The 57,671-nt window shown below is 51.1% G+C and carries 51 protein-coding genes, 1 tRNA gene and 1 riboswitch; of the genes, 35 read left to right on the plus strand and 17 right to left on the minus strand.

The genetic code is table 11. From position 1 onward, the window contains the following. From AC5OW4_RS01710 to AC5OW4_RS01725, 4 genes are all read left to right on the plus strand, one after another. Nucleotides 1-1,281 (plus strand): plasmid recombination protein (locus AC5OW4_RS01710; RefSeq protein ID WP_493676572.1); only part of this gene is annotated, 1,281 nt, incomplete at its 5' end. Between the two features lie 17 nt (nucleotides 1,282-1,298). Continuing rightward, nucleotides 1,299-1,598, plus strand: a complete 300-nt coding sequence (locus AC5OW4_RS01715; RefSeq protein WP_493676573.1) for a hypothetical protein — start codon at nucleotides 1,299-1,301, stop codon at nucleotides 1,596-1,598. A 102-nt stretch (nucleotides 1,599-1,700) separates the two neighbouring features. Beyond that, entirely contained in the window at nucleotides 1,701-3,308 is a 1,608-nt protein-coding gene (locus tag AC5OW4_RS01720) for a DUF4368 domain-containing protein (RefSeq protein WP_493676574.1), read from the plus strand. Between the two features lie 103 nt (nucleotides 3,309-3,411). Next, a complete protein-coding gene (locus AC5OW4_RS01725) occupies nucleotides 3,412-3,624 on the plus strand; it encodes a hypothetical protein (protein WP_493676575.1) in 213 nt (70 codons plus the stop codon). Nucleotides 3,625-3,795: 171 nt separating this feature from the next. On the opposite strand, the gene AC5OW4_RS01730 is transcribed toward AC5OW4_RS01725, so the two are convergent. The 4 genes from AC5OW4_RS01730 to AC5OW4_RS01745 form a co-directional block, all read right to left on the minus strand. Beyond that, on the minus strand, nucleotides 3,796-5,565 hold the full coding sequence (locus tag AC5OW4_RS01730; RefSeq protein WP_072683762.1) for an L-fucose isomerase: 1,770 nt from the start codon (nucleotides 5,563-5,565) through the stop codon (nucleotides 3,796-3,798). Between the two features lie 52 nt (nucleotides 5,566-5,617). Further along, on the minus strand, nucleotides 5,618-7,102 hold the full coding sequence (locus tag AC5OW4_RS01735) for a rhamnulokinase (RefSeq protein ID WP_072683761.1): 1,485 nt from the start codon (nucleotides 7,100-7,102) through the stop codon (nucleotides 5,618-5,620). 2 nt (nucleotides 7,103-7,104) lie between these two features. Further along, the gene (locus AC5OW4_RS01740) at nucleotides 7,105-7,791 is read right to left on the minus strand and encodes a class II aldolase/adducin family protein (protein ID WP_072683760.1); all 687 of its coding nucleotides are present in this window, start codon (nucleotides 7,789-7,791) and stop codon (nucleotides 7,105-7,107) included. Between the two features lie 473 nt (nucleotides 7,792-8,264). Continuing rightward, nucleotides 8,265-9,470: a cation:proton antiporter gene (locus tag AC5OW4_RS01745; RefSeq protein WP_072683759.1), complete on the minus strand. Its 1,206-nt coding sequence runs from the start codon at nucleotides 9,468-9,470 to the stop codon at nucleotides 8,265-8,267. Between the two features lie 71 nt (nucleotides 9,471-9,541). Beyond that, nucleotides 9,542-9,615, minus strand: a riboswitch (Fluoride riboswitch). A 176-nt stretch (nucleotides 9,616-9,791) separates the two neighbouring features. Between AC5OW4_RS01745 and AC5OW4_RS01750 the strand changes: the two genes are divergently transcribed. Together AC5OW4_RS01750 and AC5OW4_RS01755 are read left to right on the plus strand one after the other, a co-directional pair. Continuing rightward, entirely contained in the window at nucleotides 9,792-10,664 is an 873-nt protein-coding gene (locus tag AC5OW4_RS01750) for a putative ABC transporter permease (RefSeq protein WP_072683758.1), read from the plus strand. Nucleotides 10,665-10,836: 172 nt separating this feature from the next. Beyond that, nucleotides 10,837-11,838 (plus strand): alpha/beta hydrolase, encoded by a 1,002-nt coding sequence (locus AC5OW4_RS01755; protein ID WP_195395658.1) that lies wholly within the window; start codon nucleotides 10,837-10,839, stop codon nucleotides 11,836-11,838. Nucleotides 11,839-11,943: 105 nt separating this feature from the next. On the opposite strand, the gene AC5OW4_RS01760 is transcribed toward AC5OW4_RS01755, so the two are convergent. Then, nucleotides 11,944-12,282, minus strand: a complete 339-nt coding sequence (locus AC5OW4_RS01760) for a hypothetical protein (protein WP_195395657.1) — start codon at nucleotides 12,280-12,282, stop codon at nucleotides 11,944-11,946. Between the two features lie 222 nt (nucleotides 12,283-12,504). On the opposite strand from AC5OW4_RS01760, the gene AC5OW4_RS01765 reads away from it, so the two are divergent. The 4 genes from AC5OW4_RS01765 (at nucleotide 12,505) to AC5OW4_RS01780 (ending at nucleotide 16,087) form a co-directional block, all read left to right on the plus strand. Then, nucleotides 12,505-13,440 (plus strand): hypothetical protein, encoded by a 936-nt coding sequence (locus AC5OW4_RS01765; protein WP_195395656.1) that lies wholly within the window; start codon nucleotides 12,505-12,507, stop codon nucleotides 13,438-13,440. A 298-nt stretch (nucleotides 13,441-13,738) separates the two neighbouring features. After that, nucleotides 13,739-14,548, plus strand: coding sequence for a non-homologous end joining protein Ku (gene ku, locus AC5OW4_RS01770; RefSeq protein WP_195395655.1), 810 nt, complete (start codon nucleotides 13,739-13,741; stop codon nucleotides 14,546-14,548). Next, entirely contained in the window at nucleotides 14,545-15,480 is a 936-nt protein-coding gene (locus tag AC5OW4_RS01775) for an ATP-dependent DNA ligase (RefSeq protein WP_195395654.1), read from the plus strand. The genes ku and AC5OW4_RS01775 overlap by 4 nt, the downstream gene beginning before the upstream one ends. 61 nt (nucleotides 15,481-15,541) lie before the next feature. Further along, nucleotides 15,542-16,087 (plus strand): hypothetical protein, encoded by a 546-nt coding sequence (locus AC5OW4_RS01780; protein WP_072683754.1) that lies wholly within the window; start codon nucleotides 15,542-15,544, stop codon nucleotides 16,085-16,087. Between the two features lie 315 nt (nucleotides 16,088-16,402). Here AC5OW4_RS01780 and AC5OW4_RS01785 read toward each other — a convergent pair whose 3' ends face one another. Then, the gene (locus tag AC5OW4_RS01785; protein WP_195395653.1) at nucleotides 16,403-17,230 is read right to left on the minus strand and encodes a MurR/RpiR family transcriptional regulator; all 828 of its coding nucleotides are present in this window, start codon (nucleotides 17,228-17,230) and stop codon (nucleotides 16,403-16,405) included. 182 nt (nucleotides 17,231-17,412) lie between these two features. On the opposite strand from AC5OW4_RS01785, the gene AC5OW4_RS01790 reads away from it, so the two are divergent. From AC5OW4_RS01790 to AC5OW4_RS01805, 4 genes are all read left to right on the plus strand, one after another. Next, entirely contained in the window at nucleotides 17,413-18,117 is a 705-nt protein-coding gene (locus tag AC5OW4_RS01790; protein ID WP_072683752.1) for a sugar isomerase domain-containing protein, read from the plus strand. Between the two features lie 119 nt (nucleotides 18,118-18,236). Next, nucleotides 18,237-19,964, plus strand: coding sequence for a gluzincin family metallopeptidase (locus AC5OW4_RS01795; RefSeq protein ID WP_195395652.1), 1,728 nt, complete (start codon nucleotides 18,237-18,239; stop codon nucleotides 19,962-19,964). Between the two features lie 159 nt (nucleotides 19,965-20,123). After that, nucleotides 20,124-20,200 (plus strand) — tRNA-Arg (locus AC5OW4_RS01800). A gap of 354 nt (nucleotides 20,201-20,554) precedes the next feature. Then, the gene (locus tag AC5OW4_RS01805; RefSeq protein ID WP_195395607.1) at nucleotides 20,555-22,009 is read left to right on the plus strand and encodes a glycoside hydrolase family 1 protein; all 1,455 of its coding nucleotides are present in this window, start codon (nucleotides 20,555-20,557) and stop codon (nucleotides 22,007-22,009) included. A 57-nt stretch (nucleotides 22,010-22,066) separates the two neighbouring features. Here the strand turns inward: AC5OW4_RS01805 and AC5OW4_RS01810 are convergent, their stop codons facing one another. Both AC5OW4_RS01810 and AC5OW4_RS01815 read right to left on the minus strand, forming a co-directional pair. Further along, a complete protein-coding gene (locus AC5OW4_RS01810) occupies nucleotides 22,067-22,873 on the minus strand; it encodes a MurR/RpiR family transcriptional regulator (RefSeq protein WP_195395606.1) in 807 nt (268 codons plus the stop codon). Continuing rightward, nucleotides 22,870-23,664, minus strand: a complete 795-nt coding sequence (locus AC5OW4_RS01815; RefSeq protein WP_072683748.1) for a MurR/RpiR family transcriptional regulator — start codon at nucleotides 23,662-23,664, stop codon at nucleotides 22,870-22,872. Before AC5OW4_RS01815 ends, AC5OW4_RS01810 begins: the two co-directional genes overlap by 4 nt. A 205-nt stretch (nucleotides 23,665-23,869) precedes the next feature. On the opposite strand from AC5OW4_RS01815, the gene AC5OW4_RS01820 reads away from it, so the two are divergent. From AC5OW4_RS01820 to AC5OW4_RS01845, 6 genes are all read left to right on the plus strand, one after another. Then, a complete protein-coding gene (locus AC5OW4_RS01820; protein ID WP_295770847.1) occupies nucleotides 23,870-25,159 on the plus strand; it encodes a PTS sugar transporter subunit IIC in 1,290 nt (429 codons plus the stop codon). 71 nt (nucleotides 25,160-25,230) lie between these two features. Next, a complete protein-coding gene (locus AC5OW4_RS01825; RefSeq protein WP_195395604.1) occupies nucleotides 25,231-25,536 on the plus strand; it encodes a PTS sugar transporter subunit IIB in 306 nt (101 codons plus the stop codon). After that, entirely contained in the window at nucleotides 25,533-25,835 is a 303-nt protein-coding gene (locus tag AC5OW4_RS01830) for a PTS sugar transporter subunit IIA (RefSeq protein WP_195395603.1), read from the plus strand. Before AC5OW4_RS01825 ends, AC5OW4_RS01830 begins: the two co-directional genes overlap by 4 nt. A 20-nt stretch (nucleotides 25,836-25,855) precedes the next feature. After that, nucleotides 25,856-27,295: a glycoside hydrolase family 1 protein gene (locus AC5OW4_RS01835; RefSeq protein WP_195395602.1), complete on the plus strand. Its 1,440-nt coding sequence runs from the start codon at nucleotides 25,856-25,858 to the stop codon at nucleotides 27,293-27,295. 34 nt (nucleotides 27,296-27,329) lie between these two features. Further along, nucleotides 27,330-28,805, plus strand: coding sequence for a sulfatase family protein (locus tag AC5OW4_RS01840; protein ID WP_195395601.1), 1,476 nt, complete (start codon nucleotides 27,330-27,332; stop codon nucleotides 28,803-28,805). Nucleotides 28,806-29,356: 551 nt separating this feature from the next. After that, entirely contained in the window at nucleotides 29,357-30,535 is a 1,179-nt protein-coding gene (locus tag AC5OW4_RS01845) for an ATP-binding protein (protein WP_295770841.1), read from the plus strand. A 117-nt stretch (nucleotides 30,536-30,652) separates the two neighbouring features. Here AC5OW4_RS01845 and AC5OW4_RS01850 read toward each other — a convergent pair whose 3' ends face one another. From AC5OW4_RS01850 to AC5OW4_RS01860, 3 genes are all read right to left on the minus strand, one after another. Beyond that, nucleotides 30,653-30,931, minus strand: a complete 279-nt coding sequence (locus tag AC5OW4_RS01850; RefSeq protein ID WP_195395600.1) for an ATP-binding protein — start codon at nucleotides 30,929-30,931, stop codon at nucleotides 30,653-30,655. Between the two features lie 391 nt (nucleotides 30,932-31,322). Continuing rightward, entirely contained in the window at nucleotides 31,323-31,799 is a 477-nt protein-coding gene (locus AC5OW4_RS01855) for a GNAT family N-acetyltransferase (protein ID WP_195395599.1), read from the minus strand. Next, nucleotides 31,796-32,686, minus strand: coding sequence for a LysR family transcriptional regulator (locus AC5OW4_RS01860; RefSeq protein ID WP_195395598.1), 891 nt, complete (start codon nucleotides 32,684-32,686; stop codon nucleotides 31,796-31,798). Before AC5OW4_RS01860 ends, AC5OW4_RS01855 begins: the two co-directional genes overlap by 4 nt. A 141-nt stretch (nucleotides 32,687-32,827) precedes the next feature. On the opposite strand from AC5OW4_RS01860, the gene AC5OW4_RS01865 reads away from it, so the two are divergent. The 6 genes from AC5OW4_RS01865 to AC5OW4_RS01890 all read left to right on the plus strand — a co-directional run bounded on the left by AC5OW4_RS01865 (nucleotide 32,828) and on the right by AC5OW4_RS01890 (nucleotide 40,897). Next, complete coding sequence (locus AC5OW4_RS01865; RefSeq protein ID WP_493676576.1) at nucleotides 32,828-35,392, plus strand: FAD-dependent oxidoreductase; 2,565 nt, start codon at nucleotides 32,828-32,830, stop codon at nucleotides 35,390-35,392. A 7-nt stretch (nucleotides 35,393-35,399) separates the two neighbouring features. After that, nucleotides 35,400-36,158, plus strand: coding sequence for a sirohydrochlorin cobaltochelatase (locus AC5OW4_RS01870; protein ID WP_195395596.1), 759 nt, complete (start codon nucleotides 35,400-35,402; stop codon nucleotides 36,156-36,158). 278 nt (nucleotides 36,159-36,436) lie between these two features. Next, nucleotides 36,437-37,459 (plus strand): ABC transporter substrate-binding protein, encoded by a 1,023-nt coding sequence (locus tag AC5OW4_RS01875; protein ID WP_195395595.1) that lies wholly within the window; start codon nucleotides 36,437-36,439, stop codon nucleotides 37,457-37,459. Then, the gene (locus tag AC5OW4_RS01880; protein WP_195395594.1) at nucleotides 37,456-38,451 is read left to right on the plus strand and encodes a FecCD family ABC transporter permease; all 996 of its coding nucleotides are present in this window, start codon (nucleotides 37,456-37,458) and stop codon (nucleotides 38,449-38,451) included. Before AC5OW4_RS01875 ends, AC5OW4_RS01880 begins: the two co-directional genes overlap by 4 nt. Beyond that, complete coding sequence (locus AC5OW4_RS01885) at nucleotides 38,444-39,223, plus strand: ABC transporter ATP-binding protein (RefSeq protein ID WP_195395593.1); 780 nt, start codon at nucleotides 38,444-38,446, stop codon at nucleotides 39,221-39,223. The genes AC5OW4_RS01880 and AC5OW4_RS01885 overlap by 8 nt, the downstream gene beginning before the upstream one ends. 321 nt (nucleotides 39,224-39,544) lie before the next feature. Next, nucleotides 39,545-40,897: an ATP-binding protein gene (locus tag AC5OW4_RS01890; protein ID WP_195395592.1), complete on the plus strand. Its 1,353-nt coding sequence runs from the start codon at nucleotides 39,545-39,547 to the stop codon at nucleotides 40,895-40,897. A 169-nt stretch (nucleotides 40,898-41,066) separates the two neighbouring features. Here the strand turns inward: AC5OW4_RS01890 and AC5OW4_RS01895 are convergent, their stop codons facing one another. The 3 genes from AC5OW4_RS01895 to AC5OW4_RS01905 are packed head-to-tail and all read right to left on the minus strand — an operon-like array spanning nucleotide 41,067 to nucleotide 44,940. Next, nucleotides 41,067-42,719 carry an ABC transporter ATP-binding protein gene (locus AC5OW4_RS01895; protein WP_229056736.1) on the minus strand — a complete coding sequence of 551 codons (1,653 nt, stop codon included), beginning with the start codon at nucleotides 42,717-42,719 and terminating at the stop codon, nucleotides 41,067-41,069. Next, nucleotides 42,706-44,466, minus strand: a complete 1,761-nt coding sequence (locus AC5OW4_RS01900; RefSeq protein WP_493676577.1) for an ABC transporter ATP-binding protein — start codon at nucleotides 44,464-44,466, stop codon at nucleotides 42,706-42,708. Before AC5OW4_RS01900 ends, AC5OW4_RS01895 begins: the two co-directional genes overlap by 14 nt. A gap of 3 nt (nucleotides 44,467-44,469) precedes the next feature. After that, nucleotides 44,470-44,940, minus strand: a complete 471-nt coding sequence (locus AC5OW4_RS01905; RefSeq protein ID WP_195395589.1) for a MarR family winged helix-turn-helix transcriptional regulator — start codon at nucleotides 44,938-44,940, stop codon at nucleotides 44,470-44,472. A gap of 609 nt (nucleotides 44,941-45,549) precedes the next feature. On the opposite strand from AC5OW4_RS01905, the gene AC5OW4_RS01910 reads away from it, so the two are divergent. Further along, the gene (locus AC5OW4_RS01910; protein ID WP_195395588.1) at nucleotides 45,550-46,959 is read left to right on the plus strand and encodes a polysaccharide deacetylase family protein; all 1,410 of its coding nucleotides are present in this window, start codon (nucleotides 45,550-45,552) and stop codon (nucleotides 46,957-46,959) included. A gap of 176 nt (nucleotides 46,960-47,135) precedes the next feature. Continuing rightward, the gene (locus AC5OW4_RS01915; RefSeq protein ID WP_493676578.1) at nucleotides 47,136-47,600 is read left to right on the plus strand and encodes a hypothetical protein; all 465 of its coding nucleotides are present in this window, start codon (nucleotides 47,136-47,138) and stop codon (nucleotides 47,598-47,600) included. A 229-nt stretch (nucleotides 47,601-47,829) separates the two neighbouring features. Here the strand turns inward: AC5OW4_RS01915 and AC5OW4_RS01920 are convergent, their stop codons facing one another. Then, on the minus strand, nucleotides 47,830-48,573 hold the full coding sequence (locus AC5OW4_RS01920) for an NAD-dependent protein deacylase (protein ID WP_072683710.1): 744 nt from the start codon (nucleotides 48,571-48,573) through the stop codon (nucleotides 47,830-47,832). Between the two features lie 248 nt (nucleotides 48,574-48,821). Between AC5OW4_RS01920 and AC5OW4_RS01925 the strand changes: the two genes are divergently transcribed. The 5 genes from AC5OW4_RS01925 (at nucleotide 48,822) to AC5OW4_RS01945 (ending at nucleotide 53,370) form a co-directional block, all read left to right on the plus strand. Then, nucleotides 48,822-49,589: a TMEM164 family acyltransferase gene (locus AC5OW4_RS01925; RefSeq protein ID WP_072683709.1), complete on the plus strand. Its 768-nt coding sequence runs from the start codon at nucleotides 48,822-48,824 to the stop codon at nucleotides 49,587-49,589. Nucleotides 49,590-49,637: 48 nt separating this feature from the next. Next, a complete protein-coding gene (gene mutY, locus AC5OW4_RS01930) occupies nucleotides 49,638-50,795 on the plus strand; it encodes an A/G-specific adenine glycosylase (RefSeq protein WP_493676579.1) in 1,158 nt (385 codons plus the stop codon). A gap of 25 nt (nucleotides 50,796-50,820) precedes the next feature. After that, entirely contained in the window at nucleotides 50,821-51,876 is a 1,056-nt protein-coding gene (locus AC5OW4_RS01935; RefSeq protein WP_083538438.1) for a M24 family metallopeptidase, read from the plus strand. Next, entirely contained in the window at nucleotides 51,873-52,142 is a 270-nt protein-coding gene (locus AC5OW4_RS01940; RefSeq protein WP_072683706.1) for a DUF1294 domain-containing protein, read from the plus strand. The genes AC5OW4_RS01935 and AC5OW4_RS01940 overlap by 4 nt, the downstream gene beginning before the upstream one ends. A 73-nt stretch (nucleotides 52,143-52,215) precedes the next feature. Beyond that, nucleotides 52,216-53,370: an AfsR/SARP family transcriptional regulator gene (locus AC5OW4_RS01945; protein WP_159432753.1), complete on the plus strand. Its 1,155-nt coding sequence runs from the start codon at nucleotides 52,216-52,218 to the stop codon at nucleotides 53,368-53,370. Between the two features lie 398 nt (nucleotides 53,371-53,768). Here AC5OW4_RS01945 and AC5OW4_RS01950 read toward each other — a convergent pair whose 3' ends face one another. Both AC5OW4_RS01950 and AC5OW4_RS01955 read right to left on the minus strand, forming a co-directional pair. Then, nucleotides 53,769-54,485 carry a LytR/AlgR family response regulator transcription factor gene (locus AC5OW4_RS01950; RefSeq protein WP_072683704.1) on the minus strand — a complete coding sequence of 239 codons (717 nt, stop codon included), beginning with the start codon at nucleotides 54,483-54,485 and terminating at the stop codon, nucleotides 53,769-53,771. A gap of 274 nt (nucleotides 54,486-54,759) precedes the next feature. Further along, nucleotides 54,760-55,746, minus strand: coding sequence for a helix-turn-helix transcriptional regulator (locus tag AC5OW4_RS01955; RefSeq protein ID WP_072683703.1), 987 nt, complete (start codon nucleotides 55,744-55,746; stop codon nucleotides 54,760-54,762). A 116-nt stretch (nucleotides 55,747-55,862) separates the two neighbouring features. Here AC5OW4_RS01955 and AC5OW4_RS01960 point away from each other — a divergent pair, with 116 nt between their 5' ends. Both AC5OW4_RS01960 and AC5OW4_RS01965 read left to right on the plus strand, forming a co-directional pair. Further along, entirely contained in the window at nucleotides 55,863-56,420 is a 558-nt protein-coding gene (locus AC5OW4_RS01960) for a hypothetical protein (RefSeq protein ID WP_072683702.1), read from the plus strand. A 55-nt stretch (nucleotides 56,421-56,475) separates the two neighbouring features. Further along, complete coding sequence (locus AC5OW4_RS01965; protein WP_072683701.1) at nucleotides 56,476-57,648, plus strand: cation diffusion facilitator family transporter; 1,173 nt, start codon at nucleotides 56,476-56,478, stop codon at nucleotides 57,646-57,648. Nucleotides 57,649-57,671: the final 23 nt, after the last annotated feature.

A 57,671-nucleotide genomic window follows, 5' to 3' on the forward strand; every position in this document is an offset into this window, starting at 1 on the left:
CCGATCTTGATTTTTATGGCCAGAAACGACGGAATCGACCGCACCTTTGCCCGTAACCAGGACTTGCCCACCCTTGATGATGTGGCAAAGGTGCAGGAACACAATGAACGAGAAAAGGACAGCTACTCCAACCAGGATATTGATACCACCCAGACCTACCGGAATATCCACTTCAAAGCTCCCACCGACAGCTATACCGCTATGTTCGATCAGATGATTGCCGATGGTGTCATCTTCACCCGTGGTCTGAAAGCCGATGCGGTGAAATACGGGGAACTGATTTTTGATGTGAACTCCGCTTACTTTCACAATCACGGCGGATATGAATATGCCAAGCAATTCTACACCGACGCATACAAAGCTGCCGTAGAGATCGTGGGCGGTGAGCAGTATATCCTCTCTGCCGTCATGCACGCCGATGAGCGCAACCGAGCCATGTCGGAAGCTCTGGGGCAGGATGTGTATCACTACCACCTTCATGTGGTCTATGTCCCGGTGGTGGAAAAACAGATTCTCTGGTCGAAGCGGTGCAAGGATAAGTCCCTTGTAGGTACAGTCAAGGAGACCATTATGCAGGTCAGCCGGAGTAAAAAGTGGGAATCCAAAGTTGCTCTGGATGAACAGGGCAATCCGCTTCGGACCTCCAAGGGCAAGAAAGTTCTGCGGACATCGTACAGTGTCCTGCAAGACGATTTCTTCAACTATATGAAAGCTGCCGGATATACCGATGTGGAGCGTGGAGAGCGTGGCAGCACTGAAGAACATCTGACTGTGACCCAGTTCAAGGTGGCACAGGAGCAGCAGCGGCTGGAAGATGTGACCGCCCAAATCGCTCAGACAGAACAGGCGCTGGACACCGCACAGGCTGCCGTTGAGAAAAAGCAGAAGGAACTGCAATCTCTGCAAAAGCAGACCAAAGAACAGCGCACTGCCGCCCTGACGGTACAGGAAATCCGCTCCATGGGGAAAAAGACGCTCACCGGCAACATCACTCTGACCCCATCCGAGTGCAGCACACTCAAGGATTATGCGGTCAATGGGATTCTTGCCAAGGCGGAAAACAGCCGTTTGGAAGAAAAACTGCAAAGCGCACAAAAAAGTGCCGCTGTCTGGAAACAGCGATATGAGTCGCTGAAAGAACAGGCACGGCCTTATCTGGAAGCTGTCAAGCTCGCACCCGAAAAGGTGCGGGCTTTTCTTGATGCCATTTTACCCCGGACCCGGCAAACAAGGGAGCACGATCAACCTTCCCGCCGTAAGTCGCACGAAATGGAACTTTAATTGATGGAGGGAACTGCATGAGAAAACACAAAGATTTTACGAGCGAACCTGACTATGGTTATATCGACATTGAATCCTGCTTTGAACCGATTTTTGAGCCGCCCTTGGAAACCCTGGAAGAATGGCACAGCTGGGAGGATGAACCCGAACCGACACTGGAAAACACCTCGGTCTATGTCACAGAGCCGGATGGCGCTCAATATTTTTACTGCGGCAATACCCGGATTCGGGTATCCGAGCATTTCTCCCAGGCAGGCAAACCCATGGATAAGCTGATTGAAAATGTGATCCAGTATGCCGCCCGCAACGCTGGATAAACCCACAACAAAATGTCGTTGAACCACACCCACGCTTACGGTATAATAAAAGCAGAAGTATTGTAAGCGTGGGTTGTTTCGATTAGAAGGAGGACTTTTACCGTGAAACAACCTTACAATACCGCACTCTATATGCGTCTCAGCCGTGACGACGAAAACTATGGCGACAGCGTGAGTATCGAGACCCAGCGCACCATATTGCAGCAGTACGCAAAGGAACATGGTCTTTCGGTGTATGGCGAATATGTCGATGACGGATGGAGCGGAACGAACTTTGAGCGCCCCAGCTTTCAGCGGATGATGGATGATGTGGAGGCTGGAAAGGTCAACTGCATTATTACCAAAGATCTCAGTCGCTTTGGCCGTGAACACGTAATGATGGACTACTATCTGGAATTTGTGTTCCCGGAAAAGCAGATTCGATACATCGCTGTGGCCGAAAATGAGGACACCGAAAAAGGACTTTCGGATTTTGTGCCGTTCAAGAACCTTTTTAACGAATGGTTCGCAAAGGATACCAGCCGCAAGGTGAAAACGGCGCTCCGTGCCAAATTTGCTGCCGGAGAACGCACTTTTGCCTATGCGCCGCTGGGATACATCCGCCATTCCGAAGTCAAAAACACTTTGGCCATAGACGAAGAAACCCGCTGGATCATCGAGAAAATCTTTGACCTTGCGTTTCATGGAGCAGGTGCGGCGAAGATAACCAAGACCCTGCTTGCAGAGAAAGTCCCGACTGCGGGCTGGCTCAATTATCAGCGGTATGGAACTTTCGCCAATATCTATGCCAATGCGCCAGAAGAAAAATCCTATGCCTGGACGATTGCTCAGGTAAAAAGTATTCTGCAAGATGAAACTTACATCGGCAACAGCGTACACAATAAGCAAACCAATATCTCTTATAAAAACAAGAAAAAGGTGCGCAAGCCGAAAGAAGAATGGATTCGGGTGGAAAATACCCATGAGGCGATCATCAGCCGGGATGTGTTTGAGCAGGTGCAAAAGCAGATTGTGAGCCGCAGACGGCAGCAGAAGGATGCCACAACGCAGATTTTCGCTGGTCTTGTAAAATGTGCAGATTGTGGCTGGTCTATGCGCTTCGGCACGAACCGGCAGAACAAAACGCCGTACAGCCACTTCACTTGCAGCCAATACGGACAGATGGGTACACAATGCTCGGCGCATTATATCCGCTATGACACGCTCTATGTCTATGTACTGTCCAGAATCCAGTATTGGTCCCATCGGGCGCAGATGAGCGAAGAAAAACTCTTGCAGCAGATTTTGAAAAACGGTGACCGGGAACGCATAACCGCCGCCAAGCGTCAGGAATCTGAGCTGAAACGGGCGGAAAAGCGCAAGGCAGAAGTGGACGGAAAATTCGTCCGAATGTACGAGGACTGGTCTGCCGGACGCATCACCGAATATAACTTCAATCTGCTGACGAAAAAGTACCAGGCAGAACAGCTGGAGCTGGAGGAAAAGATCAGCCGCTTGCAAGCGGAGCTGTCCGCAGAGCAACAAACTGCCCTGGATGCCGAAAAGTGGGTCGCTCTCATCAAGCAGTACGCCAATCCCACAGATCTGACCGCTGAACTTCTCAATACCCTGATTGAGAAGATTGTGATTCATGAGGCTACTAAAGGTGCGGATGGGATGCGAGATCAGGAGATTGAGATTTACTACCGATTTATCGGCAAAATTGATTAACCTGCATCCATATCCTTAACTATGGGAAACCGATTTATCCTGCCCGGATATTCAATCGCTGCCGCGGCTGGCGGAAATTCTCGGGGTCTCTGTGGAGGAATTAATGCAGGGCGAAACCCGTCCCGCGTCGTTAGTGAAGCGAATCAACGAGATCGTAGATCTGGTGCTGAAGGCGCTGGTCGTCGCGATGGGCATCGCGCTGATCGTGTGTTCTGTTTTAAAGACGCTGAAACCCACGAGTGGGTTCCAGCTGGCAGATCTGGGGCTGGCCAGCGCAGGAATTCTGTTTCTGCGGCAGGGGAAGGAGACAATTTAGGTCAGGTTTTCTTTCTGCGTTTGAGAATCAGCGTACAACAAGCGGATGTTTCAATAAAATACACGATGCTTTATAAACGCAAGGCAAATAAAAAGATGGGGTTCCATCTTTTTATTTGATATTTCCTCAGAAGAAATCTTTGAATGTCATTACTGACCGCGTGAAATTATTTTATTTATACAGCGGACCATAAGCCGCGCAGGCACGGTAATCGGCGCTCTCCAGATCCTTCGTGCCGAAGGCCGCCCAGCTGTGCGGCCGGAACAGATCGTTGTCGCTCAGGTTGTGCATCGAAACCGGGATTCGCAGCATGCTTGCCAGCGTGATCAGATCCTTGCCGATATGGCCATAAGTGAAGGTGCCATGGTTGGCGCCCCAGTTGGCCATGACGGAATAGACATCCTTAAACGCTGAATTGGCTTCGTCTAAACGCGGAACAAACCAGGTCGTCGGCCAGGTCGGATCGGTGCGCTGATCGAGAATTTTGTGCATTTCATCATCCAGAACGACCGTCCAGCCTTCGGCGATCTGCATGACCGGGCCGATGCCCTGAACCAGATTCATCCGAACCATCGTAACCGGCATTTCTGCGTGGGTGCGGAAATGGGAGGAGAAGCCGCCGCCGCGGAAGTAGCCGAGATCCGCCGGACACCAGTCGGTCGCCTTCAGACAGGCGTCGATGTCCGCGTCGGTCATTTCCCACCAGGTTTTCATGACGCCCTGGCCGTTTTCATCCTTGGCGCAGCCGGTGGCGTCCAGCGCCGCCGCACCGGAGTTGATCAGATGGATGAAGCCGTTGGCCGCCCGGCCTTCCGGTTTGCGTCCGACGACGCGCTCGACTGCTTCCGGACTCCAATAGGTGCGCACGTCCGCAAAGATGGAAGCACGATGGTTCAGCAGCTTTTCAAATAACATCGCGACGCCGTTGAGCGTATCGTTTTCCGTCGCCAGCACCAGCGGTTCTTTTTTGCCGTTCCAGTTGAACGAGGAGTTAGTGATCGCCTCGGCGAAGTCGCCGTTAGGCATGTAGTCGGTCCACATCCGCTGACCCTGGAAGCCACCCGCGATCGCATTGCGGCCGATCGCTTCCTCATGCCGGCCGATCGCATTCAGCTTGTCGTTGCCCAGCATGATGTCGCGGATGATCATCGTCATCTTCGTGACGAACTGCCACTGCTTTTCCTTATCCTCGGCGCTGTACGGCTTGGCGTTCTTGTCGAAGCCTTCCGGACAGTTGGCCTTAACCCAGGCGTAAGCCCGTTCGTATTCTTCATGATCGTAGATTTCCAGATTGACGCGGCGGATGATTTCCGACATGTCCACCCATTCGGCGCGGATGCCTAAATACTTCTGGAAGAAATCCGGGTCGCAGCAGCTGCCCATGATGCCCATCGCAATCGCGCCGATGTTGACATAAGCTTTGTTGCGCATTTCGCCGACCGCAATGGCGCAGCGGGCGAAGCGCAGGATCTTTTCCTGAACGTCGGCCGGAATTGAGCGGTCGTCGGCGTCCTGAACGTCATGACCATAAATGGAGAAGGCCGGCAGCCCCTTCTGGGCATGGGCTGCCATGACGGCTGCCAGATACACCGCGCCCGGACGTTCGGTGCCGTTGAAGCCCCAGACGGCCTTGACGGTCGTCGGATCAAGATCCATCGTTTCTGAACCATAGCACCAGCACGGCGTGACCGATAAGGTGCCGCAGACATTTTCACGGCCGAACTTATCTGCGCACAGCGCCGCTTCCCGGCCGCCGCCGATCGTTGAATCAGCGATTACGACCTGCACCGGCGTACCGTCGGAATAGGTCAGGTTGGCTTCAATCAACGCCTTGGCGGCTTTCGCCATGCCCATCGTCTGTTCTTCAAGACCTTCGCGGATGCCGCCCCAGCGGCCGTCGATGGTCGGACGGATTCCAATCTTGCATTTACTTAATTCCATCTCTGTTCTCCTTTTTTGTTTTTTATTTTATATCTTCATGAAGAGGATCGGATCAGGCCACTTCGTTCACCGCGGCCTGAGCTTTGAATTGTTTCAGCCGGGTGATCTGGGAAGTCATGGAAGCTTGTGGAACGGCCGTCATGATTTTCTCGCTGTGCTGGATCAGATCGGTGATCTGGGCATGATCCGCGACCAGCCCTTCCGCGATCAGCTGCACGGCGATGTTGCCCAGCGCCGTGGCCTCGACGGGTCCGGCAATCACGCGTTTTCCGGTGGCGTCGGCGATCTTCTGGCGCAGCGTTGCGGACTGACAGCCGCCTCCCACCATATATAAGGTATCGGAAGGCTGCCCCGTCAGGGCTTCCAGCTCGTCGAACGCCAGCTTCATCTGTGCGGCCAGGCTCTGGTAAACGCACCAGAACAGCTCGCCATGCGTCTGCGGCAGCGGCTGACCGGTCGCTTTCAGATAATCGTGAATTCGCCTGATCGTCTGGCCGAATTCGCGGAAGGTCGGCGCCTGCGTGTCGATCAGGCCGTCGTAGCTCTGGGCTTTGTCCATCATCGCTTCAATTTCATCGTAGGTCAGCGCCGTTCCCTGACGCTGCAGCTCGGCCTTGCATTGCTGGATGATCCACAGCCCGGTCAGGTTGCGCACCAGCCGGGTTTTGCCGCCGGGACTGCCTTCGTTGGAAACACCCAGCTGGGCGCTGGCTTCGGTAATCACCGGCTGATCGAGAATCTGACCCGTGATCGCCCAGGTCCCGCAGCTTAAGAATATCGGATGGTTTTCCTCCGTCGGCAGCGCGTAGATCGCACTGGCCGTGTCATGCGCTCCGCACAGCAGCACGTCGATCTCCCCGCAGCCGCACTCCGCGGCAATTTCCGGTTTTAACGTTCCCAATATCTCGCCCGGATAGCGCAGCGGCGCAAATAAATCCGGCTGCAGTCCTAACCGCTCAAGCAGTTCTGTATGAATACCGGTACGCTCCGGATTGAGACATTGCGAGGTCGAGGCAATCGTGAACTCGCACGCCTGCTTTCCCGTCAGAAAATAGCCGATCAGATCTGGCATGAACAACAGCTGATGCGCCCGCTCCAGCACTTCCGGCCGCTGGTTTTTCAAGGCTGCCAGCTGCATCAGCGTGTTGATTTCATCCGGCGTGTTGCCAGTCTGGGCAAACAGCTCCTGCATCGAAATAGTTTCACTCAGCGTCTTCAGAATCCCGCGGGTCCGCTCGTCCCGATAGCAGATCGGATTTTCGATCAGCCTGCCGCTTTCGTCCAGCAAGCCGAAATCCACGCCCCAGGTGTCGATTGCCAGCGATTTCACCGTGTAGCGCTGCGCGGCAAGCGCAATGCCTTTTTTGATTTGATTGAATAAGTTTAAGACGTCCCAATACAACGAACCACAGCAGGCCACCGGCTCGTTGGCAAAACGGTGGATCTCATGACAGCGAAGCGTCTTTCCATCGGTCTGCGCGGCGATCACGCGGCCACTGCTGGCGCCTAAGTCAATCGCAAGTACGCACGGTTCCATCGCTATTTCCCGGAATATTTCTTATAGCCCGGATGCTTGCCGGTGACGTGATACGTCGTGTCGCGCATGGTGATCAGCCGATCAATGTTTTCCCGCGAAATGTCCTTCACTCCGCCTAACAGCCTCGCGTTCAGCATGATCTTGGCCGTCAGTTCCAGCGTTTCCATGCGGTAATACGCGGTGATCAGATCACAGCCGACGGTCAGTGCCCCGTGGTTTTCCAATAAGATGACGTCGTGCTCCTTCAAAAACGGCGCGATGCCTTCCGGAACTTCGTCGGTCGACGGGGTGCCGTACGGCGCGATCGGAACCGAGCCGATCGCAATGACCGATTCGATCATCGCGTAATCGTCCATCGGTACGTGCGCGCAGGCAAACCCGGTCGCGGTGGCCGGATGCGCGTGAACGACCGCGCCGACATCCTCGCGCTCTTTGTAGCAGCGCAGGTGCATCTTAATTTCGCTGCTTGGCCGATAACCCTCCAGCGCTTCCAGCACCTCGCCTTGGCCATTGATTTTGATCAGCTTTTCCGGCGTGATAAAGCTTTTTGAGATGCCGGTCGGCGTCGCTAAATAAAGGTCCTCGCCGATCTTGACGGACACGTTGCCGTCGTTGGCCGCAACCCAGCCCTGCTGCCACATTTTGTGACAAACGTCGCAGATCTGTTCGCGGATTTCCTGTTCATTCATGATGTTTCATCCTCCCTATACGATAATTGTGGCATAATCTTCCAGCGCATGCAAGCGTTGAATGAAACCGCTGCCACCGTAAAAAAGACAGGCTGAAACTCAAGTTGGAAAAAACGTCGTAATGAAGCGTTTCTATGAAATCATCGTGAAGAATGTTCGAAAGAACGATCTTTGAACTTTCCGTGAAAACGTTGAAAAATGATGAATTTCATCACTCCTTTCAGCGACGCGGGAAAGGAAAAAAACAAACATATTGTATTCCGCGAAAGTGATATTTTACTGAGTGATAAGATAAGCAAAAGATCAAAGAAAGTTCTTCCTATCCGAAAATGATCGTTTGCCTGCCTTTTAAATCAAAGGTCCGCTGAAAGAATCATTGCGGCGACTTCAATTTCATCAAATACAGCTGGCGGCAAATCATAAAATAGAGAGCATGAAAAAGACGAACATTCTCAGTTCGTCCTCACTTTCGATCAGTCTTTCAATCCAACGTCGGAAGTCTTTGCTTCTTTCAGCCACCGCCGGTAAGTCAGATCAATCCCCAGCGCGCCGAGCGGCGCGGTGATCAGGATTGCCATCACCGCCGCGCTTAAGACCAGTTCGCCGCAGGCCAGTCCCAGACTCAGCGGAACCGCACCGATCGCAGCTTGAACCGTCGCTTTCGGGCAATATGCGATCATGCAGAAAAGCCGTTCCTTCCGATTCAGCGGTGTTTTGATCAGACATAACGCTACCGCCGTCATTCTGAAGAACAACGCCGTGAAAATCAAAAGAATCAGCGATCCCCCGGCCTTGAACAGATACGCCGGATTCACGACCGCGCCGACCAGAACGAATAACATCATTTCCGCTCCGACCCATAAGCGGGAAAATTTCTGCGACAGACGTTCGGCTAAAATGGTATAACGGCTGTAAATCGCAATTCCCATTGCCATTACCGCTAACAGACCGGAAAACGGCAGCATCGTTTTCAGCCGGGTTTCCGTTTCCAGCAACAGAAACGCCACGCTCATCAGAATTAAAACCTTCAGGGAATCGCGCAGATGAATCTTCCGGAAAAACCAGCACAACATTAGCCCTGTCAGGGCGCCGGTCAAAATCCCAACCGTAATTGAAACTGGAATTTGAAACAGCGCCGCGGCGGAAAGCGGACCGCCTTGAGCTAAGGCGAGGAAGCTGGAAAACAACACGATGACAAACACGTCGTCGGCCGAGGCGCCGGCCATGATCATCTGCGGAATGGATTGTTCAGTTCCGCGTTTTTCCTCCATCAGCTTCAACATCCGCGGTACGATGACCGCCGGGGAAACCGCTGCGATCACCGCGCCCATGACCGCGCTTTCCACTACGGATAATCCCAAAAGCTTCGGCCCCAATACAACATAAGCAAGAATTTCCAGAGCGGCTGGTACAAAGCAAAGCAGAACCGCCGGCCGGCCGACCCGTTTTAAATCGTTCAGATCCAGCGCCAGTCCGGCCCGCAGCAGAATTAACACCAGCGCCAGCTGCCGCAGCTCCGCCGCAATCCCCATCAAGCTGTCAGAGTACCAGTTTAAGCCATACGGCCCTAATAAAATCCCGGTTAAAATCATTCCGAGTAACCCCGGCAGCCGCAGCCGTTCCAATATCTGACTGAACAGAATTCCTACTAAAAATAAGCATGCGAGACTGGTCAACATTTTTTTCTCCTCCTATGATTTCTCCTGCTTTCTACCGATAATCCACAAAAAAAGCTGATGACCTATGCGAAAAACACACAGAAGTCATCAGCTGATACAGCGGTTTAGGCACATTGCCTGGGGAGACATCATTCCCTGTTCTTTATTTAAACGGATTTTGGACACATTGTCAAGATTGTAAAAAATCCTTCAGTTGTGGCGAAAAGCCGCAGCGTGTATAATGAGGTACAGGCGAAAGCCTGCTTTTGGGATAAAATCAGTTAAAAACGATTGAAAACCCGGTGAACGGCGTAGAATAATCACGAAACAGGAGGGGATATTATGATCGAAACTCCGGCTCAGGCAGTGATCTTATTTTTTATTTACAGTTTTTTAGGGTGGGTTTGCGAGTGTCTCTATTGTTCCATCGGTCAGCGCAAATGGATTAACCGCGGTTTTTTAGCGGGACCTTACTGCCCGATTTACGGCTTTGGCGGCGTTTTTGTTTTAACGCTGCTGGAGCCGGTTGCGGATTCGTACGGGATGGTATTCCTCTGGGGCGTCGTGATAACCAGCACGCTGGAATATCTGACCAGTTTTGTGATGGAGAAAATGTTTCATACCCGCTGGTGGGATTATTCCCGGTACCGTTTTAATCTCAACGGCCGGATCTGCCTGTTGAATTCGACGCTGTTTGGCTTGATGTGCCTGTTTGTGGTGTACGTCATTCACCCGCCGATCTATAACGCCGTCCAGCGGATTCCGCTGCCGCTGTTGTGGGCGGTCAATGCCGCGTTGTTGATCTATTTCTCCACCGATGTGTTCAAGACGGTGCATGCGCTGCTAAGGCGGAACAAGGAATTTGTCGAACTGGAAAAGTGTATGCAGGAGCTGCGTGAAGCGATGAAGAACGTTGATCAGGTCGGTGAAGACGTGCCGTTTTACGAGCGGATTCAGGCCGTGATGGATTCGACGGATGCGGATGAACAGCTCTCGGCGATCATTGACAAGATGGTCAGCCGAATCGATCTGATTCCCAAGCGGACTTTTAAAATTCGTTCACGTCTGAACAAGGCATTCCCGCATCAGGTCAACCGGGAATTTTCCAATGAATTCCGCGCCTGGGTGGATCAGACCCGCAACCGCACAAAGAAGGCGATCAACGATAAAAAAGAAGCGATCGCTGAAAAGATCGAAAACACGCTGGGCCGCTGATTGCGGCCCTGTTTTCATGGAGAAACACCGCTGCTAAAATCCGCTTTGCCAAACTGTCGGACATCGGAGAAAGAAGGAAGGCTGTACGCAAGGCGGGTAGGATATACTGAGAATAGAAAATTCATTTCCTTCCGGAAAGCGGAATCGACGAATGAATTGAGGAGAATTGTGAATGAAGGATATCGGTGGGATCGATCCCCAACTGAAAAGCATCGCGAAGAAGATTCCGTATAACCGGCTTATGATCAAGCTGGCGAAGCCATATCAAACGCTCGCGCTGAAAGGCACGAAGCTTTTGGAAGGCGTTGCTTGCCGCCGGATTTTGCTGAAGGAAAACGGCCGGAATTTACCGGTGGATATTTATGAGCCGGCTGCGGCGACAGAGCAGCTCCCATGTCTGTTGATGATCCACGGCGGCGCGTTCAGTTATAAGGCATCGGCTTATCATAAAAAGCTGGCCTGCCTTTATGCGGCGGAGGTTCGCTGCCGGGTGATCTTTCCTGATTATCCTCTGTTGCCGGAATATCCTTACCCGGCAGCTTATGAAGCTTGTCTGGCCACGCTCCGGTGGGGGATTGAACATGCTCAAACTCTGCGGATCGATCCAACCCGCATCGGCATTGCGGGAGACAGCGCCGGCGCGACCCTGGCCGCAACGCTCTGCAACTCGACGGCGGCGGAAGCCTTGCCCTTTCCCTGTGCACAGATGCTCATCTATCCGGCAGTGGATGCGGCGATGTCCACGCCGTCCATGGCCAGATATACGGATACGCCGTTATGGAATTCCCGCAGCAATCAGAAAATGTGGAAGCTCTATTTAAGGAAGGCGGACAGCGCTCTGATCAAAAAGGCCTCGCCGATGCACAACACTCTGCCGGACAAGATTCCCCCGACTTACATGGAAACCGCGGAATTTGATTGTCTGCATGACGAAGGCGTCTTGTATGCCAAAAAGCTTCGTGAAGCCGGAGCGAACGTCGAATTAAATGAAACAAAGGGAACCATCCACGGCTATGATTCCGCGCTCCAGACGCAAATTGTCAAAACGCAGATCGCAAAAAGAATCGCATTCTTAAAGAAATGCTTTTCTTGTAAGAAAAGAAATGCCGATCGCGTTGCTTGCGGTGGGGGGACTTTCAAAGAAAGGACATGGAAAACAAGTCGCCGCAAATAAAAAAGGGGCTTTTTTCCCCAGAGGAATCAGCCCCTTTTCTCTTTCCTGAAACCGCCGCTGCAGCTTATTTCTCCCCTTCTGATTGGATACGAATTATCCGCTGGATTAATTTAATTTAGGCGTGGATGTCTGCGATGGATCCGGGATATCCGCGGGAATCAGCTGATCAGGAAAAGAAGCCGGCATTTTAACATACAGGAAAATCAGCTCGGCCGGGATTAACGAGATAAAGGCAGCGAAGGCTGGAATGTGGAAAACAAGAACCATCAGGCTTACGACGACAGCCAGATAAAACAGACGGAAGGCATACAGCTGCCTGCGCGTCTTAATCCGCTCATCAAGCAGTGCATCGGTTCCTGTATAATCTTTGTCACCCAGAGTGATTACCGGCTGACGCCGGTCCACAAATAACAAATAATGAAAATAAGCTTTACCACCTTTCATAGAACAACCTCCTCTCAGCTATTCAATTTGCTTCTTCAAGCTGGAAAGATCTGATTTTTCAACTATAATTAAAGTATAAGGAAATTAACGGTGGAAAACAAGCAAAGTTCTCGGAATAGAGAATAAATTTCATTCTGGAGAGATTTTGAAGGCGGGAAAGCGGGAAGAACCGAAAACAGAAAATAAGGGAAGCGAAGGCAAGAATCAGAAGAGGAGAAGAATATGAATAAGAAAATGATCGCGTATGGGTTGGGGTTGTTAGGCATGATCGTCATCGTCGCCGGCGCTTCCGATTGGGCAAGGCGCAACGAAAATGGGGAAATCAAACCGACGCAGACCCCGGCGTGGGATCGGACGCCGGAAGTAAGCGAATCCAGGCCGTCAGAAAAACCGGCGGCGGAAGTTATTTCGACGTTTGTTTTTGACGATTTAGAAGTGAATCTTGACGACGAGAATCAGTTGGAGCGGATTTCCTTTTCTGATCCCGCGGCGGGATGCACGTTGCCGGCGGCGGAAGAAATTCCCTATCCTGACGAACCGGCGCTGACGGCTCTGATTGATCAGCTGGTCAAATCGCTCAATGACCGCGACGCCGATCGGATTAATTCCTTATTAGTCCGAGAAGAAGATCAGGTTGAATGGATACCGGCAATGCCGAAAATTCAGGAATATGCGATTCATTATCAAGCTGACGGTATTGTCAAACTGGATTTAACCTGGCTGGATTGCGATCAGCTGTTAAATTCACAATTTTGGATCACGCTGGCGGAGTCTGACGGCTTAAAGATCGACACGCTGCGGGAAAAGCCGGCATGCAAAAACCGGGCTTCTGTCATGTTGGGGGATAAATCAGAGCTTGCCGCACAATTCGTGAAGGCACTGACTGAAACAGATTACTTTGATCTCCTGTCGCTTTTCCCCGGGACCACGCCATGCAGCGAGACGGGCTTTGATTTGTGGGAAGGCGTGAAAATCAAGTCGGCGGAAGTTGTGGAGACTTCGGCAGCGGGAAATGGATCGGCGGCGTTGATCGAGATAGATGTCGACGATCCCGGCTGTACGCAGCTCGCTGCCGGGAAACATCGTTATTGTCTGGTGATGGAGAAAACGGGCAGCTCTGTTGCAATCGAAGGTTTCTATCGGATTATGGAAGACTAGGGACATGCGTTAACGACATTCCGGCAAAGCTTCTGCATAAGCATAATGACAAAATAAAGGATAAATGAGTATCATTGATTTTAAAATGAGGAATAAACAGAGAAGCGGCGGTCATGAAGAATTGGACCGCCGTTTTGATATAGACCGGAATTAGCGGGAGAAAGAATGAAAACGCTGAACCGATAGTCAGACTGCCGGTCATCAGTGGCAATGATCAGAACCCGGAAAATCTGTCAACGATCCGTGTAATGATTGAACCGCAAACCATCCATACTAACCCTGAAATGGGGTGATCGCGATGCCGAGCGCGCATAAGGGAGCGATATCGTTTGGTCTGGTACATATTCCGATCCAGCTGCAGGTAGCGGTGCGGGAGCATGATCTGAGCTTTAATCAGCTGTGTAAGAAAACCGGCGAACGAATTCGCTATAAAAAGTTTTGTCCCTCCTGCAATAAGGAAATCAAACAGGATGAAATTGTCAAAGGCTATGAATATGAAAAAGATAAATATGTCATCATCAGCGGCGAGGATTTGGAAAAAATCCAGACGGAGAAGGATAAAACGATCCAGATTTTAAAATTTGTCAAAGAGGCGGAAGTGGATCCGATTTACTTTGAGAAAAATTATTATGCCCAGCCGGATAAGCAAGGGCAGAAGGCGTTTGATCTGTTGCGGGAAGCGATGCTGGCAAGTAAAAAAGCGGCGGTGGCCCGCACGGTATTGGGAACCAAGGAAGCGCTGCTGCTGATCCGGGCAGTCGAGGACGGGATGCGGGTGACCTCGCTGTATTTTGAGGATGAAATCGTCACGGCCCCGGCCAAAACCGCAAGCAAGCTGACCAAGGCTGAAGTTACGATGGCGAAGCAGCTGATCGATCAGCTCAGCGGCCCGTTTGACATTGGGGATTATCACGACGAGTATCAGGAACGACTGCGCAATTTGATCGAACGGAAAATCCATGGTCAGGAAATTGTGAAGGTGAAGGAAAAACAGAGTGTTCAGGCTGTGGATCTGATGGAAGCTCTGAGCCAGAGCCTGAAGCAGACCACCGCCGGTGCGGCCAAGGCCAGGACGGCGCGGAAACGGACCGGGAAAAGCTTATCATGAGCGATCTGTTTGATCAGCATGGCTATGCTCCGATGTTGATCGGCCGCAGCGAGGAAGCGTTTGACAGCGAGGACTATCTCTACGAAATCAAGTGGGACGGCACCCGCTGTCTGGCGTATTGCTCGGATCATACGGAATTGATCAACAAGCGCGATAAACTGCTCAACGATCAATTCCCCGAACTGCTGAATCTGCATCGCTGTCTGCCAAAAACCGCGGTCTTGGATGGGGAGATCGTCGTCTTCCATGACGGCAAGCCGGACTTCTACGCGCTGCAGCGCAGGGAAATGCTGCGCAGCGCCTTCCGCATTCGATTGGCGCAGGAAAGCGATCTGGCGACGTTTATCGTGTTTGATATTCTCGAATATAACGGAAAAGACCTGACCGGACTGCCGTTAGTCAAACGCAGGGAGAAACTGAAAAGTTTTAAGGAAAGTGAAACCGCCGTCTGTTCGCGGGTCTATCTGTATGAAGGGGAAAAGCTGTACGCCTGGACGCAGCGGCAGAATCTGGAAGGGATCGTCGCCAAAGAAAAAACCAGTTTGTATCAATGCGGCAAACGGACAAGCTCCTGGATTAAGATTAAAAATCTGAAGGATGAGGATTTCGCAGTCTGCGGCTACATTCAGAAAGAGCGTAATGTGCTGAGTCTGGTGCTGGGGCAATATCTGGGAAAAACGCTCGTATATAAAGGGCATGTCACGCTGGGGGTCAGTGAAGCACTGCTGAAAAAGAAGCTACCGGTCACGCCGGACTGTCCGTTTCCGGAAACGCCGAAAAATCATGAACACGCCGTCTGGCTGAAACCGAAGCTGGTCTGTACCGTCAAATATATGGATAAAACGTCGGCCGGCTCGCTGCGCCAGCCGGTGCTGAAAGGCTTCCGGAAGGATAAAACGGCGAAAGAATGCAAAACTGACGAAGCAAAGTAGAATTTCCTTTCTTTAAATAAGAAAAAGAAGTACAATAAGATCAGGAAGGAGGCGGATAAGTATGAACGTCTTTCAGGTGTTTGATTCCGCAAATCTTGACCGCTGCCGCTTTTATATCGGCATGTCAGCATTTCTGATCTTTTTCTTCTTTGTAGTCACGCTGGTTTCACAAAATAATGATTGGTTGATTCTAGCGGGGATTTCAATTCTGGGCTGGCTGATCGCGATGGCTTTCTGGGCCGGGCAGCGCCGTAAGATCCGGGAGTTCCTGCGAGCCCATCCGCTTCATGAACCCTATCGCTGCATCGACACGACGTTTTTCAGCGAACAGGAAATTCTGTCGGCCAGTCTGGACAAGCTGACGTATTGCCGCTATGACGAGGTGCTTCAAGCCTATCACAACGATAATCCATGGGAAAAGACGCGGCCTGGCTACAAAGGAATACATACCGTAAGTGTTTCGACAAAGCAGGGAGCGATTCTGATTCGCGTCAGCGATGGACAGCGGGCGGAACTGCTGGTCCGTTGGATCAACGGGAAGAAAGCGGGCAATGGGACAGTGCAGCTGGAGGAGCTGGATAACTGGTCGATCAAAACGCGCTTTTAACGGCTTCTGTCATTCCGTGAATTCAAGAATGGAAAAGAAATCGGGAATTGGAAAAAATGAAAACAGAGATTTGAAAGCACAGGGTGAATCGCCTGTGCTTTTTTAAGCTTCAGCAGCGAAGAGAGCAGGACTGAGGGAGATTTGCCAGCGTTTTACAGCCGGTAAAGACAGATTTCCTCCCACTTCCGGCGGGAATTTGCCGGTTTTCTCAGAAGATCAAAATTCATTAACCAGCGGTGTGAAGTTTGCGAAGCAATGGAATCAAGCTGGTGCGACGGAGCAGTAAAAAAGCCGAAGTCTGACTTCGGCCTCAATTCAGAGTTTGCGGTCGGAAAGCAGCTCGGCCCGCTCGATCATCTTGCTGAATTTACTAAAATTGCTCTTCATGATATTCAGATACAGCGCGTCGATCAGATACAGCTGGGAACAGCGCATCGTCGTGACGTTCAGCCGGGTTTCCGTTTCAAAAGAAACCGTCTTTAAGATCAGATCCGCGTAGCTGTGCAGCGTATTCTTCGCCATCCGCGTCATCGCGATGATCGGCATGTCATGTTCCTTGGCGATCGAAGCGGCCTTGATGACCTCGCGCGTTTCGCCGGATTCCGAGATCAGAAACAATACGGTATCCTTTTTCGACTGATCGATCAGTGAGTAGATTGTGTGCGGCGTCTGACTCGTCACGCATAATAATCCCATCTTGACCAGCTGGTTGGCGAGATATTCGCAGAATAAATTAGAACTGCCGATACCGAACAGAATAATTTTTTTCGCACTCGTCAGCATTTCGCAGGCTTGCTGGATCGTTTCTTCTTTGTTGTTCTCAAACGTCACTTCAACGATATCGTGATACTGCGCGATAATTTTGCGGTTAGTATCGGTCATTGATTCGTTGACCTGAATTTCCTCGCGGACCAGATCCTGCCGCGGGATCGCTGACAGATCTGCCAGAAGCTCCCGGAAGCTGTTGTAGCCAAGCTTCTGGGAGAAACGGATGATCGTGGACTGACCGATGTGCGTATTGACGGCCAGCTGATGTGAAGTAATCGTCCGGATTTCATCAATATGTTCAAGAATGTAATCGGCGACGAGTTTTTCGGATTGCGTTAAATCCTGATACACAGCTTTTAATTTTGCTTTGAACATGGGCGGTTCCCCCTCTTGTCTTATTGACTTAATTATACAGAATTAAAACAATAACTACAAATAAGTTAATCAAAAAACAACTGGGAACGCTTGACAGATTCCGCGGAATGCAGTAATCTATGGGTAAATAATCCAAACTAAAAGGCGAAATGTTTGGATAAAATACCCAAGGAGGAAGAAAAATGGAGAACAAGGTTTACGATGTCGTCGAGGGTCTTATTCAGAAACTGAAAGCCACACAGGAAGAAAATGTGGAAAAAACAGCCCGGCTGTTTGCGGATGCGCTGAAAAACGGCGGCATGCTGCAGGCATTCGGTTCCGGACATTCTCAAGCGGGGGCCAGCGAGCTGTGCTTCCGCGCCGGCGGATTCATCCCGACCAAGCAGATTAAAGAACCAGCCAGCGGCGCATATGAAGGAATCGAAGGTGTCGGCACGGCCTTTATGAAGAAGGTGGACGTTCGTCCGAATGACGTTGTCGTTCTGATCTCCAACTCCGGCCGCAATCCGCTGCCGGTGGAAATCGCGCTGGCCGCGCATGAAAAGGGCGCGAAGGTCGTTGCGATCACTTCGCTGGAAGCCTCGAAAAATCTGACGCCGAAGCATTCCTGCGGCAAGAACCTGTGGCAGCTGGCAGACGTTGTCATCGACAACTGCGTCATGGATGGCGATGCTTCGATTGACGTCGAAGGTCTGGATACCCGGATCTGCGGGATGTCCGCGATCACCACGGCGATCCTTGTGCAGGCCTGCGTTTACCGCACGGCGCAGATGCTTTTGGAAGAAGGCATTGTTCCGCCGGTTTTCAAATCGCAGAATATCGACGGCGGGGCGGAATACAACGACAAGCTGCTGGCGCAGTATTTCGACCGGATGTATCACATTTAATTTCATAGTAAACCGAACAAACTAAAAGGGAATTCATGTGCAGAATTCCCTTTTTCATATTATAATAAAAATATGGATGTTCCCTGCCGTTGAAGGCGGGAAGTTAGAAAGGGAAACAAATGAAAAATAAGAGATTTTCACTAAGCCGTCTGATGCTTGCGCTGCTGGCTGTTTTCAGCTTATTGCTCAGCGGCTGCGGAGCACCGTCGGCGCCGTCTGCGTCACCGACACCGTTGGCCGAAGCGGTATCCGTCGAGCATCAGCCGCATCCGTTTGGCGACATGGAGTATGTCCGGCCGGATCTGGACAGTCTGGATCAGAAGATTGCCGACTGTCAGGCGATGGCGGCGGAAGCGGACAAGGAAAGTGAACTGCTGGTCTTGTATGATGAGATTCTGGAGGATATCCGGCATCTGGATACGATGGATTCCCTGGCTACGATTCACTACAACCTTGATACGACCGATGCCTTCTATGAAGAAGAAATGACAACGCTGGATAACTATTACACGCGCTTAGACAACAAAATGAACGAGCTGACCGGCACGATTCTGGAATCCAGCTATCAGGAAGCCGCAAAAGCAGCCTGGGGCGAAGAATTTATCGAGCGATATGAGATCAATTCCAAGCTGAATTCGCCGGAAATTGAAGAACTGAGCGAACAGGAAAATGATCTGGTTACGCAGTACACGAAGCTGCTGGCCTCCGAATACACGACCGAACTGAACGGACAGACAGTCACAGTGAATGATCTGGATTTGACCACCGACGAGGGAATTCAGGCGTACAATGAGATTTATGAAAAGAAGAATGCGGAGCTGGGCGGCATTTATCTGCAGCTGCGCGATCTGCGTATTCAGATTGCTGAAAAGCTGGGTTACGACAATTATACGGAGTATGCCTACGATGTCTTAGGTCGCGATTATACACCGGAAGACGCGCACAATTTCAGTGAGAAAATCAGAACGGAAATGTTGCCGGCATTCGGTCAGATGATCAGCAAGCATTATGACGAGCTGGTCAATGCGATCGAGGGCATGCAGGCGGGCGAGGGCGATCTGGAAGCGGCGCTGCCGATCCTGAAAACGGCGCTGCAGAAGGAATTCCCGGGCAAGATGAGCGAAGCTCTGGATTATATGCAGAATAACAAATTGTATGATTTCAGCGCGGAACCGAATAAAATGCACGCAGGCTATACGACGATTCTTAACGAATATTCTGCGCCGTTTATGTTTATCAATTCTTCTGACTACCGTCAGCCGGACACGGTTATCCATGAATTTGGACATTACTACAACTTCTATCTGATGCCGGAATTGAAGTGGAATGATAACAACAATCTGGATGCTGCGGAAATTCACTCGCAGGCACTGGAGCTGTTGATGCAGCCGTATTATGACCAGTTCTTCGGCGCCGATCAGGCGGAAGGCCAGAAGATCTATTCGATTTACAACATGATCAGCTCGATTCTGCAGGGATGCGCAGAAGATGAATTCCAGCAGGCCGTCTTCGCGAATCCGGATCTGACGCTGGAGGAAGTCAACGAGCTGCATTCTGAGATTTTCTATCAGTTTACCGGCAGCGAGCTGTATTATGAATGGGTTGAAATTCATCACCACTTTGAAACACCGTTCTATTATATCAGCTATGCAACCTCGGCGATTTCCGCCTTGGAGATCTGGGCGCAGAGTCTGGATGATCGGAATCAGGCGTTGTCCACCTACAACCAGATCACCCAGTTCACGACGAATTTCAAATACCGCGATGCTCTGACCAGCAGCGGCTTGAAGGATCCGTTCACGTCGGATTGTGTCAGCGAGATTGCCGCAAAGGTCAAAGGTTTGTAAAATAAGAACAGGCGAAGCAGGGGAAACTCTGCTTCATTTTTAGGTCAGGAAGCAGTGAAGGTTTAAAATAGGACTGGAAAAGCGAAAAGGACTCCGCTATAATAAGACATGCATTAACGTGAACGATTTGAAGTCGTTTAACGTTGCAGGCCATGTCCTGTTTCCGTAGCTCAGCTGGATAGAGCACCGCCCTCCTAAGGCGGGTGTCGGGCGTTCGAATCGCCTCGGGAACACCAATCAAGAACGACCGGAAGTCTTGTCAGGATTTCCGGTTTTTTATATGCAATATATTCTAAGGTTGCCTGAAGCTTATTGAAAACAGCCCTTGTCAGATGAAACTGAAAAGCGCTGGGGCGCAGAAGAGACAACAAAAAAGAACTCAAAAAAAACCTAGGGCAATCGTCTTGACACCAATGGAATTCTTCATGAGATCTCAACCGGGAACGTCGTTTTTATCTTTCAATAATCCAATTTGTAATTCCAAGCCGCGGGGAAGCGTTGCCGCCCTGAAATGGGTAGCGTCGTTTGGTACCCATTTTTCAAGCTGTGAATGCTAAGATAAAGCCAACAAAAGGAGGCTCAAGCAGCGAATGAAAAAGGAATTTCCAAACGGTTTTTTATGGGGCGGCGCAACGTCCGCAGCCCAGCTGGAGGGCGGTTTTGACGAAGGCGGCAGAGGCCCGTCCCATCTTGATTATCTCAAGCATATTCCATTAGCGGAAAGAAACGGACGCAGTCTGATGCAAATCACGGAAGAAGAATATCTGGAAAATAAAGCGCAGGCTTGCCAGAGGAATCTGGCCTTCCGCCGCGGCAACGATTTTTATCATCATTTCAAGGAAGATATCCGTTTGTTCGGTGAGATGGGGTTTAAGACATTCCGGATGTCGATAGCCTGGTCGCGCCTGTTTCCAACGGGAACGGAAAAAGAACCGTTGAAGGAAGGCGTTGAATTCTACCATCAGGTTTTCAGAGAATGCCATAAATATCACATTGAACCGCTGGTCACGATGATCCACTACGACATGCCAGCCGCGCTGACTGAAACGGTCAACGGCTGGGAAGATCAGGTTGTGATCGACTATTTTTTAACCTATACAAAGTTTTTGATCGACGAATATAAGCAGGAAGTCAAATACTGGCTGACGTTCAACGAGATCAATATGATCTGCTGGAGTCCGTATTTGGGCGGCGGCATGTTTGTTGAGAAAAGTAAGCGGGATCGGTTATCCTGTATTCATCAGGCGCTGCATCATCAGTTCATCGCCAGCGCTTTAACCGTGAAATACGCGCATGACACAGCACCGGGCATTTTGATCGGCAACATGACGCAGCGCTCGCAAACCTATCCGCTGACCTGCAAGCCGGAAGACGTATTCTTAACTCAGAAAAGCGACCAGTTCAATCTGTTTTTTAACGACGTGATGGTTTTTGGCGAGTATCCGTATTTCATAAAAAAATATTATGAAGAACAAAATATTAAAATTGATCCTGTCGATAATTATGAAGCCATCTTGAAAGAGGGCACGGTCGATTTCATCTCGTTCAGTTATTATTTCACCAATGTTGTGACCAGTGAACCGGGTAAGACGGAACCGTTCGAGAATTTTGTCAAGCAGCAGAAAAATCCATATTTGCAGGCATCGGACTGGGGATGGACAATCGACCCGATGGGCCTGAGGATTGCTTTAAATGAATTGTATGACCGGTATCATTTGCCATGCTTTGTTACGGAGAATGGTCTGGGCGCGTTTGATCAGCTGAAGGAGGACGGCGCAGTCCATGACGACTACCGGATCAATTATCTGCGCGAACATATCGAAGCGATGAAGGCGGCAATCGACGATGGCGTCGAGCTGATGGGCTATACGACCTGGGGCTGCATCGACCTTGTCAGCATGAGCGACATTCAGATGTCAAAGCGATATGGATTCATCTATGTCGATGCGGACGATTTTGGTCAGGGTACTTATCGGCGTTATAAGAAAGATTCCTTTGCCTGGTATAAAAAGGTAATCGCGACCAACGGCCGCGATTTAGCATAAGCTATAATCCCCATTCGAAAAACAGCCGTCGTGCGATCAGACGGCTGTTTGACGAATTTATTCCGCAACGATTCCATAGTTACGATAATAAACGCTGTAAAGACTATCGAAGAAATAACTGACGCCATACTTGGCATACGCCGTTTTGATGTGATGGCAATCCATAGAGCTGATCAGGATGACTTGATCATAAGGCGTCTGGATTTCCGGCTGATGCGAGGCAGTGATTAAAATTTTTTTGCCGGACAGCGGCTGGATAAAATCATGATAAGCTTCAGCGAATTTTCCCATTGCGGAAACGACGAGAATGAGATCATCAGCCGAGGCTTTTTTCAATCGGTCATGATCGTCCGGCGAAGCGACGACGCGGACCAGCTTGCCGCATAGAATCATCGGACGCTGAAAATCCTTCAGCGCGGAAATGGAAGAATAGGAAGCCAGAAGATAGACGGTGCGGGCGTCGTGAATCTGCGCTGCCAGACGGCTTAACAACGGTTCGCTGATCCTGCCCTTCATATCGCGCACCATCTGAATCATCTCTTCGCACAGATGATCGCGGAAATCACTTTTTTCAGAAAGGGCGGTGAAATACTGATAGGAATCTTGTTCATGGCGGCAGGAAAGCTTGAGTTCGCTGAAATTCGCGTAACCCAGCTTGCCGCAGAAACGATGGATACTGCTGCGGGGAACATGGCAATCTTCAGCGAACTGATAAATATTCAATGTCCCCAGCGTATTATAATGCTGTAAAAGATATTCGGCCAGCACAACCTCGACCGAGGCGGACGGACTGTCGTTAACGATCGAACACAAGCGGCTGGCTAAACGTAAGCCAAACGAATTGGCTTTTTTCTGCGTGGTCATTTCACCTGTTCGGGATCTTTGTTTTCTTCAATTAAAAGCCGTTCGCTGATGTAGGAAACCAGGATCTCGATAAAGATATGAAAGATGGCCTGTTCGTCCAGAAAGACACCCTTGACCTTGATGTTGGGCAGCAGGATGAAATGGGTCGCGTATTTTTTATAGATCGTGTTGGGATTCATCGTGACCACTACGACCGTTTTCTTTGTGTCATGACAGGTCTGGATATACGTGTTCAGCGGAGTGGAGCTGACGCCTCGGACCGTGAAGAAAAAGAAGATTTCATTCTCGGCGGAGGAGGAAGCCAGCGAGTGGAGCATCAGCGTATCGGTGATGACCTCGGATTCAATGTCGATGTTGATCAGCCGGTATTTAAACTGCATTGCCGTAAAACCGGAACGGTTATAGCCGCACAGCCGGATTTTCCTGGCGCTGAGTATTTTTTTTGCCAGGGTGATAAAATCTTTTTCTTTCAGATACTGGCGGATATTTTGAATCGCCAGCGTATAGGAGTCCAGGATGTAATCAAATTTACTTTCATGGACTTCCTCAGGCACGCTGCTGTGACCGACGAGCGAAAAGTCATATTTGAATTCAGAATAGCCGGAATAACCTAATTTCTTGGCGAAACGCAAAATGGCCGATTTGGAGACATGACATTTCTCCGCTAAATCGACGATAGTGGAAGCTTCGCGGATGATAATCCAGTAGTCTTCCTTGATACAGTTGTAAATCAGTTCATCACTTTTAGTGAAATTCGGCTTTGCCGCTTCAATGCGATCAATGATATTCATATTTCATATTATAGCATAAAGAATGAGGAAGAAACTGGGAAAAAAACAGTTTTAAGAAATTTTTCATTTTATTATTGATAAATTTCTCAAATCATGTAAGAATGAAGATGTGGAAAATATTTGCAAATAGATGACACATGAGCTCGGTTCCTGTTATGAAAGGAGGATGTAGATTTACTCTACACATGGTATTATGCAGAAAATAATGGGGATTTTGGAAAAGCCACTGGGTAAATTCTCTGCGTTCATTCAAAACAATAATTTTACATCTGCGATTGTCCGGGGCATTACGATTTCCATTCCGGTCACGATTGTCGGCGGACTGGCGACTTTAATTACGGCAGCTCCGGATCCGGCAATTCTTGGGGAAGGGAATTTCTTCTACGGCGTGCTTGCTTTGTGGCAAAGTCTGGCGCAGGGAAGTTTGGGAACATTTGCGGCACTGGTCAACAATGTGACAATGAATATGCTTTCCGTCTACTGCCTGCTTGCGATCACTTACAATCTGGCCGATTCTTACAAGCTGGACAAAATGACTTCGTGCATGACGTCGGCCGTCTTGTTCTTCATGATCGGCTGCACCTTCGACGGCGGTATTTCAATGGGCTTCTTAGGCGGACGGGGATTGTTCTTCGCGATGTTTGTGTCCTGCCTGTCGGTCTTTATCACGCATGTCCTGTTTGAGAAAAATATCAAAATCACGCTGCCGGATTCGGTACCTCCGAATGTCTCGGCGCCGTTTGAACAGCTGATACCGCTGGTCATCAACGTCATCGTCTTCTATTTGCTTAACGTTTTGTGCCTGAAAGCGACCGGCGTGATCATTCCGGATTTCATCCTGAACGTCTTCAAGCCGTTATTGAGCGCCTCCGACACGCTGCCGGCGATGTTGATCTATGTCTTCCTGCTCAACGCGCTCTGGGTGATCGGCGTTAATGGCGGAAATATCGTCAATTCCGTCATGAGTTCCGTGCTGTTAATGAATCTGGCTGAGAATGCCGAGGCGTATGCGGCCGGCCAGTCGATGACGCATATCTTCTGTTATTCACCGAACAACGCGATCATGAATACCGGCGGCAGCGGCGCTGCCCTGGCCCTGGTGATCGCCGCGCTGATCGTCGCCAAATCCGATCATTTAAAAGCGATTACGCGCTTGGGCGGCGCAGGAACGATTTTCAATATCAGCGAACCGATCGTTTACGGTTATCCGATCGTTCTGAACAGCTATCTGTTTATTCCGTTTATCTTTGTTCCGATGATCAACACGACGATTTTCTATTTCTTAATGAGCACGAATATCATCGGGAAGATGTTCATCAACGTACCGTGGGTTCTTCCGTCTCCGATTCAGCTGGCATTGGCGACGCTGGACTGGAAAGCCGCGGTCGTCTGGATCTTACTGATCGTCCTCGACGTGCTTCTGTATCTGCCGTTTGTTAAGCTGTACGACAAGCAGCTGCTGAAGGAACAGGGAACACTGGAAACAAAAAATTAAAGTGCGGAAAAGGCGCGGAATAAAAGCGCCTTTCCAGTTTGGCAGGGACGCCTGAAAATGGGAGAAAAACGATGAAACATATTTTGCTGGTCTGCGCAAGCGGAATGTCTACAAGTCTGATGGTCAAACGCATGAAAACCGCCGCACAGGAACAAGGCTTTGAATGCACGATCGAAGCGGTCGGCAACGCCTATGTGCGGGAAAAACGGGGCAGTATTGATATCTTGATGGTCGGACCGCAGCTGCGATTCAGCTATGATGCCCTGGTTAAAGAGTTCCCGGGAATTCCGGTCGTGCTGATTGATATGCTTGCCTATGGCAAAATCGACGGCAAGAAAGTGCTGGAAGACGCGAAGAAAGCGATGGGTGTCGCATGAATCAGGAACAATTTGAAGAAATCTGCTTTCAGATCATTACGTTTGCCGGGGAAGCCCGCTCTTCCTTTGTCGAAGCCTTGAGGCATGCGAAGGACGCGGATAAGTCGAAAGCGCGGGAGCTGTTGGCGGAAGGCAGTCGACATCTGATTCAGGCGGAGAAAGTCCACATGCAGCTGATCCAGCAGGAAGCCGCAGGCGAAACCGTGCAGGTCAAGATGATTTTAACGCATGCCGAGGATCTCATGATGTCCGCCGATACGATTCATGTGCTGTGTGAAGAACTGATCTCGCTGCTTTAGTGAGAAAGGAGAAAACGAAGATGAGTGAAATGCAATTCGGCAAGGATTTCCTGTGGGGCGGCGGATTTGCGGCGAATCAGATGGAGGGGGCGGCGTTTGAGGATGGAAAAGGTCTGTGCGTCGCAGATATTAACGAATATCAAAAAGACATTCCATTGGAGAAACGCAGCAACGCTGAAATCACGACCGCAGTCATTCAGAACGCGGTCCATGCGGAAGGACGGAATTTCCCGAAACGCCGCGGAATCGACTTTTATCATACTTACAAAGAAGACCTGAAACTTCTGGGAAAGGACGGACTGGGGCTGACGTCGTTTCGGACGTCGATCAACTGGGCGCGGATTTTTCCGCAGGGCGATGACGCCGAGCCGAATGAAAAAGGGCTGGAGTTTTACGACCGCCTGATTGACGAAATTCTGGCGAATGGGATGGAGCCGATGATCACGATGTCGCATTACGAGATGCCGCTGGCTCTGACGCTGAACTACCGCGGCTGGTATTCAAAAGAGACGATCGGCTTTTTCGAGAAATACGGGAAAGTGCTGCTCGACCGGTATCATGATAAGGTCAAAAAATGGATTCTGGTGAATCAGATCAATCTGATCACGCACGAATCGTTTAATCATCTCGGCATTGCCAGCGATCAGGTGGACAATCTGGCGGAAGCGAAAATGCAGGGCGTCGTCAACGAGATGATCGCCTGTGCGGGGATTACCGAATATGCCCATAAGCATTATCCGGATAACGAAATCGGGATGATGTTATGCGGTGGTCCGGCCTACCCGGCAACGTGCCGGCCAGAGGATGTGCTGGCGACGGTGCGGCATAACCAGATGGAATACTTCTACGGCGACGTGCTGCTGCGCGGAAAAATTCCCGGCTATGCGCTGCGCTATTTTAAAGACAATGGCTGGAAGATTCGTATCTCGCCGGCGGAAGAGGAGAAATTGCGTCATCACTGCGACTTTTTCAGCTTTTCCTATTATTACACCCGGTTGTGCGATCAGGCCCATTTTGAACAGGGCAACGAAGTGTTCCGCAATCCGGAGCTTCCCGCTAACCCATGGGGCTGGTCGGTGGATCCGCTGGGCCTGCGCACGTTTCTGAATTTGTTTTACGACCGCTATCAATGCCCGATTTATATCACGGAAAACGGGATCGGATTGTTCGATCAAATAACGGAGGACGGTCATATTCATGACGACTATCGGCCTGCGTTTTACCGTGAGCACATCCGGCAGATGAAGGAAGCGCTGGCGGACGGCGTGGATCTGCGGGGGTATTATTTCTGGGCTCCGCTGGACATCGTCAGCTGCTCGTCCAGCGAGATGAGTAAGCGGTATGGTTTTATTTACACGGATATCGACGACGAGGGAAAGGGAAGCGGCCGGCGGATTCCGAAGGATTCCTATACCTGGCTGAAAAAAGTGCTCGCTTCCCGGGGCGAAGATTTAGATTGATTCTTCAATCAAGCCCGGTACAGGAAAGGACACTATGGAAAAAAGAAAAAATTGTTTGTTTTTTATTGCGGACCAGCTGCGGGCGGACAGTCTGAGCTGTCTGGGCAATACCGAGCTGACGACGCCGAATTACGACGCGCTGGCCAAGGAAGGGATTCTGTTCGAAAATGCGTTTTGTCAGTCGCCGATCTGCGTTCCCAGCCGCTGCAGCTTTAATACCGGCTGGTATCCGCACACCAACGGTCATCGGACGATTCATTACTTTCTGGAGAAGGACGACCCGAGCCTTTTGAAATCCTTGAAAAAGAATGGTTATCATGTGTATTTGATGGGGAAATCGCATTATTTCAACCGTCAGGACGAAGCGGAAATGCGGGCGACCTGCGATCTTGAATATATCGGTTATGAAATGAGCACGAATGCGATTCATCGCATCGGCCAAACTGTTTCGCCTGCCGAGATTGCGGAGAATCCGCATTATTATTCCTTTTATTTCGGCGAGATGACACAGGCGGAAGCGGCGAAAACGCAGGATGATCTGGTAATCGAGCGGACGCTGGAGATGATCCGGAACAAGGAGCTGAAAGAGCCGTTCTGCCTGTATGTTTCGCTGAATCTGCCGCATCCGCCCTATGAAGTGGAACAGCCGTGGTTTTCGCAGGTTGACCGTGGTCAAATCCAACGTAAAACACGGAATATTGAAGAGCTGAAGGATAAGCCGAGCCTGCTTTATCGGATCCGGAAGAATCAGAATCTGACGTCTTTGACTGACGCGGATTTCCGGGAAATCCGGGCAACATACTACGGAATGGTCGCGAAGCTGGATCATCAGCTCGGCCGCGTGATCGGCGCGCTGAAAGCGGAAGGCTATTACGATGATACGCATGTGATCGCGTTTGCGGATCATGGCGATTTCACGGGGGATTATGGGCTGGTGGAGAAAACTCAGAATACGTTTGAGGATTGTCTTGTGCATATTCCATGCATGATCCGTCCCGCCAAGGGTACCCCGTATCAGGCACGGACTTGTTCTGCAATGGTGGAGTTGAACGATATGCCGCAGACGGTTGCGGAGCTGATGGGCTATGAGCTGGACTATACGCAGTTTGGAAAATCGCTGACCTCTTTGTTTCAGGATGATGTTGAGCTGCATGAATACGTCTTAAGTGAAGGTGGTCGAATCAAAGGTGAAAAACAGGCGATGGAGGGCTACACCGGCCGGGAGTCAATTTACTGGCCGCGTCTGGAAGCGCAGACCCGAATGCCGGAGCACACAAAGGCGTTCATGGTTCGCGGCCCGCGCTATAAATATGTCTATCGGCTGTTTGAAAAAGATGAATTTTATGATTTAAGTCAGGATCCGTTTGAGGAAAAGAACGTCGTCGACGACAAGCGTTACAGCGCGGAAATCGCAAAGATGAAGGATTGGCTGTTGAAAAAGCTGATTGAAACAACCGATAACGTACCGATGAAAACGATGCTTCCCGGCCGGACCTATGGCGAGGAATAACAAGCGTAAGCATGAGGGCGTGGTTTTTCGCTAACGCAACCGTAGCTCAGCGGGATTGAGCATCATTCTCTCAAGGTTTTATGCTACAAGACTAGAATGTAGCTTATATTTTTAATGAAACCACCTGATACACTGAGTTTTCAGTAATGATCATGGTGGCTTTTTCATGCTTAAAAGGATTGATATACTTTTGAACATCAGGAAAAATGAGTGAAAAAAGAGCGAAAAGAATCAAAATAAATAAAAAGAAAATGCAAAGAAAAAGCTGAAAGAGACTTCAAAGGCTCTTACTCGGAAATGGGTAATCAACACATCTAAGGTAAGCGTCAAATCCAACCCATACACAAAAACGTATCTCTAGGATGACAACACACGAAGATCACCTGTGCCGTTTTTCAATGAAAATAAATTTATTTTAAAACGAAAAAGCATAGAATATTCCAAAGTTTTTATGGTTTTTCGGTAAAAACTATTTACTGAAGCGTAGTTTTTTTGGCTATACTATTTGTGATAAACAGGGGGGCGATATGATGATTATAAGATCACAGTATATGGAACTGCTGAAAACCTACCGTGATGTACCGCTTGTAAAAATACTGGCCGGCATCCGACGCTGCGGAAAATCCACTATTTTAGAAATGCTGCGGGATGACCTGCAGAACAACGGCGTTGCCGCAGATCATATTATCAGTATGTGTTATACCTCGGAGGATTTTGACGACGGTATGACGGATAAAAATATGTATGAAGGCATCAAGGCGCAGATGAATAGCGGTGGACGATATTACCTTTTTCTTGATGAAGTGCAGGAAATCGACGGTTGGGAAAAAGCGGTGAACAGTCTGCTTGAAAATACCGACACCGATATTTATGTAACCGGCTCCAATTCAAAATTGATGTCCAGCGAAATTTCAACCTATCTGACAGGGCGATATATTTCTATTCCGGTTTATACCTTGTCTTTTGCAGAGTACTTGGAGTTTAAAAAACAAAGCGGTCTTTCAACGAGAGAACTTTTGAATGAATATATCCGGTTGGGTGGTTTCCCCATTGTTGCACTCGGCAGCTTTGACGAGCGTGCTGCTTATCAGATCGTAGAGGGCATTTACAACTCTGTCATAACAAGCGATATTACAAAACGGCACAATATAGCGAATTTTGATTTGTTCAACCGTGTTGTTCGCTTTATTGTTGAAAATGTAGGAAAAACCTTTTCTGCGAATGCAATCGTGAAGTTTCTGAAAAGCGAGGGGCGTTTCCTGTCTGTTGAAGCAGTTTACAACTATCCGAATTGGCTGGAAAAGGCTTTTGTAATTTATCGCTGCCAGAGATACGATTTACAAGGAAAATCTGTACTGAAAACGCAGGAGAAGTTTTATCTTGCCGATTCTTCTCTCCAATTCTGCATCATCGGCTTTAACCCCAAGTCTATTGCAGCCATGCTCGAAAACATCGTTTACTTTGAACTACGGCGAAAAGGCTATGATGTTTATATTGGCAAAAATGAAACAAGAGAGATCGATTTCGTAGCGGTGCGTCGTGATGAACGGATTTACGTTCAGGTGTGCCGCAGACTGCCGGAGGAATCTGATCGGGAGGTTGCCAATCTCCTTGAAATTAAAGACCACTACCCAAAATATGTGGTAACGCTGGACGAACTGGCTGCCGGAAATATCAACGGTGTTAAAATTGTGCATTTGGCGGATTTTTTACTTGAGGATGAATATTAAAAATTAAAAAGGATGTGACAAGACTGACAGAAAACAAGTATCACTTTCAACAATGAACATTAACAGACAGTATTGCTTTGAAAGCCGAGAGTGTAAATCCTTGATGAAATTGAATTCTTATTCCCAATTTTCGGTTAAGAGAAAGTCACGAATATTCTGGTGCTTGATGCTGTTCCTGCTCAAATTCAATTCATCCATGGAAACTATGTATTTTGAATAGTGATCACGGATCAAATCATAGACGCTGAATTTACGTTGGATTGTTTCCTCAGAAGCCAAACGATATGTAACTTGAATATACAATCTTGAACCTTTTTTATCACAGATAAAATCGACTTCTTTTTCTGCGGCTCGGCCTACGGTCACAGTATAACCCGGCGCAGCAATTCCATACAAACAATATTCTCCAGAATTAAATTGATATCTTTAAGATTTCCGTCATAGATTGCTTCGCGAATTCCATAATCGGCAATGAAATATTTTTAAATTATACCCTGAAATATCTAAGGGGTGTATTATTTTATCAGTTCTATCTGATAAAAAATGAAGTGAATTATTTCTTTTATAACTGATAATTTACGAATTGTCCTTCGATATTCTTTTCTATAATCTGTTTAGAATGAAGCTCTATTATAAAGTGATCTAATTGACGATAATTAAATCGAAGAGAATGATTTTATCCAATGTATAGTCCAGCCGGTTGACCTGTGATCTGCTGCCCGGCTATTTTCGTAATGGGAATCATGTAAAAGTACTTATGAACCGATTGGCGGGCGCTGAGGATTCATCACTTCGATGATTTAGCGGCAGTATCCCTGACCGATTCAACAGGCCGGTTGGTTTCCATGTGATAAAAAAGCCCAGGTCCCAACTGAGTCGTCAGCTGGACTTTTTTGGTAATCACAAAACCTGCCCTTTCATAACAAGCCACAGCCCGCTGATTCCACGTCCTGACTTCCAGATACAAAGGCTTGTGCGGCCAGCGCTGTTTGGCAATCGCAATCGCTTCCCGGGTGATCGCCGTGCCGACGCCGCGGGAACAAACCTGCGGATGAACGCCGATACCAAAAAAAACCTCCGTTTCTTCCTCCAATAAATTAACAAAGCCGATCAGCTGATCCTGTTCAAAGAAACTGATGAAATGCTCGCGCTGACTGGCGGGAATTTCTGAGAACCGTGGTTCATCATAGATTGCGTATTCGCCGGGATAGCGCCACTGTTCGATCAGCCGGGCGTCGGCTTCGCTCATTTTCCGATAATTCATAACCCACCTCTTTCATAATCACTCTGTTGGCAAGAAGAATTCGGGAAGATCTCGTCGATCAGCTGATCGGCGTGCGTCCCGTTTAAATACACGAAATTAAACTCCCGCTGTTCGCTCAAGCCTTCCAGCGAGAAGGTCGTCAGCTCGGGATGACCTGCGGCGACGGCGGAATAGGCGAAGGAAACGCCGAGGTTTTCACTCACCATCCGCACGATCAGGGCGAAATTGTTGACGCAGATGATCCGTCCGATTTTATCCAGTGAATACCCGCTCTCCTGCAGTGATTTCTCAAAGATCGCGCGTGTTCCGGATCCCGCTTCACGCAGGATGACGCTTTGATCGGCCAGGGCTTCACCGGTGACTTTTCTGCCCGCAAAGGGATGATCGCGATGACACAGCCCGACAAACGGAGCAGATTGAAAGCGCCGGTAGCCGTAACGGCTTTTATCGAAGCTGCCCTCCACCAACGCGAAGTCCAACTCCTCCTGATCCAGACGGTGAAGCAGCTCGCGTGTGTTTTCCACCACGATTTCCAAGGTGCGGTCAGGCCGCTTGAGGAAGCGGCAGAGATCTTCGCCGATGATGAATTCGCCGATCGTTTTGGTTGCGCCGAGGCGGAGCGTCAGAATTTTGGGAGCGGACAGTTCCTGGCGCATCCGCTGGTCGTTATACACGGCGGCGCGGGCATACTGCGCCAGCTTTTCCGCTTCCGGGGTGCGGTACAGACGGCTTCCGTCATAAGTGAACAGCCGGCAGCCATATTCCCGTTCCAGCGCATGAATCTGCTGAGTGACGGCAGGCTGGCTGAGTTTCAGCTGTTCGGCAGTGCGGCGGTAATTCATCAGTTCATAAAGCGCTAAAAAGGTTGGGATTCGATAATCAATCATGGGTTCACCTCATAAGAAAAACGAATCAACAGATAAGTATTAACAATTTTCTTTTATTATAGACCCTGTGCTATAATTTTACAACGTGAGAGACTGTTCAATGATTGTACAAAATCACAGTCTGATAAGGAGGAGCTGGGTATGAAAGTATTAGTGATCGGCGGCGTCGCGGCCGGGACCAAAGCGGCGGCCAAGATCAAACGTCAAAACCGCAGCGCGGAGGTAAAAATTCTGACGCAGAGCGCGGATATTTCCTACGCTGGATGCGGTCTTCCGTATTATGTCGGAGGGATGATTGAAAGCCGGGAGGAATTGATCGTCAATACCCCGGAAAAATATACGGGACTGACGGGCGTGGAGGTCGTGACCCGCTGTGAAGTGACAAGCGTCAATTTCCAGGCGAAAACCGTCACGGCGCTGTGCCAGGGACAGACGTGGCTGGAAAGCTATGACAAGCTGGTCATCGCGACCGGTGCGACGCCGTTTGTTCCGCAGGTGGAAGGCATCCGGCTGCCGGGTGTCTTTACGATGCGGACGCCGGATGACGCGATCGCTTTGCGGTCTTACGTTCAGGACCGGCATTGCCGCAGCGCCGTCGTGGTGGGCGCGGGCTTCATCGGCTTGGAAATTGCGGAGAATTTACAGGCTCAGGGTCTGGCGGTCACCGTGATCGACGCGGCGGATCAGATACTGCCGAAGATTTTCGATCCGGAAATGGCGGGATATGCCCGCCGGCGTCTGCGCCAGAATGGCATCCGGGTTCTGACCGGAACACCGTTAAGCGAGATCACCGGTACGGAACGGGCGGACGGCGTGCTGGCTAACGGCACCCGGATCGGCGCGGATCTGGTCGTGCTGGCGATCGGCATCCGTCCGGCGACGACGTTCCTGGGCGGCAGCGGTCTGGCGATGGAAAAGGGCGCGATTGTCGTTGATGAAATGATGCGTACCAACATTCCTGACGTCTATGCCGCCGGCGACTGCGCGCTGGTAAGGAACCAACAGACCCGTCAGCCTCAGTGGTCGGCGATGGGATCGACGGCCAACATTACCGCGCGGGCTTTAGCCTGCACGATGACTGGAACGGAAACGGCATATGGCGGCTGTCTGGGCACCGGCGTCGTGCGCTTGGGCGAAGGCTTTAACGCCGGCCGCACCGGCCTGACGGAAGCGCAGGCCCGGGAAGCTGGCTATGAACCGGTCACGGTGGTCTGCGCCAGCGATGATAAAGCACACTATTATCCAGGTTCTTCCTTCTTTATGACAAAATTGATCGCCGATCGTTCGACGCATCAGCTTCTGGGCATCCAGGTGCTGGGCAGCGGCGTCGATAAAATGATCGACATCGCCGTAACGGGCATTGCCGCGGGCATGACGCTGGAAGCGTTCAACAGTCTGGACTATTCCTACGCACCGCCGTTCTCCACCGCGATACATCCGTTTGTCCAGGCTTGCCTGGTCTTGGAAAATAAGCTGTCCGGTGCGATGATGTCGATGACGCCGGCGGACTATGCCAATGGAGCCGCAAAGGACTATCAGGTTGTCGACGTGCTGCCGAAGCCGACGATCGCCGGCGCAAAATGGGTGGATCTGGCTCAGGTCAACGGTCCGATTGAAGGTCTTGACCGCGATGCCAAACTGTTGTTGGTCTGCAACCGCGGCCGCCGCGCGTATCTGCTTCAGAACCGGCTGCGTCACTTCGGCTATACCCAGACGGTCGTCCTGGAAGGCGGCGTCACGATGAATGAAGTGAAGGTGCAGTTTGCTGGGGCGGCGATTCCGCCGGATGAAATCAAGCGCGTCAAGGGCTTGGGCTGTTTACAGGATAAGCGTTATCCGGATCGCTTCAACGTCCGCGTGATCACCCGCAACGGCAAGATCACCAGTGAGGAACAGCGCAAGATCGCCGAAGCGGCTGAACTGTTTGGAACCGGCGAAGTCACGATGACGACGCGCCTGACGTTAGAAGTCCAGGGTGTTCCTTACGCGAATCTGGACGCGCTGATGACGTTCTTAAACGATGTCGGGCTGGAAACCGGCGGCACGGGATCGAAGGTTCGTCCGGTCGTTTCCTGCAAGGGCACAACCTGTCAGTATGGTCTGATCGACACGTTCCAGTTAAGTCAGAAATTACACGATCTGTTTTATATCGGCTATCATGATGTCGTGCTGCCGCATAAGTTTAAGCTGGCAGTCGGCGGCTGTCCGAACAACTGCGTCAAGCCGAATCTGAACGATTTAGGCATCGTTGGGCAGCGGATCCCGGAGATCAACATGGCGAAGTGCCGCGGCTGTCAGGTTTGTCAGATTGAGAAAACCTGTCCGATCGGGGCGGCGAAGATGGTCGACGGCAAGCTTCAGATCGACGCCGACCTGTGCAATCATTGCGGACGATGCGTATCCAAGTGTCCGTTCAAGGCGATTGAAGAAAGCACCTACGGCTATAAAGTTTACATCGGCGGCCGCTGGGGCAAGAAGGTCGCGGAAGGCAAACCGCTGTCGCGGATCTTCACGAGCGAGGAAGAAGTGCTGGCGTTAGTCGAACGGGCGATCCTGTTCTATCGCGATGAAGGGATTACCGGCGAACGCTTTGCCGATACGATCGCGCGCTTGGGCTTCGATTATGTGGAAGACAAGCTGCTCAACGGCTCGATCGACAAGGACAGCATCCTGAAGAAGACGGTTGTCGGCGGAGCGAAGTGCTAGTTTGGTCATGCTTGACGGTTGGGTAAGCGCGGCGTTTGGAACCGCCGATCCGCAGCGGTTTGAGCGCTGCTTCGCCGCTGTGCATCAGTCCGCGGTTCAGCAATTTCCCCCGCTTCCTAACGCGCTGGCACTGACCAGTCCGCGGATTCAGGCGCATCTGGCAGCACAGGGAAAACCGCTGCCGTTAGTCGGCGAGGCGCTGAGCCAGCTTGCAGAACAAGGCTGCCGGCGCGTGGCAGTGAACAGTCTGTTGTTAGCGGAAGGCGCGGAGTGGGATAAGCTGCAGAGTGAGGCGGAACAACGACGGGCTGATTTTGATCAGCTGATCCTGATTCCGCCGCTGTTACCCTCAAGAAGTCAGGCTTGCGCTCAGACGCTGGACGCACTGTTTCCCGCCGAGCCAGGGGTGACCCGGGTTTTGTTGGGACATGGCTGCGCGCAGGGAGCGAATTCGGCTTATGCCGTGCTGCAGACACAGCTGAGAGCGGCGGGCCGCGATGATCTGTCGATCGCGCTGCTGCATGGCGATCCAAGCTTAGGCGAGCTGCTGGAAAAATGGAATCAAAGCGGAGCCCGGCGGATTGAACTGAATTTTCTGATGTTGTGTGCAGGTCATCACGCTCAGGAAGTCCGGCAGGAAAGCCGGGGCTGGGCAGCGGCTTATCCCGCGCTGTTCGTGACGATCTCCGATCTGGAACTGGGCAGCTGTCCAGCTTTTCAGGAATTGTTTCTTTCATTCACGGAAGAAACGGTATTTAATGGATAGACAATGAAATACTAAAAGACGAGCGGCAACGCTCGTTTCGCTTACGAATTGAGATTTGCCATACCGCAATGTCGGGCGAGGGCTTTAAAATAATCTTCGTGAGTCGGCTGACGTTCAATCTTGACGATCGAATGTTGGCGTGATTATTGACATTTCAACGATCAGGCAGGCTTCCCGGATTTGAAAAGAATCCGGGAAGCGGACTGCCGCAGTCCGCAGGGACTGCGTTTTTCCGGCTGTGATGCGCCGGAGAAATGATGAAATCAGGAGGATTGAAGATGAGCAGAAAACCGGACATTTTTTTGTCTGAATTTAAAGTGAAAAATAAAGCGGTCAAGGTTCTGGCCGTGCTGATGATCCTGGCGGTGGTGGCCGGCTGTCAAACAACACCGGCGGCGGCACCGCAGCCGGAAGAAAACGCGGCAGCTGCAAGTTATCCGCTGACCTTTACCGACGCGCTGGATCGGGAAATCACATTGTCCCAGGCCCCTCAACGGCCGGCGGTGTTGTTTTCCTCGTATGCCGAGCTGTGGCAGCTGGCGGGCGGGGACGTCGCGGTAACGGTCGGCGACAGCGTGAAACGCGGATTTGTCAACGCTGAGACGCCGCTGGTGGACGATGGCGCCGGGTTAAAGATCGATGCGGAGCAGCTGATCGCCCAGCAGCCGGACTTTGTGATCGCTTCGGCGGATATGGGTGCGCAGGCTGAGCTGTGCGGTCAGTTAAGCGGCTATGGGATTCCATGCGCGGCCTTGAAAGAGGAAAGCTTTGCGGATTATCTTTCCTTATTAAAATTATTCACGCAGATCACCGGGAATACTGAGGCCTACAAGACCTACGGACTCAACGTCCAGCAAGAGATCGAGACGCTGCTGGCGGAAGTGACGCAGGCCCGCTGGGGCCAGGAACCGATCTCGGTCTTATTTATCCGGGCGGGCTCAGGCTATTCCGCGACAAAGGCGAAAACGGCGAAGGATCACTTCGTCGGCGGCATGCTGGAGGAACTGGGCGCGGTCAACATCGCGGATGAAGCCGGCGCTTTGTCCGAGGGACTGGCGTTGGAAAGCATTCTGCTGAATCAGCCAGATGTGATCCTGATCGTTCCCCAGGGCAATGAGGAAGCGGCCCGAGCTTATATGGACAGCCTGCTTCAGGAAAGCGGCTGGCGTGATCTGGAAGCGGTGAAAAACGGCCGCTGCACCTATTTGTCCAAAGACTTGTTTCATTATAAACCCAACGCCCGCTGGGCTGAAGCCTACCGCGTGTTAGCCGGCCTGTTGTATCCGGAGAGCTTTTCATGAAGATCAAGAAGAAACGGGTTCTGATCCTGTTTCTCTTTCTATTCTTAGCGGTGCTGGGACTGAGCGGACTGGCGCTGGGCAGCGCCCGGTTTCCGCTGGATGAGGTGATCGCCGTCTTTACGGGCGGCGGCGATCCGACGGTGCGGCTGATCGTGCTGCAGCTGCGGCTGCCGCGGGTTGCCGGGGCTGTGCTGGCCGGCGTGGGGCTGGCGGTCTCCGGTCTTTTGCTTCAAAGCGCGACGGGAAACGATTTGTGTTCGCCGAATATCATCGGCGTGAATTCCGGCGCGGGCTTTGCGGTCATGGTTCTGCTTTGCCTGTTCCCGATGGCGTTTGCGGTTCTGCCGCTGGCGGCGTTTGCGGGCGCGTTGTTCACGACGTTTCTGGTGTTGGGAATTTCGGTGAGCGCGGGCGGACATCAGTCCAAGTCGACGGTGCTGCTGGCCGGGGTCGCGGTCAGCTCGCTGCTCAGCGCCGGGATCTCTTTTCTTTCACAGCTGGTTCCCGACGCGCTGGCGTCGTATTCGGCGTTTTCGATCGGCGGATTTTCCGGCGTTCAGGGGGCGGATCTGGTTTTCCCCACGATCATGATCGGAGTGGGAACGGGTCTTGCCTGGGGATTAGCACCGCAGTTAAATCTGTTGTGTCTGGGCGATGAGCTGGCCGCCACGTTAGGCGTAAGGGTCAAAGCGCTGCGGTTGATCTGTCTGATTCTGGCCAGCGCGCTGTGCGCGGCAGTAGTTACGTATGCCGGGCTGCTGGGGTTTGTCGGCTTGATCGTGCCGCATCTGGCGCGGAAGCTGGCGGGTCATGACCTGCGGATGCTGGTGCCGGTGACCGCGCTGTTGGGCGCGAATTTAGTCGTGCTGTCGGACTTAGCGGGACGGACGCTCTTTTCCCCGGCGGAATTGCCGGCGGGGATTCTGATGGCGCTGTTGGGCGCGCCGTTCTTCCTGTTTATCCTGTTCCAGCGGCGGGGGCGTTATGCTTAGGGCCCAGCAGATCAGCCTGCGGCTGGGATCTAAAACCATTCTCAAGCAGGTTGATTTTCAAGCGGAAGCGGGTCAGATCACGGTGCTGCTAGGGCGCAATGGCAGCGGTAAGACGTCGCTCTTGCGATGCCTGGCGATGACGCAGACCCGCTGGCACGGTCAGGTGACGCTGGACGGCTGTTCGCTGCGCTCTCTGACCCCGCAGGAACGATCCCGCCGGATCGCACTGCTGCCGCAGGTGTTGCCGCGGCCGCCGATCACCGTGCGCACGTTGACGAGTTACGGCCGTCAGCCCTATCTGGGATGGGGCGGACAGTTAAGCGCTGCGGATGAACAGAAAGTACAGCGGGCCATGGAACAGGCCGAGATCGCGGCGCATGCGGAGGATTTAGTCTGTCACTGTTCCGGCGGCGAACGCCAGCTGGCTTACTTTGCGATGCTGCTGGCGCAGGATACGCCGGTGGTGCTGTTGGACGAACCCACGGCCAGTTTGGACATGGAATACCGCCGTGTTGTCTATGCGCTTTTGCGCCGGATGAAGGCGGAAGGCAAAACGGTGGTTTTGATTCTGCACGAGCTGGCGGATGCCGTCGAACTGGCCGATCAGATCTGCGTACTGGATCAGGGGACGCGGGTGTTCACGGGCACGCCGGAGGATTTTCTGATCAGCGGTCTGCCGCAGTCTGTTTTTGGGCTATGTCCAAAACAGGTCAAGGATGAAACAGGAAACGAGTTTATTCTGTTCCGGCCGCTGAATCAAGGCGGGGAATAGCTTGACCTTAAGATAAAAAGGAAAAACCAGACAGTTTCGGAAAACGCCTCGGCGAGATCACGGATTTGTCTGGTTTTTAGTATCACTTTGATTGTCCATTCCTGTTTTTAAACATTTTGGATTGCGGTATCATCCTGAAAACATTGAAAATGTGAATACGATATTATTTAAAATTCTAGAAAATGTGTGATAGAAATGCTATAAAAATCTTGAAAACGTGTGATATTGCGCGATTAAAAATCTTGAAAACGTGTAAAATAAGTTCTTTCTATGGTATACTGAAACCAAAAGGATATTGCCGATAAATACGGAGGTGTGTTTATGAAACGGAAAATCTATGATACGCTTGTCCAATGGAAACGTGAAGATGCAGGACATACCGCTATGCTGATCGACGGAGCGCGGCGGGTAGGAAAAAGTTATATTGCTGAGGAATTTGCGAAAGCTGAATACCGAACTTATATTCTGATCGACTTTAACCGGGTCTCTAAAGAGATCACGGATTTGTTTGAGCATTACCTCAATGATTTGGATACTTTTTTTCTTTATTTATCAAATTACTATAATGTCCGGTGTTATGAACATAATACGCTCATTATCTTTGATGAAGTTCAGCTTTTTCCAAGAGCTCGCGCAGCGATTAAGTACCTTGTGGCGGATGGTCGTTATGACTATCTTGAAACAGGTTCTTTAATGTCAATTAAAGCGAATATTAAAGATATCGTAATTCCTTCAGAAGAACGGCATGTTAAAATGTTTCCTCTTGATTTTGAAGAATTTCTCTGGGCACTGGATAATGAGATGTTCATGGACCTCATCCGCAAATGTTTTGAAGAACGCCGGCCGATGGGACAGGCGCTCCATCGGAAAGCGATGGACTATTTTAGGCAATACCTCATTGTTGGGGGAATGCCTCAAGCCGTAGAGACTTATATTCGTACAAAAGATTTTGACCGGGTAGATCGGATAAAACGAAATATCCTGGAACTTTACCGGGCAGATATCATCAAACATGCACAGGGATATGAGATGAAAGTAGAACAAATTTTTGATGATATCCCCTCGCAGCTTCAAAAACATGAAAAGAAATTCAAACTATCCTCCTTAAAAAAAGAAGCCCGTTTCAGAGATTATGAAGAAGCGATTTTTTGGCTGTCTGACGCGATGATAACCAATATCGCCTACAATTCAACAGCGCCTGTGCTTGGCTTAAAACTCAACATGGAAAGGATGACATTAAAATGTTATATGGCTGATACCGGGCTTCTGATCAGTCATGCTTTCGATGAAAATGGAATTGTCAGTGAAGAAATTTATAAAAAACTTCTATTTGATAAATTGGAATTTAATAAAGGGATGATTGTGGAAAATGTTGTTGCACAAATGCTCACCGCTAGCGGACATAAGTTATATTTTTACTCCAATTCTTCCCGGAATGATGCTTCCAGCCGTATGGAAATTGATTTTTTAGTGGCGAAAAGCAAGATTACCAATCGGCACAATATCTCACCGATTGAAGTTAAGTCAAGCAAGAATTACACTCTGACCTCTTTAAAGAAATTCTGTTCTCAATACAAAGAACAGCTGTATATCCCGTATGTGCTGCATCCAGGTGATCTGAAAGAAGAAAATGGAATCACTTATTTACCGCTTTACATGACGCCTTTCCTATAAAACTCCGGTTCTGACTCCCGCATGAGAGCGGGAGTTTGTCGTTAAATCATGGAAAAATCTGAAATCAGGAGAAGTTGAAACACGCAGTGTTCCTGCTTATCCTGTTATCCCTTTTCGTGATTGAGTAAGAAAACCTATTGCAGTGGGATCGAAAAGAAAGCGGCGATTCCTAAATGGAAATCAGTCTGCCGTTTCCATTTTGTTGATATAAGCGGTGAGAAATGGAGATCACAGTACGGTTGAGCGAAGCCCGGCGCAGCGCTTCCATGACCAACGCTTCTGTGCCGCTGTCCAGATTGGCGGTGATTTCATCCAGAAGCAGGATTCGCGGATCAGCTGCAACCGCTCGGGCGATCGCTAACAGCTGCAGCTGACCCTGGGAAAAGAGCGCTGGATCCCAGGGCGTCGCGAGTCCCTGCGGCAGCTGGTCAATGACCGAGTCCAGACCGACTAACCGCACGGCCTCAGTAATTTGATCGGCGGTGATCGTTTCGTCAAACAGGGAAATCTGATCGCTGACTGTGCCGCTGACCGGCCGCAACGTTTGTTCCACATAGCCGAACAAGCGCCGTTTCTGTTGGTCGCTGATCTGATCGGCTGGCGTGCCGAAGATCGTAACGGATCCCTGCTGAGGCGAATACAAGCCGAGGATCAATTTAAAAATTGTGCTTTTCCCGGCTCCGGTCCGGCCGGCCAGCGTGACTGTTTCCCCTTGGCGAACACGGAACGAACAATCGCTCAGCACGATTTCTTCCTTTTCATATCCAAAGGTAACGTGATTCAGCGCCAGCGCCGGTTCATCGGCCGGCAGGGCGGATAGCGCCAGTGTTGTTTTGGGCTGTTTTCGCTGCGGCTGGCGGAAGAAGGTCTCGATCCGCTGAATGCCGGCAACCGCCGATTGGATGTTCTCAATTTCCATGCCGATGTTTTCCAGGGGAGTGAAAATCTTACCGACATAAGCCGTCACGGCGACCGCTGAACCGACCGACATGCCGAACAACGATTGCCAGTCTCCGGACAGCGTGGCTAGAACCATCATGACGGCGATGACAGCGCTGCTGCTGAAAACGATGATCGGCGAGTAGACGGAATCATAGAAATTCGCTTTTTCCAGACTTTGATAACTTTGCTGCAAGTGCCGGTCATACCGCTTTTCCATCATTTCCTGCTTGTTCAGCGAGCGGATCATCCGCAGGCAGTTCAACGTTTCCGGAACGAGATGGTTGACCTGCGCGATCGCCGCCCGATTTGTTTTCTGAGCCTGCAGCATCCGTTTTTGAAAATGTCGGGTCAGGGCGAACAACAACGGTGTGATCACGATCAGAATCAAACCCAATCCGAGGCTGCGGGTAAAGATCATGATCAAAACTCCAATCACTTTCAAGCTGTCGGCAGCCATGTTGAGGACGCCGTCGTCAAACAGCGCGCTCAGCGCATCGACATCGTTAACCAACAGAGAAACGGTTTTCCCCGGATCCTCACGCGCAAAACAGGCAGCCGGCAGAGTATCGAGTTTGGCACACAGATCCTGACGAACCTGCCGGGTGATTTTCTGTCCGGTCCGGGTGATCAGCGCCGTCTGCAGAGATTCCAGCGCGCCGGCCAGCGCCAGAAATAGAAAATATGCCAGCGCCAGCGGAAAACCGATGGACTGCCGATGGGTCAGCCGGTTGACGATTTGCTCGAGCACCAACGGCGGAAGCAGGGCGGCGCCCGTCCCGGCCAGAATCACGATTACCAGCAGCGAGAGGAACAGGCGCTGCTGGACGATCACGGTGCGGACGCTGGCTTTCAGCGTCAGGGAAGCGTTATTCTTTTTCATCGTCGGCGCCTGCTTTCTTCTGCTGCTTTTCAACCAGTTGGGCATAAGCGGGATTCTCCGCCATCATCGTCGCAGGATCGGCGACTCGGGCAGTGCCGTTTTCCAGCCAGAGCACCTGATCAAACTGGGCAAAATGGACCAGACGATGGGAGATCAGCAATATGACCCGGTCTTGGGCCAGCATGCGCAGATTGCGCAGAATTTCAGCTTCCGTGGCGGGATCGACGGCGGAAAACGGATCGTCGAGCACCAGCACCGGACAAGGCCGGGCCAAGGTTCGCGCCAGAGCGAGGCGGGCCTGCTGACCGCCGGACAGACGCGTCCCCTGATCACCGATTCGAGTCTGAAGTCCTTTGGGCATCGTGGCAACTTCTGCGTCCAGCGCTGTGAGCTTTAACCAGGACATGCAGTCCAGATTCTCGCCAAGCTGAAGATTTTCTTCAATCGTGTCGCTGAGCAGCTGCGGGGCATGGCCCAGATAACCGACCAGCCGGCTGATCTGCACGCTGTTGAGCTGCGATATTTCCAGACCGTTGATCTGCAGGCTGCCGGTGTAGGACAGTTCGCCTAAGAATAACCGGCCCAACGTTGACTTTCCGCAAGCCAGAGGACCGGTGATCCCGATGATCTGTCCCGCCTGAGCCTGCAGCGTCAGATGCTCAAACAACGGCGGCTGATGGGGATAAGCGAAGGTACAATCTTCAATTTTTAACTTGACGGGGCCGACAGCGGGCGGCAGGGTTGAATCAGGAAGGATCACCGGCTGCAGCTGCGGCTTGATCCGCTGCCAGGATACCTTCGCTTTCTGAACCGCATTGAACAGCTTGGCGGCATGTGAACTCTTTAATGCCAGCCGGGTAAAACAGGCCAGATAAGTTGTAAAGGCGGCGATATCCCAGACGGCCCAGCCAACGCCCAACATGTTTTGTGCGCCGCGGATCAGAACAAACAGGACGCCGATCATCGCGATGATGTTGTACAGCGGCTGCATCGCGTTTTCCCAGACATTGGAAACGACGGCGTTTTTTTCAACGACGGCCAGTTGTTTTCCGATTGCCTGATTCCGTTGATTTTCACAGCCGAAGACACGGTAGGTCAGCGCATTGCTCACCCGATCGAGCATCATCGTGTTAAGCTGACTGACGCTGATTTTGTAAGCCGCTGCGCTGCGGGTGATCGGATGTTTCAATTTCTCCGCCAAAAAGGCGGCCAGCGGCATGAACAGGCAGGCTAAAAGCGTAAGCCGAACGTCGTAAATCAGCAACATTCCCAGATAGGCGATCATGACCACGCCGGTATCGAACACCTCCGTCGTAAATTTGCGCATGCCTTCGGCGCACGCGTCGACGTCGCTGATGGCCTTGGTCATCAGGCTTCCGGCCTCATCCGCACTCAAAGCGGCGGGATTTTGATAAACGAGATTGCGGTACAGCACCCGCCGCATCGAACGGGCCGTATCATTGGCAAAACGCCGGACCCCGAACCGCTTAAGACAACGCGCTCCCTGGACAATCAGGATCACCGCCAGATACGCCAGCGCCAATCCCGCCATATTGGCCCCGGTTTTTTCTTTCGCCAGAACCGCCGTCAGACACAGGGTAAGCTGTCCCTCAAAAAAGGGCCCGGCCGTCAGGCCGAGGTTGTAAAGAATACCGGAAAACGCGACGCCGGTCAGGACGCCCCGCTCCTGGTAAAAATAGGTGCTCAGCCGATCAGGCCGGCGCTGCGCCTTTGATTTGTTTGCCATGGATCAATCCTCCTTCGGGGAATCCAGCCGCTGGCTCACATGTGGAAATCCAGCTTGGCTTTCCTTTTTGCAGCGCAGATACAGCCGGTTTAACAAGCTGACGAAGACCTCCGTTTCCGCTTCGCTGAACTCTTCCAGCAGCCAGGCGTAAAATTCGGCTTCAATCGCGGCTTTGGACTGCTTTAGAGCATCTGCCTTCGCTGTGGCCATTAAGCGCCGGGCCCGCTTGTCGTCAGGATCCAAAGTCCGGATCAGATAGCCTTTCTGTTCCAGATTGGCCGCCCGCCGCGCGCAGGCTCCTTTGTCAATTCCAAGCACGCTGCGGACGCCCGCCTGAGTGATGCCGGGATTTTTCCGAACGACGTGAATGAAATCCAGTTCCGCCGTTCCGAGACCTTCTGCTTTTAACGAACGGGTGGTGAACTTGCGGACTTCGCGGGCGATTTTGGTTATTTTTCGAGCTGTTTGATCCATGATCAGAACTCCTTTCTATATTCATAACGATTGTGAATGTGCTGGATGCGAATGGAAAACGCAGAAAAGCAAACTAGATAAACACGAAAAAGTAAAAAATGGATGATACTACATCTAAGTTGATGATAACCCCTCTGATTTTCGATGTCAATTTAAAAATGCCAGTCCGACGCCGCGGGTTCTTACTCGAAATTGGGCAAAGAAAACGTCAGGCAGGATAAAGCTTCATTTAACGCTTTATCCTGCCTGCTTCTTTGTATGGATATTCTATGTCTACCCGAAACCGAGTAAGAACCACGCCGCGCTGCGTCATTTTTGTTTCCACTTTGTGAAATTTGGGAAATCGTCAAAACCTGAAATCAGCGCGAATCAGATCAGTCCGATTTCCGTCATGAATTTGTAAGACTTCGTCAAGTCGTTGTCATTGAGTTCCCGAATGATTTTAGCTAAAATGAACATACAGACAGTTCAAATTTTGAAAAATGTCTGACAAGCCGAAAAGTGGACGACAATAAAAAAGAAAGCGGAAAATTTAAACTTTCTGCGCTTTTCAATGATCTTATAAAGGGGTAGAAATTTTCTATCGTACGGAAAGGACGATTGGATAGAATGAAAACACAGAATAGAAGAAAAAGAGGACGCCGGATTAATAAAGGAAATCTGGCGATTCTGATGGTGATCGCCATTGTCGCGCTGGTCTTGATCGGAGCCGGAGGGGCCTGGCTTCTGACAAACCGCGAGCCGTCATTTCTGAAACCGCAGATCTCTTCCTCGGAGAAACTGAAGGATAAAAGCAAGGATGTTCTGCTTGCGGTCTATTATCCGCAAAGTGCCGACAGTACCTTTCAAGAGGCACTGGCGCACAACGCCGAGACGCTTTTCAACGACCTGAAGACGCAGACCGAGGGCTATCAAAAGGAAAAGAAACCGTTGATGATCAAGGCGGATTATCAGATGAATGTGAATCAGGATCGTTATGTGTCATTGGAATATACGATTTCACGGAATGAAAATGAAACGGTACAGGAACAACGGCAGTCGTATTTGTATGATTTAAGCGAACATCACTGGATCGATTCTTCGTCATTATTCGATGAAGACGCGCTGAAATGGCTGTCGGCGAATCTGCGGGCTCAGCTGAAAGCAGACGATCACTGGAAAGAGACTGCATACACGCTGCCGCTGATCGAAGCGACGGCCTGGGATTCTGGCAATTTTGCGGATTTCACATTGCGGGATGGCACGTTGATCTTCAATTTTCCAGCGGGCAAACTGGGAGAAAACGCCTACCGCTGGGAGTTTCCGATATCCAATCTGGGCGAGCATTTCCTGCTGGATCTCGGGCAGGGTACATTGCCGGAAAATAACGTCCGGATTGCGCCGCGGGTGATCGATCCTGATAAACCGATGGTCGCGCTGACCTTCGACGATGGGCCGCATCCGACCAACACGCCGCAGCTGATCAATCTTCTGCAGCATTACGACTCCGCCGCCACGTTCTTCATGCAGGGCATGCGGGTGGAGAAATATCCGGAAACCACACTGATGGTCATCAACTCCGCCAGCGAGGCGGCTTCTCATTCCTACAATCATCCGAAGCTGACAAAGCTGAAGGGCGACAATTTGTTATTTCAGCTCAACCGCACGACCGAACTGGTGCAGGAGCTGACCGGCTGGCAATATACGATCAAGCATTTCCGGCCGCCTTACGGCGCGGCGAACGCAACGGTGAAAGAAAACTCCGCTTATCCGTTAATCATGTGGAGTATCGACACGCTGGATTGGAAAACCCTCGACCCGGTACAGACGGTGGAGAATACCATGGCCGCGGTCAAGGATGGCTCGATCGTTCTGATGCATGACATTCACGCGGAAACGGTGACGGCGGTCGAATCGCTGCTTCCGCAGCTGATCGACGCGGGTTATCAGCTGGTCACCGTCGATGAAATGCTGCAGGCCAGGGGCACCGAGGTTTACAATGGCCAGCGCGTCTTCAGTGCTTATGACGTGAAGGATTAAAGCCAGGTTATTTTTTGAAACACACAGCGATCACATAACAACGGGCGGAACAAACCCGTTGTTTTTAAAAGGAAGATTCTTTAGAAGGAAGATTCTTTATCCGGATAACAAAGTTTTAACTGTCAAGGGCTGTCGTTTATTGCGATCGGCCATTGAACTGAGGAGGAGACGCAATGATGAAGAAAAGATGGCGATCAGCGTATGCTTTGAGCTTCGCTATCGTTCTGTTTTATCCGTTGTTTACGCCGCCGGCAGTTACGTTGGCTCAGATCGAATCAAGTTTCGATTTGGAACAAGCGGACGAGCTTTACGAACTGTTCTTCAATCTTCCGCATCTGCATTTTCAGACGAACAAGGTGTTCAGCATTCAGAACTTGACCGCGGATCCGGATGAACTTTACGATTACATCAATCTGGAAGTTTCAAGCACGCCTCAGTTCCACAGCTATATTCTGAGAAAAATTCTGGAAATTCAAGATAAAACCGTTGCCACGACGCGCTTTCTGGAGAAGGATACCGAGGTGCTCGTTAAACTTGTTGAGACTGATTTCCATACCGGGGACACCGGGAGTTTTGCTTATTCCAGTATCGCTTATTTTCAGGTGGAGGGACTTTATTATGCCGCCGCGACTTCAATTTGAGGAAGGCGGGAAGCGCGGCCGTTCAGCGCCAGCGAGATCGCTGCGCTTGAGGAACAGGCGGTCGCAGAAGTCCGAAAGATCGTTCGACAAATACAAAAAGGGAATTCCACGAATTGAACGGGAATTCCTTTTAAGTTGAGTCCATGAGGGAGCCTGCCGGACACTGCGGTATAAAGGTAAAAGCCATCCTGCAGGATTCACTTGCGGAGTGCGATCCTCGTAGTCCTTTTCAGGAATGGTTTGTTGATTCAACGTGCATCTGGCCCAGCGTTTCCGCCAGCGGCGCCTGAATACAAAGATCGGCGTTATCGTCCATTGGCGTTGCCGTCTTATTGATGACGACGAGCTGATCGCCGGTGAAATACCGCACCATCCCGGCAGCCGGATAGACTGCCAGCGAAGTGCCGCAGATGATCAATACGTCCGCCTGCCGGATCCAGGTTAACGCTTTGTCCATGACAGATTCGTCAAGCGCTTCCTCATACAGAACGACGTCCGGTTTCATCAGACCGCCGCAGATCGGACACCGCGGCAGATCCTTCGTATTCAGAATAAAATCCAGACCTTCCTCATGATGACAGTGCACGCAGTAATTCCGCATGATTGAGCCGTGCAGCTCCGCGACGTTTTGGCTGCCGGCGAGGGTATGCAGATTGTCGATATTCTGCGTCACGACGCCCAGACACCGGCCAGTTTTTTCCAGCTCGGCCATCAAGCGGTGAGCGGCGTTGGGCCGGGCGTTGGGATAAAGCATGCGGCTGCGGTAAAACCGGTAGAACTCTTTTGGATTCGCCTTGAAAAAATGATGACTGATGATTTCCTCCGGCGGGTAATCGTACTGTTGGCGATACAGTCCATCGACGCTGCGGAAATCCGGGATGCCGCTTTCCGTGGACGCGCCCGCGCCGGTAAAAAAGACAATGCGCCGGCCCTGATCAAGAATGCTTTGCAGCGTTTGCAGCGTTTCTTCCATGATGATCCACTCCTTTTTCTAAATCGCTTGCAGATTTTTTTTATGATTTTTGTTCATGATCCTGTTTTTAAATCGAGTTTTCAAGCTTTTCCGGTTTCGTTTGGGTTTCGTTTCGGTCCGCGCCCGGATTGCTTTACACTTTTGACGGGGATCGTTTTTTTGGAAAACCGAACTGTTTCTTTCGAACCTGTTTCTATTTTACCACGGTTTGACCCGCGCGTTATAATAAAGACGAAGAAGGGATGCTTATGCGCGCTGGTTATCTGAAGTCGGGCTTAATGATGGAGGCTCCTGTGCCTTATGGAAGTTTTCATGCGGCGATGATCGGGGTGACGGTAGTGTTTGCGCTTGGCGCGTGGCGGCTGCGGGGGATGAATGAAAGCCGCAGACAAAAGCTGTTATTCTGTCTCGGCGTTCTGTTGGCAAGCGGGGAAGTTCTCAAGCAGCTGTTCCGCTTTCTGATCGTCGATCAGGGCGTCTATAACTGGTGGTACTTCCCGTTTCAGCTGTGCAGCATGCCGATGTATCTCTGCCTGCTTCTGCCATTGCTTAAAAAAAGGCGGAAAACGATTATCACATTTCTGGCAAATTATGCACTGCTGGGCGGAATTGCCGTATATCTTGATCCATCCGATATGATGAGCCGGTATGTGTTTCTGACGCTGTTCTCGTTTCTGTGGCACGATCTGCTGATCGTTATCGGCATTCTGTGCGGAACCAGCGCAGCGATGGAGGATGATGTTTGGGGCGCGGTGAAAATGCTCGGACTGCTCGCAGGACTTACGGGGATCGCGGAAATCCTGAACCTTGTCCTTTCCCGATATGGTGAATTGTCGATGTTTTATCTCTCACCCAAGCTTGCCAATACCCAGCTGGTATTTCGCGAGATCGCCCGGCTCTGGGGGATTCCGGCGGGGAATTTCTGTTATTTTCTGGCGATGATCGCCGGCGGCTTGATCATTCACGGACTGTGGCGGCGGATCCGTCGGAAACAAACGTCCAATCCTGCTGCGTGAAGTTTGAGTTTTAACGGAAAACACGGTACAATAAGCGCGGTGAAGAAAATGAATTTTCAGGAAGAACTATGCGCATGGTATAAGATCCATCATCGCGAGCTGCCATTCCGCCAGACCCGTGATCCCTATGCAATCTGGGTCAGCGAGATCATGGCGCAGCAGACGCGGATCGATTCCATGCTTCCGTATTACAGGCGCTGGATGGAGCGCTGGCCGACCGTGGAAGCGTTAGCCAAGGCGCCGATAGAAGATGTGCTGCATGGTTGGCAGGGGTTAGGCTATTATAACCGGGCGCGCAAGCTGCATGAGGGCGCGAAGGTTGTGGCCGGGCGCTATGGCGGAATCTTGCCGGCCGATGTCGAACAGCTGCGCACGATACCCGGGATTGGCTTTTACACTGCCGGGGCGATCGGCAGCATCGCTTACGGCCTGCGCGCACCGGCCGTCGATGGCAACGTCCTGCGGGTGACGACGCGCGTGCTCCGATATGGCGAGGATATCACGAAGAAAACGACGGTTGATTTTGTTTGGCGTCAGGTGTACGACTGGATGGAGGGCAGCGATCCCGCGGTGTTTACCCAGGCGATGATGGAGATCGGCGCGCTGGTCTGCACGCCGAAAAATCCTCAGTGCCTGCTTTGTCCGTTAGCGCCGATGTGCGGCGCGGGGCAGGATGGCAGCTGGCGTCAATACCCAGTCAAGAAAAAGGCGAAACCGCCGCTGGAACTGCAGCTGTATACGTATTGGATCGAGAACGATCAACATCAGATTCTGCTGAGCGACGACTGGTCGGACGGGCTGATGGAAGGACTGTACCGTCTGCCGCAAAGCGCGGTGCCGCTGGAACTCACGGATCAGCTCGATTATAAGGGACGGCGCAAGCATGTGTTTTCCCATCGTGTGTGGAATATGGAATGTTATCGCGGACAATGGAACAATCAGGTCAACGAAGCGCTGCCGGAGCATTGCTTCTGGATCGCTGAAGATCAGCTGGACACGATACCGATCGTCGGAGCCCACCGCAAATGGCTCAACGTGGGTCTGGCTGAGGAAGCCGGATCAACGCCAGAGAAAGCGGAACCGGCGTCCCTCAAGCCGCATGCGGAAGACATCGCCGTAAGGAAACAAGCGCCGCTCTTGGCGGAAGAGCCGTCAGTGCTTGCAGAAAGACAGAAACCGGATTGCTCCCGGTTTGAAACGAAGTAAAAAGAAAGGATAAAAGGAAAACATCATGAAAGAACGGGTAGAACGACTTCAAAAGAAAATGCAGGAGGAAGGGCTGCGTGCTTGTGTGATTTCCGATCACAGCGCGGTCGAATATTTTATCGGGCGCCGCTTCTCTTGCGGCGAACGGCTGATCGCATTGGTCGTTACGACGGAAGGATTGCCGAAGCTGGTGCTTAACGAGCTGTTTCCGATGACCCCTCAGGCTGACTTTGAGCTTGTCCGCTACAACGATACCGAGGATGGGGTGCAGGTCGTTTCCCAATTCTTAAGCGGGAAGGTCGGGATCGACAAGTTCTGGTCCGCAGGCTTTCTGATCCGTCTGATGGCGCTGCGCCCGGATCTGGAAATCGTCGACGGCAATCTTGTCGACCGCATCCGCAGCGTTAAGGATCCGTCCGAGCAGGCAAAGATGCGCCAGGCTTCGCTGAATAACGATAAAGTCATGGCACGGGTGCGCGAGCTGATCCAGGTGGGCAAGAGTGAGAAGCAGCTGGAACAGGAAATCAACGCGGCATTCAGGGAACTGGCGGACAGCGATCCGTCCTTCGACACGATCGTCGCGTTTGCGGAAAACTGCGCCGATCCGCATGCCGTGCCGTCAGATAAGGTTTTAGAAGAAGGCATGTCGGTGATCGTCGACATGGGCTGTCAATTTGAAGGGTATTGTTCGGACATGACGCGGACATACTTCGTCGGGCAGAACACAATGGAAGAGGTCTATGAGACCGTGCGGCGGGCGAATCTGGCGGGAATTGCGGCAGTGAAGCCGGGCGTGCGGTTCTGCGACATTGACCGGGCCTGCCGTCAGGTGATTGAGGAAGCGGGCTATGGTTCATATTTCATCCACCGTACCGGACATGGGATCGGTTTAAGCGTGCATGAACCATTCGACGTCAGCGCGGTCGATGAGATCGTCGTTGAGGAAGGCATGTGCTTCTCGATTGAACCGGGGATCTATCTGCCGGGTGTCGGCGGGGTACGGATTGAGGACCTTGTGCTGGTGACCAGTGACGGCTGCGAGGTACTCAACCATGATCCGAAGGATCAGCCGGTGTTATGAATTTTGGCTTCTATGCCTTCTGGTTTGTGAACCTGGCGGAAATCGTGTTGTGTCTATGGGATAAATTCTGCGCCCGCACCCATCGCTGGCGGGTTCCTGAAAGGGTGTTTTTTACGCTCGCTTTTCTGGGCGGCGCACTGGGGCTGGCCGCAGGCATGATCATCGCTCATCACAAGGTATCAAAACCTTCGTTTGTCCGGATTGCAGTTCTGGCGGGGCTTGAAAATCTGATCGCCGCGGCCGTGATTCTGGCTAACCTCAAATAATTTTGAGATTGTATTTCTCATTTGCCGGAAAATTTGTTACACTGATGATAATGTGAGGTACACGTGGATGAACATGAAGTGGAAAATCACGATGATGGGAAAGTTTACGCTTCGGGTGCGGGGAAAGGAAATCAACTTCGGGGCTTCAATGGGAAAGCAGATCGCTTCCATTTTCGCCTATTTGATCCTTCACCGCGACCGGGCCATCACCAAGGAACAGTTAATTGAAGTATTCTGGCCGGACAGCCGGAATCCGCTGAACGCGCTGAAGTTCGCCATTTTCCGCTTGCGCAAAGCGCTGGAAGAACTGCCGGGCGGAGGCGGCCGGGATTGGATCCAGACCGTCCGGGGCGGTTACCGATTGAATCCGTCGGCGGATTTCGATCTGGATATTGCGCATCTGGACAAGATTGCGCTGCGGCCCGACTGCGGCGACGCCAAAACGTTGACGAGCTTAATCCAGGGCGAATTTCTAGCGGATCTGGAAGACGCGTGGATTGTGGAGGAACGGGAAAAACAGTGGCAGAAAGTTCTGAACATCACCGATAAAATCGCGGAGGATCTGGAACAGAACGAGCTGGTTCAACAAGCGCAGAATTTATACAAGGCGCTTTTGGCAGTCGAACCGTTTAACGATCAGGTCAACTATCTGATGCTCCGGGTGATGATCCGACAGCGGCAATACAACGAAGCGATTCATTATTATGAACAGGTCGCGGCGGCGTTTCGGAAGGAGTATGGAATTGAATTCCAGGGCAAGTCGCAGGCATTGATCTATTTTATCAGCGTGGAAAACGGCGAAGCGGTGACGATGGAGGAACTGGTTTCTTCCCTGAACGAGGATATCAGCGAACCGCTGGCGTTTTTCTGCGATCGATCCGTTTTTCAAAAGCTGTATCAGGCGCGGGTGCGGGAAATTCAACGGTCACGGGACAGCTTCTATCTGATGATGATGGAACTGCGGAGCATTAAAGGCGCGCAGCCGGAAAACGATCAGCTGGAATATCTGAGCCGGGTGTTGGAAAGCGAACTGCGCAGCAGCGATATTTTCTGCCGGATTTCCAGAAGTCAGTACGCGGTGATGATGAATCTGCGGCGGCAGGAAGACGGCGAGATCGCGGCGCAGCGGATTTGTACGCGTTTCCATAAGCGCTATCCGGCCGATCAGGCAAAGCTGCAATATTATGTCTGTGAAATTCAACCGCAGACCTTGCCTAATGCAGCCTGATGCCTTGCGGCTTGAGTATGACGGCCTGACGCTTGAATGCGGCGGATTTTAAGAAGAAACGAACAGCCGGTTTCCTGAAAATGACGGACCCGGCTGTTTTTTTGCGTTCTTTTCTTATCAATGCGTTTTTGGCCTTGTCCGATTTGTAAAACCCGGCGGTTAAAAGCCAGTCTGCCGCCAGCTTCGCCGCTGCCGCAAAGCTGGCGCAGGGCAAAAAAGGAAGGACTTACGGTGGATAGGAAAGTGAAGATCGGCAATAACGTAGAAAAAGTGAAGATCTGTGATAACGTCCAAAAAGTGAAGATCGGCGATAGCGTCCAAAATAAAAACGCAAACGTCAGGTTTGCGCTTTGACAGAAGGCTTCAATGCTGGGAAATCCCGGTTGTATGTCGGAGTTTCATTTCGAAAACTGCCGCTTTAACAGCGCTTCTTTCAGCGGTTTCATAAAAGTCCTGCCAATCGGAATATGCTTACCGTTGGAAAGCAGAATTTCATTGCCGCAGATCTGTTCGATATGCCGGAATGCCACGATGTAGGAACGGTGGCATTGGAAGAATTCATCCGGCGGCAGCTGGGACAGCACTTCCTGCAGCTTTGCGTACATTTCATAGTGGTCATGCGTGGTTGTGACGATAATCTTACGCAGTTCCTTTTCGATGCAGAGAATCGAATGAATCGGAATCGGAATGACCTGGCTGCGGCTGCGAAGCATGAAGCTGACACCGGCCTGGGCTTGTCCCAGCTTGTTCAGCGCCCGGTCCAGGGCATCCGGCAGCCGCTGCGCCATCTGCGATTTCAGGACGAAATACAGATGTTCGGTTTCGTAAACGTCGGAAAAATACTCCAGATAACTGGAAATGAAAATAATCTGCGCTGAGGGCTGGACCAGATTGATTTGTTTCGCGACCTCGATTCCGGTGATGCCCGGCATCCGGATATCCAGAATATAGAGCTGGATTTCGTAGGATTCCAGGTCTTTCAGCAGCTGTGCGCCGCTGTCCCAGGGGTGAATCTCAGCTTCGATTTCCCGCATTTCGCACAAACGCCGGAGTTCCTGCGCGATCATACGCAGATGGAGCGGATTATCGTCGCACAAACCGATACAGAGCTTCATAGGCTTCTCTCCTTTGAATGTGCATTTATTATATCATTTTCATCTGTTCAAAACATTGAATTTTCAGATAATTACCAAAATGGAAGGAAGATCTGTTCACAAAATAAACGATATTCAGTGGTTTTAAAAGCGAAAAAACGGATAAAAAACGCTCTTGCCAGTGATTAAAGCTTATTTCCGACAGCTTCAACTTCCCGGCTTTTGAAGCGTGAAGGATGTTCAAGGATACAGGTGGGCAGCCATGTCGGAAAATCAGCGGCCAGCTTGCAAGGCATTAGTCCGCAAAGGGCGGCTTTGCCGATTCGTCATTTAACGAAGCCAGCGCAGCTTCAGCAGCTTCCCGCAGTTTTGCCTTCAGCGAAGAGGGCTGCAGGATTTGGACCTTCCGGCCAAACTGAAACAACCAGCCCAAAAAGGGCGGGGCGACGCTCAAAGTCAAATTGACATCAAAATCCTGATCGGTGATGCGCGTGATCATGACGTCCTGACCGAACCGATCGAAAACGGTATTCGCCAGAGATAAATCAAAGCGCAGCGTCATGTTGACGGGGTCGCTGGCGTACATGCCGAAGCTGCGGGCGGCATATTCCTTCAGATCGAAAGGAATCCGGGGCAGCGGTTCGCTCCTCAGCCGGATCTGTTCCATTTTATCCAGCCGGTAATGGGAGAAGCCCTGATGATGAAACGAGTAGCATACGCAATAATACCGCTGGTTTTCACGGATCAGCGCGTAAGGAAAAAGCTGATAGGACTGCGACTGACGGCGGTAGCGTTTCTGTTTATGCACGGTGATGTCAAAGTACCGGAACTCGATTTCCACATTTTCGCGCAGCGCCTTCAGGATCTGATCAATGTTGCCGAGAATGTCGACGTCAGAATCGCGGCGGGCCGGCAGAACCGGCGTTAACTGCGGCTGCTGATAGCGCGAACATTCCTGCCCCAGCGTCGCGTTGAGCTGTTCCGCCTGGTCAGCGGAGAGAATAGCCAGTGAGCCGACGGCGTCGCTGAGCAGTTTCAGCTGCGCGAGGGTGTAGCGCCGGCGCAGCCAGTAGCCCCGATTTTTCTGATAGCGGATATCCCAGCCTGCCTGACGCAGAATATCGAGATCGGAATACACGGACTTGCGCTCGGCGCTGATCCCTTTCTGATTAAGTAAGGCGATGATTTCATCACATTTGATCGGATGATCGCTGTCTGTTTCCTGTTCAAGCAGACGCAGGATTTCCAACAGCTTTTGTTTCTGCGACCGCTGATTCGCCACGAAAGATCCCCTCCTGATTAAAATTTCTTAAAAATATTGTATCACTGTCCGATTAATCGGACAATGAAAAATCGCGGCTGTGGTATGATTAGGACGCATTAAGGGAGGGACAAACGATGGAGTTAAAACATAAAGGAATGTTGGCGGCTGGCGGACAGCTGGCGGGAATGGGATATCTGATTTCCGGATATGGCAGCGCAGGAGTATTCCTGCTTGCGGTCACGGCTTGCGCGCTGGTTTTCTTTCAAACGGAGAGCCGCCGGCGCTGGCCGTGGAAAGCGGCGGTTTTATCCGGGCTGGCCGGCGGGGCGATTCTGGCGCTGCAGCCGATGGCTGGAAATCCGGGCTGGCAGATCGGGGTAGTCTTGAATGGCGTGATCGCGATGTCAGGATGCCGTTGGGTCGCTTCCATGAAAAAAAGCGAACGTCAGGAAATCCGCTGGTCGCTGGACTGGCTGACGGCGCTGGCCTTGTTGTTCTGCGGCTTGTTTTTTCTGATGCCTCCGTCGCTGCGCGTTCACGTCATGGAACCAGCGTATGCCCAGACCGGGTCAGTCTGGCCGCTTACCCTGTTTCCGCTGCTTGTTTTTATGCCTTATTTTCCGGTCCGTCTGCGCTTATGGGAAAGCCGGAGTGTGAATAAGGCCCGCGCCGGAGTGCTGAACGTAAAATAGTCTGGGCTAACCCGAACCTTTTGTGGTAAACTAATCACTCAAGGGAGTGAGTTCGATGACTGAATTTCTGATTAGAAAATTTGTTAACAATTATGCGCAGACTGAGGATCCGAAAGTTCGGGAGAATTATGGATTTCTGAGCAGCCTGACTGGAATTGCCTGCAACGTATTGTTGTTTGCGGTGAAGCTGGTCATGGGAACAATCGCCCATTCCATTTCCATCACCTCGGATGCGTTCAATAACCTCTCGGACAGCGCCAGCTGCGTCGTGACGCTGTTTGGCTACAAATTGGCGGCGAAGCCGGCGGATAAGGATCACCCGTTCGGTCATGGCCGGATTGAATATCTGACGTCGCTGGTGCTGGCGTCGGTCATTCTGATCGTCGGTTTTGAGCTGTTAAAAAGCTCCGTCATGAAGGTCATTCATCCGGAAACCGTCCGGTTCAGCTGGGTTGTGCTGATCTCGCTGCTGGCGTCGATCGGCGTGAAATTCTGGATGTGCGGCTTTAATCGGAAACTGGGCCGGCGGATTGATTCGTCGGTGATGCTGGCGACGGCGCAGGACAGCCTGAACGATGTGATCGCCACGGCGGCGACGGTGGTTTCTCTGGTGCTGTCAGCGTTTGTCAGCTGGCCGGTCGATGGAATTATGGGCGTGGTCGTTTCGATATTCGTCCTGTTTTCCGGCTACGGCATAATAAAAGATACGATCGGCGAGCTGTTAGGGCAGCCGGCAGATAAAGAGCTGGTGGGCAAAATCTCACAGATCATGCTGAGCCGTCCGGAAATTCTGGGTCTGCATGATTTGATCATCCACAGCTATGGTCCGGGTAATTTGATCGGCAGCGCGCATGCCGAGGTCAGCGCTCACGACAATCTGCTTCAGATCCACGATACGATCGACGAGGTGGAAAAGGCAATTTACGAGCAGCTGCACGTCATGTTTACGATTCACATGGATCCGATTGAAACGGATAATCAGGAGATTGAAGAAGCGCGGAAGATGATGCAGGAAATTCTTGCCCGGATTGACGAACAGTTAAGTTTTCATGATTTCCGGATGGTCAGCGGACCCACGCACACGAATCTGATTTTTGATATCGTTGTTCCGTTTGCGTGCAAGCTGAGTTTTGACGAGATCCGCGATCAGATCAATGCCCAATTAAGCCGGCAGAAGAAAAAGTGGTACACGGTCATCACCTTCGACCGCGATTACACCGGTGAATAAGCGGCGAAGAAAATGAGTACATC

Source organism: Holdemania sp., from assembly GCF_986127675.1.

Coding starts and splice junctions, on each gene's coding strand:
- AC5OW4_RS01715 (WP_493676573.1), top strand. CDS start 1,299: ATGAGAAAACACAAAGATTTTACGAGCGAACCTGACTATGGTTATATC.
- AC5OW4_RS01725 (WP_493676575.1), top strand. CDS start 3,412: ATGCAGGGCGAAACCCGTCCCGCGTCGTTAGTGAAGCGAATCAACGAG.
- AC5OW4_RS01730 (WP_072683762.1), bottom strand. CDS start 5,565: ATGGAATTAAGTAAATGCAAGATTGGAATCCGTCCGACCATCGACGGC.
- AC5OW4_RS01735 (WP_072683761.1), bottom strand. CDS start 7,102: ATGGAACCGTGCGTACTTGCGATTGACTTAGGCGCCAGCAGTGGCCGC.
- AC5OW4_RS01740 (WP_072683760.1), bottom strand. CDS start 7,791: ATGAATGAACAGGAAATCCGCGAACAGATCTGCGACGTTTGTCACAAA.
- AC5OW4_RS01745 (WP_072683759.1), bottom strand. CDS start 9,470: ATGTTGACCAGTCTCGCATGCTTATTTTTAGTAGGAATTCTGTTCAGT.
- AC5OW4_RS01750 (WP_072683758.1), top strand. CDS start 9,792: ATGATCGAAACTCCGGCTCAGGCAGTGATCTTATTTTTTATTTACAGT.
- AC5OW4_RS01755 (WP_195395658.1), top strand. CDS start 10,837: ATGAAGGATATCGGTGGGATCGATCCCCAACTGAAAAGCATCGCGAAG.
- AC5OW4_RS01760 (WP_195395657.1), bottom strand. CDS start 12,282: ATGAAAGGTGGTAAAGCTTATTTTCATTATTTGTTATTTGTGGACCGG.
- AC5OW4_RS01765 (WP_195395656.1), top strand. CDS start 12,505: ATGAATAAGAAAATGATCGCGTATGGGTTGGGGTTGTTAGGCATGATC.
- ku (WP_195395655.1), top strand. CDS start 13,739: ATGCCGAGCGCGCATAAGGGAGCGATATCGTTTGGTCTGGTACATATT.
- AC5OW4_RS01775 (WP_195395654.1), top strand. CDS start 14,545: ATGAGCGATCTGTTTGATCAGCATGGCTATGCTCCGATGTTGATCGGC.
- AC5OW4_RS01780 (WP_072683754.1), top strand. CDS start 15,542: ATGAACGTCTTTCAGGTGTTTGATTCCGCAAATCTTGACCGCTGCCGC.
- AC5OW4_RS01785 (WP_195395653.1), bottom strand. CDS start 17,230: ATGTTCAAAGCAAAATTAAAAGCTGTGTATCAGGATTTAACGCAATCC.
- AC5OW4_RS01790 (WP_072683752.1), top strand. CDS start 17,413: ATGGAGAACAAGGTTTACGATGTCGTCGAGGGTCTTATTCAGAAACTG.
- AC5OW4_RS01795 (WP_195395652.1), top strand. CDS start 18,237: ATGAAAAATAAGAGATTTTCACTAAGCCGTCTGATGCTTGCGCTGCTG.
- AC5OW4_RS01805 (WP_195395607.1), top strand. CDS start 20,555: ATGAAAAAGGAATTTCCAAACGGTTTTTTATGGGGCGGCGCAACGTCC.
- AC5OW4_RS01810 (WP_195395606.1), bottom strand. CDS start 22,873: ATGACCACGCAGAAAAAAGCCAATTCGTTTGGCTTACGTTTAGCCAGC.
- AC5OW4_RS01815 (WP_072683748.1), bottom strand. CDS start 23,664: ATGAATATCATTGATCGCATTGAAGCGGCAAAGCCGAATTTCACTAAA.
- AC5OW4_RS01820 (WP_295770847.1), top strand. CDS start 23,870: ATGGGGATTTTGGAAAAGCCACTGGGTAAATTCTCTGCGTTCATTCAA.
- AC5OW4_RS01825 (WP_195395604.1), top strand. CDS start 25,231: ATGAAACATATTTTGCTGGTCTGCGCAAGCGGAATGTCTACAAGTCTG.
- AC5OW4_RS01830 (WP_195395603.1), top strand. CDS start 25,533: ATGAATCAGGAACAATTTGAAGAAATCTGCTTTCAGATCATTACGTTT.
- AC5OW4_RS01835 (WP_195395602.1), top strand. CDS start 25,856: ATGAGTGAAATGCAATTCGGCAAGGATTTCCTGTGGGGCGGCGGATTT.
- AC5OW4_RS01840 (WP_195395601.1), top strand. CDS start 27,330: ATGGAAAAAAGAAAAAATTGTTTGTTTTTTATTGCGGACCAGCTGCGG.
- AC5OW4_RS01845 (WP_295770841.1), top strand. CDS start 29,357: ATGGAACTGCTGAAAACCTACCGTGATGTACCGCTTGTAAAAATACTG.
- AC5OW4_RS01855 (WP_195395599.1), bottom strand. CDS start 31,799: ATGAATTATCGGAAAATGAGCGAAGCCGACGCCCGGCTGATCGAACAG.
- AC5OW4_RS01860 (WP_195395598.1), bottom strand. CDS start 32,686: ATGATTGATTATCGAATCCCAACCTTTTTAGCGCTTTATGAACTGATG.
- AC5OW4_RS01865 (WP_493676576.1), top strand. CDS start 32,828: ATGAAAGTATTAGTGATCGGCGGCGTCGCGGCCGGGACCAAAGCGGCG.
- AC5OW4_RS01870 (WP_195395596.1), top strand. CDS start 35,400: ATGCTTGACGGTTGGGTAAGCGCGGCGTTTGGAACCGCCGATCCGCAG.
- AC5OW4_RS01875 (WP_195395595.1), top strand. CDS start 36,437: ATGAGCAGAAAACCGGACATTTTTTTGTCTGAATTTAAAGTGAAAAAT.
- AC5OW4_RS01880 (WP_195395594.1), top strand. CDS start 37,456: ATGAAGATCAAGAAGAAACGGGTTCTGATCCTGTTTCTCTTTCTATTC.
- AC5OW4_RS01885 (WP_195395593.1), top strand. CDS start 38,444: ATGCTTAGGGCCCAGCAGATCAGCCTGCGGCTGGGATCTAAAACCATT.
- AC5OW4_RS01890 (WP_195395592.1), top strand. CDS start 39,545: ATGAAACGGAAAATCTATGATACGCTTGTCCAATGGAAACGTGAAGAT.
- AC5OW4_RS01895 (WP_229056736.1), bottom strand. CDS start 42,719: ATGAAAAAGAATAACGCTTCCCTGACGCTGAAAGCCAGCGTCCGCACC.
- AC5OW4_RS01900 (WP_493676577.1), bottom strand. CDS start 44,466: ATGGCAAACAAATCAAAGGCGCAGCGCCGGCCTGATCGGCTGAGCACC.
- AC5OW4_RS01905 (WP_195395589.1), bottom strand. CDS start 44,940: ATGGATCAAACAGCTCGAAAAATAACCAAAATCGCCCGCGAAGTCCGC.
- AC5OW4_RS01910 (WP_195395588.1), top strand. CDS start 45,550: ATGAAAACACAGAATAGAAGAAAAAGAGGACGCCGGATTAATAAAGGA.
- AC5OW4_RS01915 (WP_493676578.1), top strand. CDS start 47,136: ATGAAGAAAAGATGGCGATCAGCGTATGCTTTGAGCTTCGCTATCGTT.
- AC5OW4_RS01920 (WP_072683710.1), bottom strand. CDS start 48,573: ATGGAAGAAACGCTGCAAACGCTGCAAAGCATTCTTGATCAGGGCCGG.
- AC5OW4_RS01925 (WP_072683709.1), top strand. CDS start 48,822: ATGCGCGCTGGTTATCTGAAGTCGGGCTTAATGATGGAGGCTCCTGTG.
- mutY (WP_493676579.1), top strand. CDS start 49,638: ATGAATTTTCAGGAAGAACTATGCGCATGGTATAAGATCCATCATCGC.
- AC5OW4_RS01935 (WP_083538438.1), top strand. CDS start 50,821: ATGAAAGAACGGGTAGAACGACTTCAAAAGAAAATGCAGGAGGAAGGG.
- AC5OW4_RS01940 (WP_072683706.1), top strand. CDS start 51,873: ATGAATTTTGGCTTCTATGCCTTCTGGTTTGTGAACCTGGCGGAAATC.
- AC5OW4_RS01945 (WP_159432753.1), top strand. CDS start 52,216: ATGAAGTGGAAAATCACGATGATGGGAAAGTTTACGCTTCGGGTGCGG.
- AC5OW4_RS01950 (WP_072683704.1), bottom strand. CDS start 54,485: ATGAAGCTCTGTATCGGTTTGTGCGACGATAATCCGCTCCATCTGCGT.
- AC5OW4_RS01960 (WP_072683702.1), top strand. CDS start 55,863: ATGGAGTTAAAACATAAAGGAATGTTGGCGGCTGGCGGACAGCTGGCG.
- AC5OW4_RS01965 (WP_072683701.1), top strand. CDS start 56,476: ATGACTGAATTTCTGATTAGAAAATTTGTTAACAATTATGCGCAGACT.